Below are 40,480 nucleotides of genomic sequence, written 5' to 3'. Positions count from 1 at the left end.
GCTAACCGCGTCAGAGCAAGATACGCCTCCGTGCTCACCCACATATCCAGACGTCGATCACCGTTGCCATCCTTGCCTGCCGTGTCGCGCCTTGCTCGATAAGCCGCTTGCCGTTGTGCCGTCGTTTGTGTCATCTCCCATCTCCCTCGTTACCCGGTAACTATCGATTCGAAAGATGTTACCCGGTAACGCGAAACCTAACGATGTGGGGCAGATTTAGCGCTTACGATGTACTGTCTGAGCGCGAAAAAGTCGTGATCACGAGAAAGAAACAAAAATTGAGGCACAAATGATTGAAAGATCTCTTTTCTCGGCGGATCACGAAATATTTCGAGAGTCGGTGCGGAGGTTCATAGCGACTGAAATTGCTCCGTTTCATATGGAGTGGGAACGCCAAGGTATTGTCCCGCGTAGCATCTGGGAGGCCGCCGGTCGGGCAGGTCTGCTCGGGTGTTCAATCCCCGAGGAATACGGAGGGGCGGGGGGCGATCACCTCTTTGATTTTGTATTGGTCGAAGAACTTGCACGCGCGGGCGTTACCGGACCCGGTTTTGCAGTGCATAACGAGATGGTGATGCCCTACGTCCTGGCGTTCGGGACTGAAGAGCAAAAGCGCCACTGGCTGCCACAGATGGTTAGGGGCGAGGCGATTGGCGCCCTAGGCCTCACAGAGCCGCACGCCGGCAGTGACCTGAAGAGTATCCGGACCCGCGCAGTACGCGACGGCGACTCATTCGTCATCTCGGGACAGAAGGTGTTTATCTCGAATGGCCAACTGTGCGATGTGATCGTGTTAGCAACGAAAACCGATCCAAAGGCCGATACGGGTGGTATCTCGCTGTTCATCGTTGAGGCCTTTCGCGAAGGGTTTAAGCGTGGCCGCCGGTTGGAAAAAATTGGCCTGAAGGCTCAGGATACCTCTGAGCTTTTTTTTGAGGATGTCCGTGTTCCGGCGACCAATCTGCTTGGACCTGAAAACGGCGGCTTCAAGTTGCTGATGAAAAATCTCGCTCAGGAGCGTCTCACCCAGGCTGTCCGCTCTGCAGCGGTGGTTGAGGCTGTTCTCGATTGGACTGTCGAGTATGTCGCCGATCGTAAGATGTTCAATCAGACTTTGGCAGAGTTTCAAAACACTCAGTTCAAGCTTGCCGACTTGAAGACGGAAGCCACCGTCGGACGGGTCTTCGTCGATCGTTGCATGGAGTTGTTCATGGCCGGCAAGTTGGATGGCACTGATGCTGCGATGGCCAAGCTGTGGCTTTCGAATCTCCACGGACGTGCCGTCGACGAATGTCTTCAGTTCTTCGGTGGCTGGGGTTACATGTGGGAGTATCCGATCGCGCGCGCGTTCGCGGACGCGCGCGTTACTCGGATCGCCGGCGGCTCGATAGAGGTTATGAAGCACATCATTGGCCGTAGTCTCTTCTCCGTCTCCAGTAAGAGCGCAAAGTGAAATCTCATCTAGCGAGCGGGTCAGATCTGCAGCAAGAGCCTGTAGGCGAATGCGCGGGCAAGGTTGCCGCGCTGCGTTCCATGCTGTTCGTGCCCGGCGACAGCGAACGAAAGATTGCCAAGGCGATTTCATCGCATGCCGATGCGCTCATTCTCGATCTGGAAGACTCGGTCGCGTCGTCTAGGACTCACGTCGCTCGCGCTATCGTGCTCGAGTACCTGCAATCTCGGCCGCAATCGCAGCGCAAGGGGCAGCAGATTTGGGTTCGGATTAATGCCCTGTCGAATCCCGCCGCGCTTCACGACCTTGCGGTGGTCGCGGGGGCGCCGGACGGTATCGTTTTGCCTAAAGTCCATTCGTCGCACGACGTGACTCGCCTTGGGCATTATCTCGATGCCCTTGAACTGCGCGAAGGCGTCGCTGCGGGATCGATTCGAATACTACCGGTGGCGACCGAGACGCCTCAGTCGCTGTTCACGCTGGGCGGATACGAAGGGTGTGGCCCGCGGCTTACCGGCTTGACGTGGGGCGCAGAAGACATAGCCGCGGCGCTTGGCGCGAGCAACAATCGGCGGCCAAACGGCGAATACGATACGGTATATGAGTTGGCGCGAGCGCTGTGCCTTATCGGTGCGGCCACCGCGGACGTGCAGCCGGTGGATACCGTATTTGTCGACTTCCGTGATTCCGCGGGCTTGGAGGCAGAGGCGAATTTGGCTAGACAAGCCGGGTTTACCGGAAAATTGGCGGTTCATCCGAATCAGATTGACATCATCAACCAGGCGTTCACCCCAAGCGATGATGAGATATCTTGGTCACGGCGCGTGGTGGAAGCGTTCGCGAGCAATCCGGGTGTAGGCACGATGGGCCTGGATGGAAAGATGCTCGACATGCCGCATCTAAAGCGAGCACATAAAATTCTGGCCGTGGCCGCGAGTTTGCATGGTGGGGGCGACGACCGGAGCTAAGTGCCCAGTTATTTACGAGCGCCGTCACGATGACAAGATTGCTTGAGCATTCAGCGCCGCCTGGTGAGTCGGTGATACCCAAAGCGAAGCATGCAGCGCGGCAAGTCATTCATCGGCGCTGGCGGCCGATCCCGTGCCCTCGCTTTCGCGCTTGAGCACAAGCAAGTTTCGCTTCACTTGCTGCAACAGCTCGGCGAGTTGCTGGCGACGGCTGTGATCGAGATCGGCCAGAATTCGCTCGTTCATCTCATGGCTCATGGCACGCATCTGATTCACGAGACCGTTGCCGGAGGGCGTTAGGTAAACGCGCTTGACGCGTCGATCCGACCCGTCTGCGCGTCTTTCGATAAAGCCCGACGCTTCTAGTCGGTCAACAAGCCCACCCAAGGCTGCTTTGCCCAGTTCGAGAACGTTAGCCAAATCGCTTTGCATCATGCCGTCATGACGAGAGAGATGGGCGATGACCCACCACTGCGAGCGAGTCACCCCAAGGGGTTCTACGAATGAGTCGAAAACGAGCCGCCTCAATCGTGAGACGTCGTGCATGAGGAACCCTAGCCGTTGATCCCAGTTTTCCTCGTCCCTCGACCCTTCCGCATATGGCCGGGTCTTCTCGCGCGTGGTACCGGCAACGGTTGACGTCGTTCTGATCGCGGTCTCGTTATCCATTCCTCTTTCCCTGGCAGGTCAGCCATTTACTAGGTAGTGACACCTACGTGTCAGGCGTAAACAGTATAGTACCATACGATATCCTTTAGATAAAGTATGACCCTAGAGTCGGCCGTTCAGCGGGACGACCGTCAGACTCTCCGATGAAAGATGCCTCGGGTAGAGGCACGGGGTTTCGCAAAACGGTTGCGCAGCACCCTGTATTGGATATGAGGACACGCCAATGCGATCGCGGCGTAGGGACCCCAGGTTGGAGATCTCCTGCACTCGCGCAGCTGCTCTCGTCGGCTCAATCATCTTTTGACATTAGCGTATGGTATGCTAGCATACGTATAGCACTGGAGGAGACGTCAGTGCATGGCGGGAAACGTCGCGTCATAGACGATCGATGTACCGCACAGACGGAAAAATATAACTTGGTACAGGAGGCGGTCCCATGTTGAGGAAAGTCGCTAGACGCTCCAGCGGTTTATTTGGAGCATTGTTCGCAGTCTTAACGATTTCCGCCGCAGTCTGGCCAGGGATCGCCCATGCGTATAAGTTCGACACTGGTATTCCAGACCTTAGCGTCCAATGGGATAACACCTTTAGCTACAACCTTGGAATTCGCGCGCAGGACTGCGACCCCGACATCTGCGGAAACGGGAAGGGGGCGGGCGATGTTTCAGCGCACCAATCGGATCGGAAGTTCGCGAAAGCCGGGGATATCGTTACCAATCGGTTCAGCCTGTTATCCGAATTCAGCGTCATCTACAAGGGTGACACCGGCGTCCGTTTCAGCGGGGACGGCTGGTACGATGCGGCTTACACTGGCGGCCCGAAAGGCGATCCGTTTTTCCTGTCACAGGGCATAAACGCGTTTCGAAACAATCAGTACACAAGCTATATCGATCGCTGGAACCGGGGGCCATCTGGTCAATTGCTCGATGCGTTTGGCTTCACCAGGCTCCATTTGGGCTCGGTGCCGGTCGACGTCAAGGCCGGCCAGTTCAACCAGTTTTGGGGTGAGTCGATATTCTGCTTCGTCTGTGGCGTTGCATACAATCAGGGTCCCGTTGACATACGGAAGGCCCTGACGGATCCAAGTGCGCAAGCCCAAGAACTCTTCCTTCCCCGGCCTCAACTTTCGTTTTCTGCAACCATCAATCCTGAGCTTGCGCTTGCTGCGCAATATTTTCTCGATTGGTCGCCTTCTCGGCTCCCCGATGGTGGAACGTACTTCGGCGCCGCAGACCTTCTGACCCTTGGGGGTGGGACTTTAGTGCCGTTTCTTGGTGCTCCCGCGGTCTTTCAAGGGCAGCAAAAGCCTGCGCACATGGCAGGTGATTTTGGCGTGGCTGTGAAGTGGCGTCCGGCCTGGCTTGATGGGACGGCCGGATTTTACTATCGGCAATACACATCGACGTTTCCCCAGTTGGTCATTGATAGTGCTTCCGGCGGAAACTTGAATGTCGGTGTCGATTATCGTGCGCCGCGCGAGCGAATGTATGCATTCAGTCTTTCGAAGCAGATCGGAGGGATTTCGTTCGCAACGGACCTGACTTATCGCAATAACGCGGAGCTGGCAGCAACACCGTTCTCAAATGTCGTTGCTGCTAATGCTGCCGGTGCTGACTGGATTCCGAGGGGGAATGTGTTTTCAGGCGTGGTGAACATGATTGACTATTTTGGGAAAACTCCGCTATTCGATTCGGCGACGTTTATCGCAGAAGTCAATTATGCCTGGTTGCAAGGTGTTACTCACGATCCATTCAATCTGTACTACGGGCTGAAGCAAAACTGCGGGTCTGACGGCGTCGCAACGCACCATGGCTGCCCTACGCGAAATGCAGTAGGCATCTCGGCCCAGTTCGAGCCCATCTGGTACGAGGTTTTCTCAGGTGTAAACCTGAGCATGCCGATCTTCTTCAGCACAGGCCTTTCCGGAAATTCACCGGTGCTTTTCGGGAGTAATCAAGGCGAGGGATCGTATAGTGTCGGACTCACGTTCGATGTTAAGTCGAAATATAAAATTTCGCTAAAGTATATCGGCTATCTCGCGCTGCATAGTAACGATAACTTGGGCGTCGCCTCAAATAGCAATTCAAGTCTCGGCAAGTATTGGGATAGAAACTGGGTTTCGTTGACATTCCAGTCTACCTTTTGAGCGGAACGATATGGTGCGACCGGGATTCCCTCCGAAGGGGGAGCGGTCGCACTCGAGCTAGGACTTTATAGGATCACAGACAAGTGGTGCGGGCAAACGTCAGTGGTACTTCGGACGGATAAGCTGAGCGCTATTGGTGCGCAGTTGCTCGACAACACGCTGTTGTTTCTTAGCCATCGGTCGAATAGGTTTTCAGGTTGAACACGCCCACTGGCGGTTTAGTGATCCGGTAGCGATTGACAAAAGGACGATCAATGTCAGTTTCTAGCAGCGTGTGGGATGTGGCCATACGAAATTGGAGCAGTAGCTTGATGCGCATTTGCTCGGGCATCGTTGTCTTTCTTATGGTCACATGCGCGAGCGCGCGCGCATTCGAAAATCCGGTGGACGTCCCCGCCATGCCGACGTCAATGGCCGCCCATGCGCCGCTTATTGGCGTGGCTCAGGCGGGGCATCGGATCGTGGCAGTGGGGCTTCGGGGGATTATCGTCTATTCGGATGATGGCGGCCGGACATGGGTCCAAGCAAGGGTGCCCGTGAGCGCTGACCTAGTCGCGGTTTCGTTTCCGGACGCGAAGGACGGATGGGCCGTCGGTCATGGCGGTGTTGTCATTCATACCGATGACGGCGGAACAACCTGGGTCAAGCAGACGGACGGTAAGCACCTTTCGGAACTGGCGGTGAATTACTACAAGCGGATGATTGCCGACAACCAATCCGCGGAAGTAAAGCGGGCTTTCGACGATGCTAAGGCGTCTGCTTCTGACGGTAGCCCCGAGGCTCTGCTCGACGTTTTTTTCGAGAGTAAGAAGAGTGGGTTCGTCGTCGGTACGTTTAATCGCGTGTTTCACACGGAAGACGGCGGAAAGAGTTGGATTCCATGGATGGAGCGCACAAGCAATCCGGACGATTTCCATTTTTATTCCGTCCATGGCGGCGGCGGTCGAATTCTCTTGACCGGAGAGCATGGCATGGTTTGGGAACTGAATCGCGACAAGCAATTGTTCGAACCGAAGCCGACACCCTATAAGGGAACGCTATTCGGTTCCGTCGAATCGGGAAGCGATATTGTCGTCTACGGCATGCGGGGTAGCCTCTTTCGGAGCTCCGACGGATGCACGACATGGGAGAAGGTCGAGGTACCTAGCCGCGCGGGCATCACTGGTGGCGTGGTGCTTTCGGACGGTTCGTTCCTTTTAGTCGATCAGGGCGGAACTGCGCTACTTAGCCGGGACGGTGGGAAATCGTTCCGATCGGTGAAGCTTAAGTGGCCCATGCCCTACTTTGGGGTTGGCGGAGTTGTCGATGACAAGGTTGCGCTCGTGGGTCTGAATGGCGTGGTCGTCGAGGATGTTCCTCCGCCTTCGGGCACTGCGGCACGCAGCGTGAATTGAGCGCAAGCCGGCAAAGTTCTAACGGAAAGGCTCTAGATATGGTCGCAATCTCAAAGACCGATGCGATGGCAGTGGTCGCGGATCCGAGTGACTTCAACAAGAGGTCAGGAAACTTTCTGGAGAGGTTGATATTCAACCACCGAGGGTGGGTGATCTTCGGTAGTGCGTTGTTGACGGCGTTCTTTGCGTTTCAGTTGCGCGGCCTGACTATTAGCGCTAGCTACGACAAGATGCTGCCCTTGTCTCAACCGTACATCAAGAATTTCATCGCCAACCGGGGTGAGTTGCGGGGATTGGGTGATAACGTGCGTGTTGCCGTCGAGAACCCCCGTGGCGACATTTTCGATCCCGCATACCTTCAGACGCTGGGAAAGGTAAACGACGAACTGTTTTTGTTGCCGGGCGTCGACCGTGCGTGGATGAAATCAATTTTTACGCCGGTTGTGCGCTGGACGGAGGTGACGGAGGAGGGATTTGTCGGGGGACCGGTGTTGCCCGATATCTTCAACGGCTCCCAGCAGTCGATCGCACAATTGCGCCTGAACATCGTGCGTGCAGGCGTAGTCGGAAGCCTGGTCTCCAACGACTATCGATCGAGCATGATCGTCGTCCCTCTATTGGCGAAAGATGCGGAAGGCAAGCCACTGGACTATCACGCGCTTTCGTCGCGGCTGGACGAAATTCGCAAGCGGTACAGCCGGGTGGAGGCTGATGGCCAGCCGCAGGTGAGAATCCATATTACCGGCTTCGCGAAACTAGTCGGCGACCTGATCGATGGCCTCGGGAAAGTCATGTACTTTTTCCTGGCGGCTGCATTCGTCGCAAGCGTCGTTATCTATTTGTTCACCCGCTGCATTCGCAGCACGGTGCTGGTGGTAGCGTGCTCGTTGATTGCGGTTGTCTGGCAGCTTGGAATTGTGGCCGTGCTGGGCCACAGCATTGACCCTTTCTCTGTTCTCGTGCCCTTTCTGGTGTTCGCTATCGGAGTCTCTCATGGTGCCCAGAAAATGAACGGCATCATGCTCGACGTCGGGCGGGGAACGCACAAGTGGGTCGCAGCGCGCTACACGTACCGTCGGTTGTTTCTCGCCGGCATGACGGCACTGCTGGCCGATGCGGTTGGCTTTGGCGTGCTGATGATTATTGACATTCCGGTAATCCGTGAGTTGGCCATGACCGCAAGCCTCGGTGTGGCCGTGCTTATTTTCACCAACCTGATACTCCTGCCGGTCTTACTTTCCTATCTGGGTGTCAGCAAGTCCGCGGCCAAGCGGGCAGTGAGGCAGAGTCAGGAGGAGAACCGTGGCCAGGGATTTGGGAAGATCTGGAGCGTCTTGGACCGGTTCACGGAACGTCGATGGGCAACTGCCGCTTTAGTAGGCGCGGTGGGCCTCGGCATTGTGGGCTATTTGGGCAGCCGTGGCCTTCAGGTGGGTGACCTCGACGCCGGCGCACCCGAGCTGCGGCCCGATTCCCGCTACAACAGGGACGACGCGTTCATCACGTCCCACTACAGCATCTCGAGCGACGCTTTCGCTGTGATGGTGAAAACACCACCGGGTCAATGCCGCTCATTCGCAACGCTAGTAGAAGCGGATCGGCTCGGGTGGACTCTCGAACAGCTGCCTGGCGTGCTGCGTACGGCGTCGCTGGCCGATACCGTTCGCCTCTATACCATGGGTGATTTCGAGGGTAACCCTAAATGGATGACGATCAGTGAAAGTCAAGGTTTGATCGATCCCCAGGTCACCAATGCATTGCTTTGGAATTCGGAATACTTGAACAACGACTGTTCTGTATTGCCGGTTGTCGCCTATCTATCGGACCACAAAGCCGCAACACTCGATCGGGTCACGGAAGCCGTGAAGACATTTGCAGCCGCTCACGATACGCCCGATCGAAAGTTTCTGCTCGCGGCTGGAAACTCGGGTGTTGAGGCAGCGACCAACATCGTCGTTAGGGAAGCGAATCGCGCAATGTTGTTCTACGTCTACGGAGCTGTCATTTTGCTGTGCCTGATTACCTTTAGAAATTGGCGGGCCGTCGTCGTAGCGATACTTCCTTTGGCACTCACATCAATTCTGGCTGAGGCCGTCATGGTTGGGCTCGGCATTGGCGTAAAGGTGGCGACCCTGCCGGTCGTAGCCTTGGGTGTCGGCATCGGCGTCGATTACGCGCTCTATCTGCTCAGCGTACAGCTGGCGCAGCAGCGCCAAGGATCAAGTTTGCAAGAGGCATACAAGAATGCCGTTGCCTTCACGGGCAAGGTTGTGGGCCTTGTCGGTGTGACGCTTGCGGCCGGTGTGGTTACGTGGGTTTGGTCGCCGATCAAGTTCCAGGCTGACATGGGCATCATGCTTACCTTCATGTTCCTGTGGAACATGCTCGGTGCACTTGTGCTCATCCCGGCACTGTCCCACTTTCTCCTCAAGGATGTTCGAGTGAAAACCACAACTTGCACCAATTCATCTGAGGCATAAGGAAACCACCATGAACCAAGCTCGACTTCAACCCGACCGGAGTACGCTGGTGGAGATTTATCGGCGAATGGCACTCGTCAAGATGAACGATGAGAGATTCCGCGCGGTCATCAAGTCCGGTAAATTGGCAATGACCTACTACTCCCCACGAGGTCAGGAAGTAATCCCATCCGCATTGTCGGTGCACCTCACGAACGACGATTATCTTTGTACGATTTATCGCGGCATTCACGACATGCTGGCGAAGGGCGTTCCCTCGAAGCTGCTGTGGGCAGAACTCGCCGGCCGTGAAACGGGCACCTGTAAAGGAAAGGGCGGCCCGATGCATGTGACTCATCCGGCGAGCGGGATCATGGTGACGACTGGTATTGTCGGCAGCAGCATGCCGATTGCGAATGGCTTGGCCCTTGCAGCGCAGATTCGTGGCGAAAAGCGCATCGCCGTGGCGACGTTTGGCGACGGGGCGAGCAACATTGGCGCATTTCACGAGGCGCTGAATCTGGCTTCACTATGGAAATTGCCGGTCGTCTTCCTCTGTCAGAACAATCGCTTCGCGGAACATACCCCGTACGCTACCGGAACATCGATTGGTCGCATCTCAGATCGCGGAGCCGCCTACGGCATGCCGTCGATCCACGTTGACGGCAACGATCCGGTCGCCATGTGGCAGGCTGCCGGTGAAGCCGTTGCGCGAGCTCGAGAAGGAGGCGGACCAACCCTCATCGAGGCGATGACGTTTCGCTTTCATGGTCATGTGTTCGGCGACGCCGATGGTTATATGGATCCGGCAGAGAAGGCTTCCGCCATCAAGAACGACCCCGTCCCGCGCTACAGGTCTTGGCTGATTGAACACGCCCACGCTAGTGAGAACGAACTGACGGGCATCGAACGGGCCATCGAAACCGAAATCGACGCAGCGATTGAATACGCGCTTGCCAGTCCGTATCCCGACGTCGCTGAATTGCGCCGCGATGTCTATGCTCAGGAGATCGAAGTATGAATGCTCCAAAAATGAACTTGGTTCAAGCGGTGAACCTCGCCCTTGACGATGCGCTGTCGTCCGACCAGAACGTGATCGTCTTTGGCGAAGACGTCGCGGACCGCCAAGAGGGTGGGGTGATGGGTGTGACGAAGGGTTTGTCGACGAAGCACGGAGATGTTCGTGTGCGGTCGACGCCGATTTCGGAGCAGGCGATCATAGGCGCCGCGATCGGGGCTTCGCTTGTCGGCATGCGACCGGTAGCGGAAATCATGCTCATGAATTTCACTACCGTGGCGATGGACATGATCGTCAATCACGCGGCGAAGCTGCGGTTCATGTCCGGTGGCCAGACACATGTGCCCATCACGATCCGCACGATGACGGGTGCCGGATTCGGTGTTGGAGGTCAGCATTCCGATTTTCTCGAGGCCTGGTTTGCCCACACGGCTGGGCTAAAGGTGGTGGCGCCGTCCACGCCCGCTGATGCCTACGGTCTTTTGTTGTCGTGCATCGAGGACGACGACCCATGCATTTTCATCGAGAACATGGTGACCTATTGGAACGATGGGCCAGCTCCCGAGCGCGGCGTTCGAATTCCGCTTGGTAAGGCCAAGATTGTTCGCGAGGGCGCTGACGCAACGATCATCGCGTACAGCCGCCAGGTGCTGGACGCTTGTGCGGTTGCCGAAAAATTGCAGAACGAGGGGATCTCCGTCGAGGTCGTCGACCTTCGCACAGTGGCACCGTTCGATGCTGAAACGATACTCGATTCGGTTGCGAAGACTCGGCGAGCGATCGTCGTGCACGAGGCCGTAAAGCCGTTCGGCGTGGGTGCGGAAATTTCCTCGCGTATTCACGAAGAGTTGTTCGGCCAATTGAAGGCCCCCGTGCAGCGGGTCGCGTCGGCCTTCTGCCCAGTGCCGTTCACCAAGCCACTCGAAACCGCTTTTGTCCCGAGCGTCGGCCAGATCGAGGCGGCTGTTCGCAAGACGCTTGGCTAATCTGAATTCAACACGCTCTCAGGGGGACTGTCTATGAGTACCGATGTTCTTATGCCCAAGCTGGGCTTTTCGATGAACGAGGGAACGCTCGTCGAATGGCTGGCGGCCGATGGGGCAGCAATCAGCGAGGGGCAGCCGTTGTATGCGTTGGAAAGCGACAAGTCGGTTCAGGAAATCGAGGCACCTGCTTCTGGGACGCTGAAGATAATTGCTAGCGTCGGCGAGGTTTATCCGGTGGGCGAGCTGCTCGCCCAGATCGGCTGAGATGAGAGATAGAACTGATGAGCCCATCATCTGGACTTTACGGCGATCTACCGCCTTGGCCTGAGGTGGATTTCGCGGCTTTCGGAGAAACCGAAACCGTACCGCTGTCGCGAATCCAAAAACTGACCGCTGGGTACCTATCGCGGAATTGGTTGGCGATTCCGCAGGTGACGCACCACGACGAGGCCGACATCACTTCCCTGGACGCTTTTCGAGCGCGGCTAGCGGAGGACGCCGGCGCACGAGTGACTCCTTTGGCATTCATCGTCAAGGCATTGGTGGAAGCGCTGCGACAGTTCCCGCGCTTCAATGCCTCTCTCGATGCAAGCGGCCAGAGTCTGATCGTCAAGAAGTATTTCCACATAGGCGTCGCCGTGGACACGCCATCAGGTCTGCTGGTTGCCGTGATACGCGACTGCGACAAGAAAGGTGTTGTGGAACTCGCTGGTGAGATCGGTGCGGTTTCTTCGCGCGCACGTCAGAAGGGGCTGCCGATGGGCGACATGGTCGGGGGATGCATGACGGTCAGTTCACTAGGCAATATTGGTGGAACCGCATTCTCTCCGATCATCAATGCCCCTGAGGTGGCGATCCTAGGCGTCACCAAGGCGCAATGGAAGCCACTTCGCGACGGTGATGCTATCGACTGGCGGCTGATGTTGCCGCTATCGCTCACTTACGATCACCGTGTTATCAACGGCGCAGACGCAGCACGGTTCGCTGTGTTCGTTGCCGATGTGCTGAGCCGGCCGGAGTCATTGATGAAATAGGCGCAGCGAAGGAACATAGATGGGATGGTTCGGCATTTATCAATTCAAGTGATTTGCAAGGAGTTTTTATGTCTTCCAAATGGGTGCGCGACGCTAACTGTTTTGTTTCGAGATTTACTGTGGATCCGGATCGGAGAGCTGAATTTCTCGCTGCACTGGATGAACTGGCTGGCAATGCCGCGAACTGGTACGACGAAGGCTGCAATTTCGCATTTCATGGATGGGGCCGAAACCCTAACGAATGGGTGGCGATCGCTTCATGGAAGTCGGAGGACTACGTGAACAAGATGCGCCAGACGGCTTGGTACAAGGACACTCAGCAGCGGATGCTCGAGTGCAGCTCGCATCCGATGATCATGGAGCAGTTCAGTGGCATGAACGTCGATCGCTCGGTATTTACGCGATACCCCGCCGGAAGCTCTCAAGTGCACATGAAAACGAAGACCCTCGACGTGATCTTTCTCTAGCCATTAGTCGCCATCGAGCTCGCGCCTCGGATGTCGGACGCGAGCGACGCGTGGCGGTTGCGTCAATGCATACAAATAGTTTTGGAGGAAATGAGCATGCGCAAATTCAAACGCGGTCACGCCGAGGTGCGAGGTGTCGTAGATGCTCCGGCTGAACAAGTTTGGGAATTGCTAACCGACTGGGATGCCCTGCTGACTTGGTGGATCAAGCCCGAAGAGGGAGGCCGCCCGGGTCCCGATCTCGCGAGCGTCGAGTTGGTGGGAGGGCCGCACGACGTGCCTCGGACGCGCGTCGTTCGCCATGTAACGGGGTCGACTGTCGACGAAACCCTGCTCGTTCAGAACGATGAGACGCGGCGCATCTACTACAACATGGTGTACCGGCCGAACCCCGGCGGTGCGGTGCTGCGTAGCGAATTCGAGAACTACTTGGCGACCACGATGGTGGACACCTTGCCCGATGGCAAGACCTTGATGACATTCAAGGCCGAGTTCGACGTTGTAGAGCCTGCCGATCTCGATCTCATGCGTTCGATCATTGAGAGAACGTGGACAGATGCGATCTTGCAAGGTTTTCGACGTTATTTTGCGAGGACAAAGGCGTCGTAGCGTGGCGTCCGTGTGAAGCCTGTTGGGCAAGTTAATCCATATCAAAGGGCGTGCAGTTTTGAAGAAGGCCGCCGCCTTGGAGGAGGCATAGAATGATCCGCAAGACAACCCATATCGTCTCGGCCTTGCTCGCCGTGATCTTCTCCGGCCAGTGCATGGCCGCAGTTAGCGCGGCAGAAGCGCAGAAACTGAAGGGCCCCGAGCTGACACCCATTGGTGCAGAGGCCGCCGGCAATAAAGAAGGTACTATTCCGGCATACACGGGCGAAGGTCTTAAGACGCCCGCGGAATTTGGTAGCGACAAATCGGATCCGTACAAACGTCCCGATCCCTTCGCCAACGAGAAGCCGCTATACACCATCACCGCGCAAAATGCCGCGCAATACGCAGACAAGCTCGACGGCATGATCGATATGTTTAAGAGATATCCCAATTTCCGGATGGATATTTATCCCACCCATCGCACGATCGTATATAACAAGACGGTGATCGCCAATACGATGAAGAACGCGACGGAGTGCAAGGGGGAAGACGGTGATCTTCGACTGGAGGGGTGTTGGGGCGGATTCGCCTTTCCAATTCCTACCAACGGCACACAGGTTATGTGGGACCACCTAACGACTTATATTGGTTATGCATGGGGGGGATATTCGAATTCCTACGTGGTGTCCGCGAATGGTTCTTCTTACCTTGTGCAAGGCAACAAGGTTTCGGAGCAGTCTCCGTATTTTGATCCAAAGGCCACGGCGCCGGCGACGGGAAAGACTATCTATTGGGCGTTTAGAGACGACACCGACGCGCCGTCGAGCCAATCCGGACAGAAGCTCGTGCTGATCGATTCTCTCGATCATGTCCGTCGGGCTTATCAGTACATTCCCGGCCTGCGCCGCGTTAAGCTCGCTCCGACTCTGGCCTATGACACCCCGAGTCCAGCCGCCGGGGGAGCGGCAACGATGGATGATGCCGAGGTCTTCCAAGGTGCCGTCGACCGCTATGACTGGAAGTTGATCGGCAAGAAAGAAAAGTACATCATGTATAACAACTTCAAGCTCGCCGACCATACGAGCTGTGATGACAAGAAGCTCCTAACCAAGAACTTCGCGAATCCAGATTGCGTGCGCTGGGAGTTGCATAGGGTTTGGGTGGTGGAAGGAAAACTTAAGCCGGGGTTCCGCCATATCTATGCGCGCCGGATGATGTACTGGGATGAAGATAGTTTCAGTGCGGGCTTGTCTGAAAATTACGATGCGGCCGGAAAACTCTATCGTATCGTTACGGCCCTCAGTATTCCGTTCTACGTGAGCGAGGGGGGCGGGGCGCTGGGCGACGATACGTTCAATTATGATCTCCAAACCGGTGTTTGGTCAGCGCAGGGCGCCTTAGGTAACGTCGGCGCAGGAGTCGTGCACCAAGAGCCGAAGGATATGAGCTTCTTCTCCCCCGACACCATGGCCGGCGAGGGCATCCGCTAGCTTGGCGCATATTTTGGTGCCCCTCCCGCAGAATCGCGCTGCGGGTGGGGTCTTATGCCACAGCGCTTTTGTGGATATGCTCGCCGTGCGGGCCCTCGGCCTCGGGGCAGACGATGCGAACGATGGACGCAGGTATATCGGAGGCGGAATCGGCATCGCGAATGCGTTGACGTTCGGTCGCCTTTCCGGGTTGAACGCTGCCCGGGACTGCTCGACGTTGTAGGGTTTCATACTTATGGATCGTGTACCTGTAATCGATTCTCCGGACGGCCCGACTGTTCTTTCGTTCGATGGCTCCGGCCGACGTTCCGTAAGGCGATACAAGCCAGACGCCGTTAGCCATTACACGATTGAGCGTCTTCTGCGAGCGGCGATCTCCGCGCCGTCCGCACACAACCGGCAACCGTGGCGATTCGCCGTGATTGATGCGTTCGACCGAAAGGCGGCATTGGCTACATCAATGGGCGAGCGTCTACGGAGCGACCGCCTGCGGGATGGCGACAAGGCAAGCGACGTGGAGCGTGACGTCGAGCGATCCTATGCTCGAATCACTTCTGCTCCGGTAATCATCGTCGTATGCATGACGATGGAAGATATGGATACCTATCCGGATCCGATTCGCAGCCGGTGCGAACAGTTGATGGCGGTACAAAGTACGGCGATGGCGGGCGCTAACCTGCTGTTGGCCGCCCACGCCGTCGGCTTAGGCGCGTGTTGGCTATGTGCTCCATTGTTCTGCCCCGACGTTATAGCCGAGGTTCTAGGTTTGCCGGCGCACTGGCAAGCGCAAGGACTGATCACTCTCGGGTATCCCTCGGCCCCGGCCAAGCCGTTCCTAAGACGCTCAGTCGACGAAGTCGCTATGTTCGTTCGCGGCGACACTGACGAAAGACGTAGTAAGTGAGCGTCAAGCTAAAGGTAACCGGCAATCTCACGCCAGGAACGCGATAAACCCTCGCGGAACGCGGGGGCTGCAACATCGATCAACGCCTTGGCGCGTTCGTGGACACTTGCGCCAACCAGGCGGGCGACCCCGAATTCGGTGACGATGTAGTCGACGTCGACGCGCGAGAGTGTCGCGATCGACCGCTCGCTCAGCTGAGGCACCACGCGTGATCCCGTTCCGGCACTGTGTGTCGCCGAAAGCGCGACGATGCTCCGCCCGCCGTTGGAAAGGCGTGCCCCACGCGCGAAATCGGGTGCGCCGCCGGGCCCGCTAATGGAGCGGCCATCAGCATGCTCGAGATTGCATTGCCCGAACAAATCGACTTCAAGTGCCGAATTGACCGAGATAAAACGGTCTTTACCGGCCAACGTCTGCAGGTCGTGCGTAACCTCGCAACCGACGACTTGAAGAGCTTCAAATTCGGCTGCCCATCCGTAGAGCGATTCGGATCCTACTAGCACACAGCAGGCGTGGATCAAACTTTCATCGATTGCGCCCGCCGCGGCCAGATCGACGAAACCGTCGGAAAGCATGCCTGAATGAAATCGGAGGTTGCGACGGTCTTTGAGCTGAAGGCAGAGGGCCGCCGGCACTCTACCTAGCCCGATCTGAACTGTTGATCCGTCGTCGATCAGGGAGGCAACGTGGCGCGCTACCGATATCGAGCTGTCGTCGAGTGGCGTGACGTACTGCGGGAGCGGCGAATCAACCTCGCATACGTAATCGAACCGCGAATACGGAACGGTCGCTGCTCCGGACACCCGCGGCGTGCGTTGGTTTACCAGGGCGAGGATACTTCGGCTTCTGCCGATCACAGTCGGGACAAATTCCACGGCCGGTCCAAGTGAGCACAGCCCTTCCTCATCGGGCGGCGAGACCTGGAGCACAGTCAAATCCAGCTCGACGTTTTCCCTGATGTGGCGGACGAATCCCGCATACGTGACAGGAAGGAAACGATAGCGCTCGTCGCGTTGTGCATCGTGCAACCCTGGCTGCATGAACAAGCCGCTAACGGCTGCGGTGGGATGGAATCGATCGATGTCCAGCTTGTTGATTCCGGGAACGTAGCTCGTGAGAATGTGCGCGTGCTGTGTACGGTTGGGCTCGCGCAGCAACGCAGACATGAACGCGGAAGGTTCGCCGCTCGACCCCGGAATGAATATGTGGTGCTGCGGCTTGACCAGTTGGGCAAGCTCGGCCTCCGCGATGTACTCAGCCATAATTGTTGTACCTGCCCGCGCACCGGTTCCCGCTTCCCTGCGGCAACCGGCCACGCGGGTCGTTAGAGAAGACCGAGAATCGAGATCGCCGCAACCCCGAGGTAGGGAACGCCGCCTAGGTTATGCGTGAGTCCGACAGTTGGATTGTCCAACTGGCGCTCGCCAGCGCGATGCAGCAATTGGTTGTAGATCTCGTACGCCATGCGCAGTCCCGATGCGGCGATGGGATGGCCGAAGCACTTCAGGCCCCCGTCGATTTGACAGGGGACACTTCCATCAGCATCGTAAAAGCCATCGAGAACGTCGGTTACGGCTCTGCCTTCGCCTGAGACGAACAGATCTTCCATCGTAACCAGTTCGGTAATCGAAAAGCAGTCGTGAACCTCCATCAGGCTCAGCTGCTCGCGCGGGTTCGTAATGCCCGCTTCCTCATAGGCACGTCGAGCTGCGTGGCGCGTCGTTCTGACGTAGCTCCCATCCCACTGCGTTGTGTGCGACTCAATACCGGAGCTGCTGGCGAGTTGAATTGCCTTGATCGCCACCAGATCCTGTTTCCCCAGAGACCTGGCGATCTCGGGTGTAGTGACGATTGCGCAGGCCGCTCCATCGCTCACACCGCAGCAGTCGAATAGGCCAAGCGGCTCCGCGATCATCGGCGCACCGAGGATCTGGTCCATCGTTACCTTCTTGCGGATGTGCGCCTTTGGGCTCTTGACGCCGTTCTCGTGGCTCTTCCACGAGACATGGCCGATCGCTCTCTTTAGGTCTTCGTGCGATACCCCGTGCTTGGCGCGATATCCGGCCGCCAATTGGGCAAAGCCGGCTGGCGCGGAACCCAGAGGCAGCCAAAGGTCGTTCAGCGTTCCTTTGTAGGGCGCAGGAAGGCCGCCATAGCCAGTGTCCTTCAGCTTTTCCGCGCCAATCGCTAGGGCGATATCTACCGCGCCCGATGCCACCGCGTAGACGGCACCGCGCAACGCCTCGGTGCCGGTAGCACACATATTCTCCATGCGGCTCACCGGCACGCCTTCCAGACGCAGTGCAAGAGACGCCGGAATCGAGGAATTGCCTACGTTGATTTCGTCGAGACAGGATCCGTACCACGCGGCGTCGATTTGCTTCCGTTCAATCCCGGCATCGACCAGCGCTTCTTCAAAAGCCTCCGCCATGAGCTGATGCGTGCCTACATCCCAGCGTTCGCCAAATTTCGTACATCCCATGCCAAGAATGGCGACCTTGTCCTTGATGCCAGATGCCATGATTGCGCCCCTTATGCTTGTACCGGTGAGGTTTTCCAGAAATAACGCGGATATCCACGGTCTTTGTCTACGTCTTTGATCCGGAATACCACCTTGAGCGGGGTGCCCACCTCGAGCCCGGCTGCGCCGACGTCGACGGTCTCGGTCAACAGGCGAGCGCCGTTCTCGAATTGAGTGAAACCGACGTAGAGTGGCGGCGCTGGATGATACGAGAGCCAATCGGCGGTATAAGTGAGCACGTGGCACTTCTCATCCACTAGAGAGAGTTGGTGGAAGTTTTCGCTCGGTGCTGCGCACGAAGCATTGACGCAGTAGGCTAATTGAGGGAATTGGATTGCCCCGCATTTGGCACATTTGCCCGCCATGAAGTGGGCCAGTTGAAAACTGGACCGGTATTGTTCGGTTAGGGCTGTCTTAAGCACCTTCTCGCCGCGCATGCCCCACTCGAGTTCGATGGCTTCATCATAGGAGAGCATGCGCAGATAGGCATCGTGGGATTGTGCGTCGGCCAGCGCGCCGTTAATGCCACGGCGGGGTGAGAAGGACTTTAACGCGTCCGTTGTCCGCAGAACGAGCACATCCACGCCTTGGCCGAAACTGGCTATTACGATGACTTCGCCAGGGGCGGCGCGCTCGAGCACGTGCGCAAGCATGAGCAACCCGTGAGCGGTACCGGTGAAACCACAGTTCTCGCTAAGGTTGTCGGCTTCTGCTTCAGGAGGAATGCCGAGACTCTTTGCGATCATCGCGGCGATGCCCTTCATTGGTGTTGCCAAAATGAAATGGCTGACCTCGGCAGCAGGGATACCTGCTTGCGTCAACGCGGCGCTTACGGCTTGCGGAACCAGCTTTGCGTAGCCTTCGTCGCGAATCCAGCGCTCTTCCCAGACATAGTCGTATTTGGCGTTCGCCGCGCGGAAGTGATCGACGAACATTGCGTTGCGGCTAGAAGATCCGATCACATGCGCCAGAACGTTTTCGCTACCGAGAGTGAATGCCGCGGCGCCGGCTCCGTAGCCGATCTCCTGCGTGCTGGCCGGTTTGCCGCGAGGGCGGTCGCTTGCGACAAAGAGCGCGGGCCCCGATGCTGATTGCAGGGCTGCAAGAAGACCGGCAGTACCGGCGCGCTGCGAATAACCTAGGTCCATTGTCCTTGCGTCGGCAGGCAAACCGAGGGCTCCTGCGACGATGGCCGAGTTCTGCAAATCGGCAAACGGCATGGTGGTGGACGCCATAGACACAGCAACAAAATGGGACGTTGGCTTGGTGTCGAGCGCATCTCGTGCCGCCTCGACAGCCATCGTTACGGCGTCTTCGTCCCAACTGCAGAATGCCCGCTGGCCCTTGCTCAGGGAGCGAAGGCTAGGCGCCATCCATTTATGCGCGGCGGCGATGGCGGCTCGCTGCATCCGGAGCCGCGGTATGTAGCCTCCGAAGCCCGTGATTCCATAGGTGTTGTTCATCGACACTTGTCGCCCTTCACGTTGATTGGCCAGTTCCTGCTGCGGTAGGAGCAAAAGAAGTATGCAAGTATACGATACACTACGAGAATAGATGGGTCAACCGACGTGAAGTGATAGGTGCCCCGCTGCTGAATTCGTTCGACGTCTGCAAAGTGCTAACTGCCAGCGTCATATGTAATGTGCCAAGGGTGCACGACTTGGTGCGCCGGTTGGCCGGTCGAGGTGCAGGAGGGCGCTGCAGAATCGGAGGGGTGCATGGTTTCCGGTGCCAGTGCCATGCCGACTGCGGTCCTTGACAGCGCCCTCCCGTGCATTAATCTTTACAGAATATGCAGTGCCAGATAAAGTATGTATCAACACGGTATGATTGCATACCAAATTTGAGTGCTGGCGATCAAAGGTCGGGTGGGGATCGCACCCGTTCAGATGTTGTCTCCTGAGGTGGTTATGAGTTCTCCGTTGGACCGCGAATCGAAGAGCATTATCGAAAATACGTTGCTCCGCTTCATCGCAGAATCTTATGAGCCAAGCGCACGGCATCAGCGCGTGAGACAAGGCCACGTGGATTGCTTGCTGCACTGGGGGCTCTTGGCGCAGCTCGGCGTGCTCGGGCTACCTTTCGAAGAAGTTTTCGGGGGCCTCGGCGGAGCCAGTGCCGATATCGCCGATGCTGTGACAGTATTGGCTAAAGGCTTGATCTTCGAGCCCTTCATCGAATCAGCGGTGATTGCTGGCACTGTACTCGCGCGTGGTCGAGATCCGGAGCAACGGGGGCACGCTGTCACGCAAGCGATCGAGGGCGCGAGCGTGACGGCGATGCTTGGCGGCCGCTCAGACGTGCCGGACCAGCTCTCTTTCAAGAAAACCCAAGAGGGTTACCGCTTATCTGGGAATTTGTCGCTCATTCCCTTCGCGGAACAGGCTGATTTCTGGCTGCTGATGGCGGTTGACAGCGATGGCACACCTGCGATTTTTCGGGTTCCCCGTTCAGAGACACGGGCGCATGTCGCCGGCTATCGCCTTATGGACGGTAAGCCGGCTGCTGACATTCGTTTCGATGACACGGCTATTCCATTATCGACCGCATGGGTTCAAGGGGAGGCTGCTCGAGAGGCCATGGACCTCGCAAGCCGGCGGGCCGTCAGCGCTTACTGCGCGGACGCGGTCGGTGTTATGGCATTGCTTTTGGAAGTGACAGGCGAATATCTACGTACTCGGGTCCAGTTCGGCGTCGCTATCGGGACGTTTCAGGCATTACAGCACCGGTATGCAGATATGCACATGGGTCTCGTTCAGGCCCAAGCCATTACGCGCGAGCTTGCCGGCCGCGTCGATGCGGCGACATCGGGGGACCACGCTTGGCTTTGTTTTGCTGCATCCTCGGTGGTCGAACGGGCAGCGAAATTGGTTGGTCAGGAAGCCATTCAGATGCATGGGGGCATGGGCGTGACCGACGAACTGATCGTCAGTCATTGCAATGCAAGGCTGGTGGTCTTGACGCGGCTGATACGCGCTTGGGTCGACCAAAGCGCGGCTTCGGGTAGCTAGGCGAAGCCGTCTGCTGGGTAGTGGCCTGGACGAGCGTAGAAACATCAGGAGAGTGCGATGGAGAGTGGTGTAGATTCGGAATTCGACGAGGCCGCGTTTCGGCGAGAGGTCAGGGCGTTCGTGCGTTCCGAACTTGCTGCCGAGACCAGGTACCGGGTAGAAAACGGCCTTTACCTGGAGAAAGCCGACTACGTTGGCTGGCAAAAGGCGCTGCACCGTCGCGGTTGGTTCGCGGCGAATTGGCCCGTGGCGTTCGGCGGACAGGGCTGGTCAATGCGAAAGGAGCACGCCTTTTTGCAGGAGTGCGCTCTCAATGCGGCGCCCATGATCATTCCTTATGGCGTCAGCATGGTCGGCCCCGTGCTCTACACCTTCGGCAATGAAGAACAGAAACGTCGATACCTGCCAGGTATCCTCAGCAGCGACACGTGGTGGTGCCAAGGATACTCGGAGCCGAATGCCGGGTCGGACTTGGCCTCGTTGTCGACGGCGGCAGTGCGCGATGGGGAGTGCTACGTCGTCAACGGTACCAAGATGTGGACGACAGAAGCGCATTGGGCGGACATGATGCATTGTCTCGTTCGCACAGATGGTTCCGGCAAAAAGCAGCAAGGCATTAGCTTTCTTTTGATCGACATGCGCACGCCCGGCATCACGGTCGAACCTATCGTGACGCTGGATGGCGAGCACCATACGAATCAGGTGTTTTTCGACAACGTTCGTGTGCCCGCCGAGAACCTGGTCGGTGCCGAAGGCGAAGGCTGGAAGATTGCAAAATTCCTGTTGTCGCGAGAGAGAACTTCAATTGCGGATACTGGAAGCAGGATCCGGCAAATGCGGCAGATCAAGGAGACCTTCTCCAATTATGCCGCTCGAATGCCGGATGTGGAGCGAACGCTTGCGCGGGCGCGGATGATGGAGATCGAAGCCAGTCTCACCGCGTTGGTCGCCTTGGAGCGCCAATACTTCGATGAATGGGAAGCTGGGCGCGATGACGGCGTCGGCGCATCGGTTCTTAAAGTGCTCAGCACGGAATTGCTGCAGCGGATGACCGAGTTCTGGCGAGATGCGCTTGGCGTGTACGGGGCATGCTATGACCCGACCTGTCGCAGAGATGGAGGGCTTGGCGCATCAGAGCCATGGCGACAGGCCGCGGCAATCAACTACGCCTACCTCTACGGCCGATGCTGGAGCATCTTCGGCGGTTCCAACGAAATTCAGCGCAACATCATTGCGGGCGCGTTGTTGCGCCGGTAGTTCATTGCAAGAGGATGTGAATATGAGCGAACCCCTTGTGCTGGCTTCGGAATCCGATGGGATTTTGGAACTGGTATTGAACCGCCCATCCAAACTGAACGCCATCAATGGTGAGATGTACGATGCGTTGATCGTACAGACGGAGCGCTTTGCTACCGAACCTTCGCTGCGTGTGATGCTGATTCGCGCGCGCGGCAAGTACTTCAGCGCGGGTGTCGATCTCAACAGCGAACTCGGCCCCGATCCTAGTCTGGCGAGCCCGACGGCGTTCCGCCAATGGTACCGAGAAGGCCGTGGCAGCTTGCACCCGCTGCTCGATCGCTTCGAGGTCATCGAAAAGCCTATTGTCGTTGCTCACCATGGTCCATGCCTTGGTGGTGCGCTGGAGATGTCGCTATCCTGTGATTTCCGCCTCGCGGCACAAAGCGCCCGTTATGGTTTGCCGGAGACAGCATTCGGCAACATTCCCGGGTCTGGCGGTACGAGCCGGATGGCTCGGCTGGTGGGGCCTCAGTGGGCGCGCTGGTTCATCATGGCGAACCTGCAAATGGATGCTGCCAAAGCCGAGCGTATCGGCCTGATCCACGATGTCTATTCCGACGAGGAATTCGAAGCGAGGGTACGGGAGTTCTGTCTCAATTTGGCAAAGCAACCCGCCGAAGCGATCGGCGCCGCGAAGCTCGCCATCGAATTGTGCGCTGACCTTGACCGGGCTCAGGCGCGCAATGTGGAGCGCATCGTGGCCAGCGGCCTGTTTTTCGGCGATGAATTCCGCAACCTGTTCGCCGCACTGCGCGAAAAACTTGGCAAAAAGTCTTAAGCGGAGTTTCGGTCAGACAACTGGTTGGCGAGCGCGTTCATCAATCGGCTCGCGCCAAGCCGGAACCAAGCAATGAAGCGCTCCTTTGGAGGCGACAGGAGGGACATGAAAGGGAACGAGGGTGGTTCGTCTTTGGCGGAAAACATCGCGAACGTTGAAGTTAAGCTGTCGCGTACCGCCACGTGGAGTGGTCTTGAAACGAACGCGAGTTACGGCCCGGCAGACGCCGCGAACGTTGACTACGAACGTGATCTCGGTGATCCAGGACAATATCCGTATACGCGTGGTGCGTATCCTCAGATGTACCGAAGCCGCATGTGGACCCTGCGTAATATTGTTGGCTTCGGGGCGCCGGAAGACACGCGCGGTGGAATCGAACGTGCGCTGCAAATGGGCACGGCGGGTATCAATATCGTTGTCGATACGCTCGGACAGGAGGCGATCGACGCTGACCACCCCGCGCTAACCAACGACGCCGGCCAGGAGGGCTGTTCGATCTCGTGCGTGCGAGACATGGAGGTGTTGCTGCAAGGTATCGACGTGACCCAGCAGGACGTTGCATGGCATAGCACCATGATGACTTATCCGCTGGTCGCGGCGCTGGCACAGAAGCAGGGGAAGGACATGGCGAAGCTGCAAGGTTCGCACATGCCGGACCATCTGCAACTGAGACTTGCCGGTTGGAGCGAAAAGATCGTTCCCGCGGAGTTGGGCCACCGGACGACAGTGGACTGCATCGAGTACAGCGCCAAGAACAGTCCTCGCTGGGCTCTGGGGTGCCCGCAGGCGTACGACATGCGCGAGCGAGGCCTCGGTGCAGCCGGCGAAATCGCCGTAGGCATGGCGATCGTCAACCAGACGCTTATGGACCTTGGCGCACGCGGCATGACAGCGGATCAGGTGTGCCCGAGTATGGCCTGGGTGTCGCCGTCGGACATCGACTTCTTTGAGGAAATAGCGAAGTTTCGCGCTTTACGACGGATTTGGGCACGCACCATGAGGGAACGTTTCGGAGCGAACGATCCCCGCGCGCAACGGCTACGGATCGCATGTCATACCTCCGGTCGCTCCCTGGTGTACCAGCAACCGCTCAACAATCTGTCCCGTGCCGCCGTGCAGACGCTGGCAGCACTGCTCGGTGGGGTGCAATCAGTCGAAACCTGTACCTATGATGAACCGGTCTGCATTCCCACTGAAGAAGCCCGGGAACTGGCTACGCGCACCCAACAAATTTTGGCGCACGAAATCGGGGCGGCGCGCGTCGCTGATCCGCTCGGCGGAAGCTATTACATCGAGAGCCTCACCAATCAAGTCGAAGCCGACGCGTTGACGATGCTTGGAAAGATCGAGGATATCGGGTTGGTCAAGGCCATCGAGGATGGCTACATCGAAGGTTTGATGGATGAGTTCAACTACAACCAGAAGCAAGAACTCGACAGCAAAAAGCGGATACAGGTTGGGGTGAACGCATTTGTTCCGAAAGACGAGCCGCCTCCAAAGCGCTTTTCGTTCGACCAGCGGATGATGGCGAGCCATCTACAACGGTTCAAGGAAATGAAGGCGGCCCGCGACCAGCCGCAACTCGCGGAACGAATCCAAACACTCTACCGCGTGGCGAAGCGCCGCGAGAATTCACACCAAGCCATGATTGACGCGTTGATCGCGGATGCTTCCATTGGCGAGGTTTGGGGTACGGTTCGTGTGGCGAATGGCCTGCCGTACGATCCCTTCAGGGTGATCGAATCACCTTTTACCTATACCGAGAGCTGAGTGAGATATGACCGGTGAAAGGAAAATTCGCTGCCTACTTGGAATGCTTGGTACGGACGTGCATACCAAGGGAATCCGCACGCTGGCGCAGCTGTTTCGAGACAATGGGATCGAGGTGGTGTACCTAGGTGAGCACAACACTGTCGATGGTATGGTGAACGCAGTGATCCAGGAAGACGTCGATCTCGTCGGCATCAGTTTCTCGATCGCTACCTATCTTCACTACGCAAAAGAGCTCATCGACGCAATGAACGCGCGCGGTGTCGGCAACGTGCCAGTCATGGTAGGCGGCCTCGTGCATCCGGATGACCACGAGCCGCTGCGGAAAATCGGCGTATCAGGAATATTTGGTCCCGGGTCTGCTACGTCGGAAATATTGGCCTTTGTTCGCAGCGCTTGCCTGCCTCCTGTGCAATGAGTGAACTTGAACGGATATCAGTTGCTCAACAGGTCGACGCCGTCCTGTCAGGGAATCTACGTGCCGTTGCACGGCTGATCACGAGAGCTGAAAACGGAGATCCAGCTATCCGTGACGTCGTGAAGCAGCTTTACCGCCATGGAGGGCGAGCGCAACTGATTGGGATCACTGGTCCTCCAGGAGCAGGCAAGAGCACATTGCTAGATCAGCTCATTGCGACGTATCGACGACACGGAAAGCGAATTGCAGTCCTCGCCGTGGACCCGTCGAGTCCTTATTCGGGCGGCGCATTATTGGGCGATCGGGTCCGTATGAATCGCCACGATTCGGATCCGGCCGTCTTCATTCGAAGTATGGCGTCGCGTGGAGCGCTCGGTGGCCTCGCGATGGCGGCAGGCGACGCCCTGACTATCATGGACGCGATGGGCTGGGATGTCATCGTCGTGGAGACGGTGGGCATAGGCCAGAGTGAAATGGATGTCATGCGCTACGCGTCATGCATCGTTCTTTTGCAAACTGCTTTGAGCGGTGACGAGACGCAGTTATCGAAGGCCGGCGTTCTCGAGATCGGGGATATCTTCGTTGTCAACAAGGCCGACGTTGCTGGAAGCCATCGCATGGTCAACGCTCTTAGGGAGATGGTCCACTCGCGCAATGACCAGAACACTTTGAAAGGGTGGTATCCCGATGTCGTCGCAACCGAAGCTACCACAGGACGCGGAGTCGATGAGTTGTACGAAAAGATTCAGCGTCGCTTTGACTTCCTGAGCGCGCATCCCGCGGCCGCGCAGGAATCGTCTTTGACGCAATTACGAGCTCGCGCGTTCGAGATTGCAAAGGACGTCATAGGTCGTCGCATCGAACGTGAATTAGACGAACATGGAGGCGATCCGCAGCTGCTGTTGGACGCATTGAATCGAAAGATCGATCCCTATGATCTCTCGGACCGATTGTTTAACAAAGCGTCGGCTTGATGCAATTCCTGCACGGACTGATGGGTTGCCACTGATGCGGTCTCCCGCAAGGCATTGCCGTTTGCTGGATAGAGCCGGTCCCAACGCCGATAAGTCGTCTTGCAACATACGGGCCCTGCTGGCCGCCGGCTACCGGCTTTGGCCGAAGATTTCGATTACTCAATAGACAGGACGGAAAATGGACGTGGAACAGACCTGGCTTGCGCAAGAGCCACGATTCAAGGAAGGGGTGGCGATCGTTACCGGGGGAAGCGGCGGTATCGGCCGCGAAATCGCTCTGACGCTGGCGCGCGCGGGAAGCGACGTCGTCCTGACGTACGGGCGAAATAGAAAGGCGGCGGAAGAGGTTGCGGGACAGATAACGGCCATGGGGCGAAAGGCGGAGGTCGCAGGGCTGGCGATTCAGGATGCGGCAGGCGTGTCCAGGTTCATCGATGATGTGACGTCGCGCCATGCATCTTTGCACTCCGTCGTCTACGCCTCGGGCCCCGGGTTGCACATGGAGTTGATTGGCGATATCGATCCGGTCAAATGGGCAAATGTCATGGCCGTCGACGTCAACGGCTGCTTCAACCTTGTGCATGCCACGCTGCCGCACGTCCGCAAAGCTCGCGGCGCTTATGTTGCCATAATCACCGCAGCGGTTGAACGTGTGCCGGCCAGAGATATTCAATCCGCAGCACCGAAGGCCGCTATCGAAATGCTCATGCGCGGTGTAGCGAAGGAGGAGGGACGCAATGGCGTACGAGCCAACTGCGTTGGCCCCGGTTGGGTGGCCGCGGGCTTAGGGCAGCAGGTCATCGAACAGGAATTGACGCCCGAAGCGGTGGCGATGATCAAGAAGAGCATTCCGCTACGTGCCCTGGGCGAGGCCCGCGATATCGCGGACGCCGCGCTGTTCTTGCTCTCTTCGCGTGCGCGCTACATCACGGGTCAGTCGCTCGCTGTCGACGGCGGCATGCAAATCTGATCGAGACGGGAGCGGCCGCGACCGGTGAATCGCGGCGGCGCCCCGTTATTGACAACTGATCCCGCCGTCTACGACAAATTCAGCGCCCGTCGAAAAACGCGATTCGTCGCTGGCCAGAAGAAGCACGATATTCGCGACCTCGTCAGGTTCACCCCACCTCGCAGCGGGCGTCGCCGCGATAAAACGAGTGATGCTCGCTTCCGATTCTGGTGTGGGGGTGGTCATCGGCGTAGTGATCATACCGGGATGGACCGAATTGACCCTGATGTTATACGGTGCGAGTTCGATAGCAGCTGATTTGCTCATGCCGCGCACGGCGAATTTCGACGCCGTGTACGGTAGAACGTGACTTGCGCCGAACAGACCCGCGACCGACGAAATGTTGATGATGGATCCTCCGCCGGCGCGCTTCATCGATGGAATGACGGACTTCATGCCAAGGAAGACGGAGACCTGATTGACGTCGATAACGCGTCGATAGTCGCGTTCTTCCATTTGTTCGATAGCGCCATAGGCCACAATGCCGGCATTGTTGACCAGCACAGAGACGGGGCCAAACGTTTCCTCTGTCGCACGGACAACCTGCTTCCATTCGTCTTCCTTCGTTACGTCCTGGTGAAGGTAGCGCGCGTTTTCTCCCAGCGAAGAGGCGGTCGCTTCTCCGATCGCGTCGAGCACGTCGGTCAGGACGACCTTTGCCCCTTCCTGAACCAATCGGCGTGCGTGAGCGGCGCCCATGCCCTGCGCCGCGCCCGTCACGATAGCAACTTTCCCACTCACTCGACCCATTTGAGTCTCCTTCAGATATATGCGTTGGCCAAGGGCGCGGCTTGGCGCTGCGCACGCCCCGGCGGCACTCCCGATATCCTCTTTAGCCCGTTCGGGCGGGAGTCCGTTGGTTCTTCACGCCACCGTGCGTCGCTTTGCCAAATATTTGTTGAGTCCGTCGAAAATCGCATCGTAGACTGCTTCGACGGTGTTGCGCACCGCGTCCACATTGCCTGGGTCAACAACGTCAAAGGTAGATGTAATCGTCATGCGGCACCGATCTTCCGACATAGGATCCACATGCCATGAGGCGAGGTAATTCCGCACCCCCAATAGGAACCCATCGCTAGCGTTGTAGTAGAGCCGGTGTGCCAAATGATCTTCATGAATCAGCGTCTCGCGATTCACGACAGGGAGGCCGGCACCATCGGCGTTCGATCGCTCGATTACCTTCGTACGTGGCACCTTGCCTTTCTCACCCTCGAGGTAGGCTCTGCCGGCCTTCATCCCTTCCTCGGCGACATCGTTGCCCCACCAATCCAGGTTTCCCCAGTCGGTGAGCAATTTCCAGAGTGGCTCCACGTTGCTTTCGATGATTCCCTCTCGCATGCCGGAGCCACGTTGCACCTTAGACATATTGAAATCCTCCTCGGTGAGACCACTTCATACTGAGAGACAGCCGACGCGGGCATCGCACGGCCGCTTGTTGTCCATTTCTCTCGCGATCGCTCTGCTCGGAATCAAGTGCTGACGGCTTCAGGCGGAAGAGTCGGTCGAACCTTCCGCCTCGCAATCTTCCAACAACCACTGATTTTGAGATACTCGTCCTCGTACTTGATTTGATAGCGAGTGCGCTCGCCACTTTTGGACAGTGCATCAACGATGCTGAACACGGTCCCGCGAGCCGCATCGCGCTCGAGCGACCAAATGATGTGATTGCTCATCAGGTGCACCACATGCTGTGTCGTACTGACGATTTCTCGACCGTAGCGACGGATGGCCTCATGGCCTTCCAAGAGACCGGTGCCTAGCTCTGTCTCATCGAGGATCGCAGTTGGAGTGAAAACGTCTACCCAGCTATCGATATCAAAACAATCGATGAAATAGGCGTAACGGTGAGTCAATTCCTGGATAGCCAAGTGATCTTCTACGTTCATTAGAACCTCGGGGAGATGTTAACTAGCTCGAAGAGAAACCGCGCTATCCGGGAAACTGCAATGATTTCAAGTTCGCAGCGTGGCTATGGGCGGCCACCGTCAACGCGGATCAGCGCTCCTGTCGTGAAACTCGCGTGTGCGGATGCAAGATACATGACGGTCGATACAATCTCTTCGGGTTCGCCGTACCGCTTGATTGCCGACTTGATGTTCTTCTCTTTGTCCGGCGACCACGACTTTGCAATGTCGGTTCGAAAGCTGCCCGGAAGTATCGCGTTGACGCGAACCTTCGGAGCATATTCGAACGCATGCGCGACGGTGATCGCATTCAGTGCGGCTTTGGCCCCCGCGTAAGGTGCATATTCGGGCTGTGGGCGGATCGAGCCGATGGAAGAGATGTTGATAATGCTGCCCCCATCGCCTTGCACCATACGGCTCCCAACCAGTGCGGTCATTCGGAATGGGCCTTTTAAATTGACACCGACTACCTTGTCGAACAGCGCCTCGGATGTTTCGAGCGAGCTGTCGGAGAGGGGGGACATCCCAGCGTTGTTGACCAAAATATCGACCTTGCCGAAGCGCTCGTAAGCGGCATTGACGAGCCGCTCGCAATCATCCCAATGACCCAGGTGGGCGCCGATGCCTAAAGCGCGCCGGCCTAATTCCGCTTCTATCTGTGCGGCCAGCCGCTCGCAGTTGTCTGCGTTACGGCTAGCGATAACGACGTCGGCGCCTTGTTCGGCGAAGGACCGGACGATGGCTGCGCCCAGGCCGCGGCTACCACCGGTGACCAGAGCAACCTTGCCGCTGAAATCGAAATATTGCTTCATGCTGGGCACCTATTCGGGAGCGGTAAGCGTTCTTCGCGCGAGAGCGGCGATAGCAGCCACGCGATCCTGGGTATGTACGATGCGTCGGTTCGCGTTCGTTCCCGCCGATGCACGCTTCAAGATGCCCTGGATCATCACGGCATATCTGAATTGAACGAAGCTCAGATAGAACTTCAGATTGGGTATAGCGCTGATACCGGAGCGACGACAGTAGCGCTCCAGATAGCTTTCCATACTGGGAATGCCGAGCTTACTCAGGTCGAGCCCGACTAGCGTCGTTGCGGTGCCTTCCACGTAGCCGGTCGGTTCCCACCAGGCACGTGTGTTATGTGCTAGGTCGACATAGGGATTCCCCAGTGTCGAGAGCTCCCAATCGAGCACCGACCGAACTTTGGCCTCCGTCGGGTGAATCATGGCGTTGTACAAGCCAAAGTCGCCGTGCAGGATGGCCGTCGGTTCATTGTTAGGAAGCCGATCGTGGAGTGCCTTCATCAACCAGTCGATATCGGGCACATCCTCGAGCTTGGATTCCTCGTAAATGGTGCACCAGCGCTTCAGATTGCGGGCGGTAAAGCCGCTCTCTCTGCCGAACGTCTCTAGGCCGAGCGCTCGATAGTCGAGCTGATGTAGGTTGGCGAGAAAGTCGTTCAACGAGTCATAGATGAGCGTTCGATGCGCTTTGTCTACGCCCGGCAGATCGGCGTTCCAGAATACTCGTCCCTCGACGAACTCGGTAACATAAAACGCTGAGCCGATGACACCTTCGTCCTCGCAATAGAGGGCGGGGCGGGGTACCGGAAATCCGATTTCCGACAGCGCTTTCGTGATTCGGTATTCGCGATCGATCGCATGAGCAGACTGCAGTAATGGGCCTGGCGGGCGCCGGCGCAAAACGTAGCTCTTGTCTCGTCCGCTCAGCTTATAAGTGGGGTTCGACTGTCCGCCTTTGAACTTTTCGACGCGGAAGTCTCTTGCCAATCCTTCCAACTGCGGGGCGAGGAACGCCGCGAGCCTATCGACGTCCAGCGCAAGATGTTCGGGGGGTGCTTCCGTGCCGCTCAGCATTTCCTGACGATCAGTCATGCGCGCATACCTCGTTCGCTTTCGGCGAGGCGTACTTCTTCAGCTCGTTGCGTGCAATAACTCGGTTGTGGACTTCGTCGGGCCCATCGCCGATACGCATGACCCTCAGGCGCGCGAAGGTGTACGCCAAGCCGAAATCGTCGCACATGCCCGCTGCGCCGTACGCTTGCTGGACGACGTCACACAAACTTTGAGCCAGTTCGGGAACGATCACCTTGATCTGCGAAATTTCGCTGCGGGCATTCTTGACGCCGACCGTATCCATCAGCCAAGCCGTCTTATATACGAGAAGCCTGCTCATTTCGATGTTAATGCGAGCGCGCGCAATGCGGTTTTGCCAGACGCCTTCGTCCGAAAGGCGCTTGCCGAATGCCACCCGCGAAGAAAGCCGCGTACATAGCTTTTCGAGGAGCCGTTCCGAAACGCCGATGATCCGCATTGCGTGATGTATACGGCCTGGCCCCAGGCGGCCCTGCGCGATTTCGAAGCCTCTTCCTTCACCAAGTATGACGTTCTCGGCGGGTACACGAACATTCTCAAAGACGATCTCGCCGTGCCCGTGCGGGCGGTCGTAGTAGCCGAAGATCGGCAGCGGCCGGACGATCTTCACACCGGGCGCGTTGGGTTCCACCAAGACCTGCGTCTGTTGCTTATGGCGTGGAGCGTTCGGATCGCTTTTTCCCATCACGATCATGATTTTCATGCGCGGGTTGAAAGCGTTGGTGATCCACCACTTCCTGCCATTGATGACGTACGTATCGCCATCGCGCTCGATCCGGGTCTCGACATTGGTGGCGTCGGAAGACGCCACAGCCGGTTCGGTCATTGCAAAGCAGGATTTGATCTCACCGGCCAGCATGGGCTTCAGCCACTTTTCCTGCTGCTCAGGGCTGCCGAATAGCGACAGGAGGTCCATATTGCCGCTGTCCGGAGCGTTGCAGTTGAACACTTCGGATGCCCAGTGGACTCGACCTAACGCCTCCGCAATCGGCGCATAGTCTACGTTGCTCAGGCTTGGCCCGTGGCGAGGGTCATGGATATGCATGTTCCATAGCCCGGCTTCTCGCGCCTTGTTCTGGAGCTCCAGCATGATGGGGGGAACTCGCCATGGATCGTCGCACTCATGCCCGAGCTGTTCCTCGTAGAGTTCCTCGTTCGGATAAACGTGCTCATCGAGAAACGTCTGTACTCGTGCGAGCCAATCTCGCCCGCGCGAACTAAGACCGAAATCCATGTAGGGCCCCCCTTCGTCGACCTGTGCGGAATAGCGCGTTAAACGAATTCCACTCCAAGGGACTGAGTCGGAAGGTGAACCTGCGACTTCCCAGCCGGATAGAGATCAAAGACGCTCCGATCCACCTTCATGCCGCTGAATTGCTCGATGATCATCGGCCCGGTGCAGCATTCGAGCATGCGCACGCTGTGCTTTTGGAACTCGGGTTCCTTCCGCAGCCGCTCAAGGATTTCCTCGCTCTTCCACGCAGCGATTACCACCCATGTATTCGGATCGCGGGCCCATCCGTGGAATGCGAAATGAGCATGCTCTTCATACCAGGGTTCTGCGAACGCGAACATGTCATTGAGTGCCGACAAAAACTCTTCACGGCGAGCCGGATCCACCGGGTAACGCGCCAAAAAGCAATTCGAATTATGAAACCAACCTTTCGCCATTTTTTGTCTCCTGAGTATGAGGCATGCCAACTGCAGTGCCCCTAATTAAGAAACCAAGGATTTGTGCTCGGCCAAGGATCATTTGCGGCCAATGAGCCGATCGATCTCGGCATGGTAGTGCCGGATACGGCACTCCGATTCCGATAGCACGTAGCCGTCAAACGCCATGGACTCGATACCTTTTTGAACTTCCGGCACTCGCACGGCGTCTTGCGCCAGCACAGAGCCGAAATCGGCAAGGGTTTGCGGAATGATCTTTGCCGGTCGCTCCGATCCATCCCAGCCCGGCGGCGACATGGCCTCGGGCCCGAATTGACCAGGGTCCATGACCATGTCCTGCGTTCCACCGACGGGCAGACATAGCGAGATCGCCCGGTAGTAACTTTTGCTCGGATCGCTCTCGTGCGGCGAAAAAATCTGGATCAGAAGCGCATCGCTGAATGCGTTGATGGTGATGTTAGGGAATACAAAATAATTCCAATCATCGTTGATTTGCGCGTCGCTGAGATCGTCGAAATGCGAGTACCCGTGGCGCTTGGCCCACTTCCTCCGGACATCCACTAGCGCCTTATAGTACTCGTGGCCTTTCAGGTGGACGTAGTCGTCCGGGTTGCCGCCATAGAACTGCAGGAAGCCTTTGAGCGCATCCGTCACGGTTTCGCGGTCCTCGTTCCTGCTTGTCACGTATCCGACAGGAATGATCATCCGACTGTTCCCGTTGGCGTAAAGGTCGTACTGGCACTCGAGGGTCTCGGTGAAAGTCAGCAGCTGCGGATGGACGTCGTCGGCGTGATAGAACTCGATAAAAGCGTCGAGCGCTGTTTTCCAGTTCGCGTTCCAGCAGGTTTCGATGTCGCGGATTACACGGTACTTTTCGAAGGGGTAGGGCGCCAAGTGCTTCGGAATGTTATCCAAATGCTCCGCGAGCGACTTGCCGGAGGGAGCTACACTGATGAAAACGAGGCTGTTCCAGACGCCACAGCGGATAGGCTTCAGTCCCGGGCGATGCGCGACGGCTTCCTTGCGGAAGAGAAACTCGTCACGGATTTCGACATTCTTGCCATCGAGACCAAACTTCCACCCGTGAAAGTCGCATTGAAAGCAGCTTCCGCTACCGGCATTGCCGAAATCGGTATGAACGATACGGTTGCCGCGATGCGGGCACAGATTGAAATACGCGGCAATACCGTCATCGCCCTCCGCGTTGCGGACGACAATGAACGATTCCTTGCCGAGTTCGACCTTGAACCAGTCGCCGATGTTCGGGATGTCGTGCGCGAGCCCGGCGAACACCCAGCTCTTCGTCCACATATGCTCCCACTCGAGCGCCGCTTCCTCATGCGTGTAGTAACGGCGCGGGTCGATGCGAGCCTTACCGTTATCGACATAGGGCGCCTTTGCGGCGGGGCTGCCGGGTTCCGCGTCAGGATAAGCCACAAAGCCCGTTTTGTAGTCGTAATTCATTGTCCCCTTCTCCTCGCAAAAAGCAGTTACTGGCTGCCAAGTGATCTCACCTGCGCCATGAAGTTCATGTCCGAGTTCCTTCCTCAGCTACGAGTCCCGGAAAAGTGCGCAGGTAAGCGATAAAGTCTTGACCCACGCCCTGATCCTGCAGGTGCTGTACAGCGATTGGCTGAGACGGAGAGTCGTACTCTGGATTACGCCGCACTTGTTCAGGGAAGTCGTGACGCAAGATGCCCGCGCGGCCGATCGTGACAAAATCGCAGCCGGCTTCGATCACGCTTGCCGCCAGAGCCGCGCTCATCACCTTGCCGGCGGCGCCGAGCCGCACGTTCCCACGCGGTAGTTCCGTGAAGTAACTCAACAACGTGCGCCCCTGGAATTCCTCCTCATGGGGTTGCTTCGTCACGTCCCACAATGACAGGTCCAGATAATCGATCTGCTCCGTCCGCATGATTTCCGTTGCGAGGTCCCGCACCTCGGCAAGGCGCATTCCGAAGCGCTCCGGCGATAGCCGAAGGCCAATCTGAAAATCGTCGCCGCACTGACTGCGGATCCCGTCGATGACTTCCAACATGAGCCGCGAGCGATTTTCGAAGCTTCCGCCGTAGCGGTCATCGCGCTGGTTGATAGTCGGAGACAGAAATTGCGCCAAGATGTAGCCGTGAGCGCCATGTATCTCGACCCCATCGAATCCTGCCGTTTCCGCACGGAGGGCGGCCGCGATGAAGTCATCCCGCAGCTGTTCGACTTCCTTCAAGTTCAGCGACCTGGCGCCGTTACGCGAGTTTTCCGAAGGGGAGACAGGGGTGCCAATCAGTTCGGGTGAAGCGCGATCGCCACCATGATAGAGCTGCACTGCTGAAAGGCTGCCGTGCGCGCGAACGGCGCTCGCGAGGCGGGAGAGTCCCTCAATGTGCAGATCCTCGAAAACACCGAGCTGCCCCGGATACCCTTGCCCGACCTGTTGGACAGGCGCAGCCGCGGTCATCACCAGTCCAAAACCCCCTTCGGCGCGCATCTCCAGCCAGCGGATCTCGTCGTCGGACAGGCGACCGTCAGGGTAGCTTTGCTGGTTCGTTAGCGGTGCAAGCATGAAGCGATTCTTCATGGCCGGGCCCCGCGTCAGTGCCAGGGGCTCAAAGAGTCCGGCATGCGACATCTTCATCTCCAGTTCGCGTCAGTCCGCTGCCTTGAGCGGTTTGCCCAGCGGTGATAGGCGGCGTCCGCATCGAGAACAATTGCACGCTGCCCAGATTGCGATCCCCGGCAGTCAGATCAAAACCCCGCACCGTCGAGTCTCCGTTGGGCGGATGACCGTGCCCTCTTGCAGAAGACGGCTCGATTGTGCTTGAGCGATACGGTAGCATACGATAAACAGACATACAATGTAACTTCGGCCCGCGAGTTGCGCTGCATCAGTGCTGCTCACGCTCGGCTGTTCAGTCCTACCTTCTCATCGGGCGCAGCAGCCAGAGCGATAGGGCGCCGCTGCTCTCCGGAGCGTCGATGGAGCAGCAATGCACAACTAGAACGGTCGCGCATCATGCTTGGGCCATTACCAGGTCGCGCAAGACGAACTTTTGCACCTTGCCTGTGGCGGTGACCGGCATCGCGTCGAGGAAGCGCCACACCCGCGGTACCTTATGGCGTGCGATGCGGCCATCCAGAAATGCGCTGAGCGCGTCCGCATCGCAGTTGTGCCCTTGCTTGAGAACAACCGCGGCGGCTACCTGTTCGCCCCATCTTTCGTCGGGCACGCCAAAGACGGCCGACTGCAGCACTGCCGGATGTTGTGCCAGCAAGTCCTCGATCTCGCGAGGGTAAATGTTTTCGCCGCCACGGATGATCATGTCCTTTAGACGGCCTGTTATTTGAACGTAGCCATTCGGGAGCAGGATGCCGACGTCGCCTGTATGCACCCAGCCATCCGCATCGATTGCCTCCCGCGTTTTTTCCGGCATACGAAAGTATTCCAGCATGCGACAGGGCGTCTTCACGCAGATCTCGCCCGGCTGCCCGACCGGCACTGCAGCACCGTCGAGCCCGATGATTTTCACTTCAGACATCGACAGGGGGGCGCCGACGCTCTGCGTCAACAGTTCAATGCCGTCGCCCCGGCGCGAGAGGCACATCGCGCCGCCGGCTTCGGTCTGGCCGAACACGACCATCGGTTCGCAGCCAAAGCGTTCATGTATCAAGCGGATCAATTCGGGGACGACGACGGTGCCGCCGGTGATCAACAGCTCCAGCTGCGAGAGGTCGGTCCGATCGAATTGCTCGCTTTCTATCGCGGCGAGAATCATCGTCGGCACAGCCATTGTCATTCGGACGCGGTAACGCTCGAGCGCATCGAGCATCGCTTCGGGATTAAACTCGGGCAAGAGTACCTGTGTTCCGAGGCTTGCCATGCAACCGAGCGTCATGGTCACACTTCCGCCGACATGGAACATTGGCATCACCGTGAGCCAGGCGGAGCCCTCAGCCATGCCCATGCGCGCTTGCGTAAACCGGGCGTTGTTCACGACACCCGCATGGCTGAGGACGGCGCCTTTTGGTTTTCCCGTTGTGCCAGAAGTAAAAATAATCAATGCAGGCGCTTCGGGCTGCACCGTCGGAAGCGATGGTGACGCGTCGGCTGCGCTCGCCACGAAACTCGACCAGGCGTCAAGATAGAACACCGATTCGAGCTTGGGGAGTTCTGGCCGTACTGCTTCCAGCACAGCGACGTTGTCCATCTTTCGGAATGCGCGCTCAAGAAAGATGCCGCGCACCTCGGCCTGCTCGAGGAGATACTTCAATTCTTGGCCGCGGCATGCCGGATTGAGTGTGACAAGAACGATGCCGGCCAGAGCAGCACCTAGGTGCAACATCAGCAAGTTGGAACTTGCGCCCGCCCAAGTGGCGACACGGTCGCCAGGGGCGAAGTGGACGAGGAGCGCGGCGGCTGCTCGTTCGGCCTCGGCCTGTAGTTCGCTATACGTCCAGCGCTGTTCCTCTCGCCCTTGCGTGGATGCCGGGACGATTAGAGCCGTTAGGTCAGGCCGCTGCCGGCTCGCAGTGCGCAGCAGGTCGCCGATCGACCAGGGCAGTAAATCCAGCTCGGGCTCGCCGATCATATGAGGGTGTCTCCGTATCTTGTTCGATGCGCCAGATTGCACTTGGTAATGTACAACAAGGTATGGTTGGATACAATAATTAAGTGTTGATTCGGCGGAACGATGCTGAGGGCATGACGTTTCATGTCGGATCCGTTCCGGGATTTGGGCTCGCCCTGCATGCGCTGCTCGGCGCAGCCATGTGGTCAGCTGTACTACCACCACCTATACATGGGTGCGTGCGGTTGGCGGGCGAAACGACCATCGCCTCGCGTGGTGCGCTCGCGCGAGTCGGGTTGAGATCGATTGACATGATCGTACTGACTATATATGGTATTGTTGCATACCATGGTGACGGTGCTGCTCGAAGCACGGCAGTGCATATTTCGCCGCCCGCCACACGACCGAAAGATCCAGGCTACTAGGAGATCGAACTCATGAAAATCGGCATTATCGGCACGGGCCACATCGGGAAGACGCTAGTCCAAAGGTTGAGCGCAGCGGGGCATGGCGTGAAGGTTGCAAACTCGCGTGGCCCGGACAGTATCGGGGCCGACGTGCTGGCCTTCGGGGGGCGCCCGGTCCAGTCTGCCGAAGCTGTGACCGATGTCGACGTCTTGATCCTCTCGATTCCCCTAATCCGCATTCCCGACATCGCGCCGGTTATCGCCACCGTTTCGGCGGAAACAGTAGTCATTGACACGTCGAACTACTATCCGGCGCGAGATGGCAACATTGGCCCCATCGAATCCGGCCAGGTGGAGAGCCTTTGGGTTGCGGAGCGGTTGGGCCGTCCGGTCGTCAAGGCGTGGAATGCCATCGGTTCTGACTCTTTCGCGAAGAAGGACAAACCTGCAGGGAGTCCCGGACGTATCGCTATCCCGGTTGCCGCCGACAGCGACGCGGACCGCAAGGTCGGAATCGCGCTCGTGGAGGACACGGGGTTCGACGGATTCGATGCCGGCACCCTTGCGCAATCGTGGCGACAGCAGCCTGGTGCGCCGTGCTATTGCACGGACCTCTCGCGCGAGGAGATGCCTGCCGCGCTGGCCACCGCGGAAGTAGCGAGATTGCCCAAACGCCGCGACCTGTCGTTCGCCGCAGTCATGGAGCGGATTGAGGGAGTCGCAACGAACCCGGATGCCGAATACCTCGTCCGCCTCAATCGCGCGTTGTTTATGTGATCACTCGTCGCAAGCCCTCATGAGGCACAGCGCTACGTGTTCGGTCCGACGGTTGGACACTCCCGACAGCGAATTCCGACTTGGCGCTGACCTGATCAGAGGCAAATGGAAGCAGCTCGTTTTCTCGAGCGTGCATTGCGCACCTAGGCAAAATTCTAAACGGAGTTCCCATGCCATTGATCGGCCTTACTCTTGATCGCACGACTCACCAATTACCGGCTGAAAAGCTTTCCGATTTGGTGAAGAAGATAGAGCGACTGGGTTTCGAAAGCGTTTGGTTGCTCGACTCGTTCGGGCGTGAGCCGTTCCTTGCATGCGGATTCATGCTTTCGCAAACGCACACATTGAAGGTCGCGACAGGGGTTGCAACCGTCTATGGCCGCGATCCGACCGGAGCCGTGCAAGCACTTCAAACCTTGTCCCAGTTTTACCCTGGCCGATTCATCATGGGCCTCGGCGCCTCGAACCCGATTGTGATAGCCAAGCGCAAGGGCGAGTGGGTGGCACCACTGCCGAAGATGACCGCATATCTTGAAGAGATGGCGGAGGTCAAACTCATTTCCGCCAAGCCGGAGCTGATGGCACCCTTGTATATCGCAGCCCACGCGCCGGGTTTGCAAAAACTTGCAACCAAGCATGCTCAGGGCATGGTCACATGGATGATGCCCACCGCCGTGATAAAGGAAGCGCGCGAACGTGTCGGGTCTGGCCTGAACATCACCTCCCAGATTATGTGCGTGATGAGTTCGGATGCGAACGAGGCCCGAACAATTGCCCGCACATATCTATCGATGTACCTCGCGCTTCCGTATTATCAGGCCGCGTTTGAGAAGGCCGGCTTTGAAGCGAGTGATTGGAGCGAGGGCGGAAGTGATCGACTCATCGATTCCCTCACTGCTTGGGGAAGCCCTTCCGACATCCTTGCCCGAGTCGAGGAGTTCGGAACGGCCGGCGTGGATCGGGTTGTCCTCAACGTAGTTCGCGAAGACGAAACTCAACGCATAACAGGGAAGCCGCCCGTCATCATCGGGGATTGGGAGGGTATTGACGCGCTTTCCGCAATACTTCGGAAACAGTAAGGGGCAGCCGTCTTACCGTTTACAACATCGACATTCACCAAAGGCGATTCCATCGGTCTCGGCTGCTTGGATTTCTGTCTGGAGGCATGACGCCTGCAACGTTATGCCTCGACCGGGAGGTAATAAGAATGGGACGTTTGTCTGGAAAGGTTGCGGTTATTACGGGAGGCGCGTCGGGGATAGCTTACGGCGTTGTAGAGATGTATGTGTCCGAGGGCGCCAAGATCATCGTTGCAGATATCCAGGCGGAGAAGGGTGCGCAGTTAGAGCGGCGATTTCCTGGGACGGTCTATTTCAACGCCTGCGACATCCGCAACGAAGAGGACATTGGCCGGACGATGGCGATGGCAGAGGAGAAGTTCGGCGGCCTTGATGTCGTCGTTCATGCAGCGGCCTCGGTGGATCACAAGCAAAAGATCGCAGACCTTACGGTTGAGGACTGGGACGACGGACAGGCGAATCTTTTGCGCAGCCACGTGATGTGCATAAAGCACGCAGTCGGCCCGATGCAACGGCGTGGCGGGGGCTCCGTGATACTGGTTTCGTCTGCTGCCGCGGAGAACTTCTCGCCAGCTGCAAGCGTGCTGTACGTTGTTTGCAAAGGCGCTGTGCTTTACTTGGCGCGCTGGGCCGCTTTTGAACTCGCCAGCTGCAAAATCCGAGTGAATGCGATCGTTCCTGGCCCCTTTGCGACGTCGATGTGGGGGCAGCTTGTCGGGGCGAGCCGGGAGGTGTGTCTGGCGACAATTACTTTTGCCGGTGGCGACAACTAGATTTGCCGGTGTTCGGCGGCTGACCTGCTGAGGTCGCGGCCGTCGCTATCATGCGG

General features: G+C 57.7%; 37 protein-coding genes. 23 read left to right on the top strand and 14 right to left on the bottom strand.

What is annotated here, in order from left to right; genetic code table 11:
* Window positions 1-289 precede the first annotated feature (289 nt).
* Complete coding sequence (locus B0G57_RS29550) at window positions 290-1,453, top strand: acyl-CoA dehydrogenase family protein (RefSeq protein WP_018442724.1); 1,164 nt, start codon at window positions 290-292, stop codon at window positions 1,451-1,453.
* Window positions 1,454-1,533: 80 nt separating this feature from the next.
* A complete protein-coding gene (locus B0G57_RS29545) occupies window positions 1,534-2,421 on the top strand; it encodes an HpcH/HpaI aldolase/citrate lyase family protein (protein WP_018442723.1) in 888 nt (295 codons plus the stop codon).
* Window positions 2,422-2,526: 105 nt separating this feature from the next.
* Here B0G57_RS29545 and B0G57_RS29540 read toward each other — a convergent pair whose 3' ends face one another.
* Window positions 2,527-3,090 carry a MarR family winged helix-turn-helix transcriptional regulator gene (locus B0G57_RS29540; RefSeq protein WP_083925753.1) on the bottom strand — a complete coding sequence of 188 codons (564 nt, stop codon included), beginning with the start codon at window positions 3,088-3,090 and terminating at the stop codon, window positions 2,527-2,529.
* 436 nt (window positions 3,091-3,526) lie between these two features.
* On the opposite strand from B0G57_RS29540, the gene B0G57_RS29535 reads away from it, so the two are divergent.
* The 11 genes from B0G57_RS29535 to B0G57_RS29485 all read left to right on the top strand — a co-directional run bounded on the left by B0G57_RS29535 (window position 3,527) and on the right by B0G57_RS29485 (window position 15,579).
* Window positions 3,527-5,236 (top strand): DUF1302 domain-containing protein, encoded by a 1,710-nt coding sequence (locus B0G57_RS29535; RefSeq protein ID WP_083925751.1) that lies wholly within the window; start codon window positions 3,527-3,529, stop codon window positions 5,234-5,236.
* A 311-nt stretch (window positions 5,237-5,547) separates the two neighbouring features.
* Window positions 5,548-6,630: a WD40/YVTN/BNR-like repeat-containing protein gene (locus B0G57_RS29530; RefSeq protein WP_233216029.1), complete on the top strand. Its 1,083-nt coding sequence runs from the start codon at window positions 5,548-5,550 to the stop codon at window positions 6,628-6,630.
* Between the two features lie 38 nt (window positions 6,631-6,668).
* Complete coding sequence (locus B0G57_RS29525; RefSeq protein WP_018442718.1) at window positions 6,669-9,110, top strand: efflux RND transporter permease subunit; 2,442 nt, start codon at window positions 6,669-6,671, stop codon at window positions 9,108-9,110.
* Between the two features lie 10 nt (window positions 9,111-9,120).
* The gene (locus B0G57_RS29520) at window positions 9,121-10,110 is read left to right on the top strand and encodes a thiamine pyrophosphate-dependent dehydrogenase E1 component subunit alpha (RefSeq protein WP_026230046.1); all 990 of its coding nucleotides are present in this window, start codon (window positions 9,121-9,123) and stop codon (window positions 10,108-10,110) included.
* A complete protein-coding gene (locus B0G57_RS29515; protein ID WP_035469241.1) occupies window positions 10,107-11,093 on the top strand; it encodes an alpha-ketoacid dehydrogenase subunit beta in 987 nt (328 codons plus the stop codon). Before B0G57_RS29520 ends, B0G57_RS29515 begins: the two co-directional genes overlap by 4 nt.
* A 33-nt stretch (window positions 11,094-11,126) precedes the next feature.
* Window positions 11,127-11,357 carry a biotin/lipoyl-containing protein gene (locus tag B0G57_RS29510; RefSeq protein ID WP_018442715.1) on the top strand — a complete coding sequence of 77 codons (231 nt, stop codon included), beginning with the start codon at window positions 11,127-11,129 and terminating at the stop codon, window positions 11,355-11,357.
* 17 nt (window positions 11,358-11,374) lie between these two features.
* Window positions 11,375-12,127 (top strand): 2-oxo acid dehydrogenase subunit E2, encoded by a 753-nt coding sequence (locus tag B0G57_RS29505; protein ID WP_083925749.1) that lies wholly within the window; start codon window positions 11,375-11,377, stop codon window positions 12,125-12,127.
* A 68-nt stretch (window positions 12,128-12,195) separates the two neighbouring features.
* Window positions 12,196-12,594 (top strand): putative quinol monooxygenase, encoded by a 399-nt coding sequence (locus B0G57_RS29500; RefSeq protein ID WP_083925747.1) that lies wholly within the window; start codon window positions 12,196-12,198, stop codon window positions 12,592-12,594.
* Between the two features lie 96 nt (window positions 12,595-12,690).
* Window positions 12,691-13,203: an SRPBCC family protein gene (locus B0G57_RS29495; RefSeq protein ID WP_158256639.1), complete on the top strand. Its 513-nt coding sequence runs from the start codon at window positions 12,691-12,693 to the stop codon at window positions 13,201-13,203.
* Window positions 13,204-13,295: 92 nt separating this feature from the next.
* Complete coding sequence (locus B0G57_RS29490; RefSeq protein ID WP_018442711.1) at window positions 13,296-14,675, top strand: DUF1329 domain-containing protein; 1,380 nt, start codon at window positions 13,296-13,298, stop codon at window positions 14,673-14,675.
* 235 nt (window positions 14,676-14,910) lie between these two features.
* Window positions 14,911-15,579, top strand: a complete 669-nt coding sequence (locus B0G57_RS29485; protein WP_035469240.1) for a nitroreductase family protein — start codon at window positions 14,911-14,913, stop codon at window positions 15,577-15,579.
* An 8-nt stretch (window positions 15,580-15,587) separates the two neighbouring features.
* Here B0G57_RS29485 and B0G57_RS29480 read toward each other — a convergent pair whose 3' ends face one another.
* From B0G57_RS29480 to B0G57_RS29470, 3 genes are all read right to left on the bottom strand, one after another.
* Window positions 15,588-16,841 (bottom strand): acetyl-CoA hydrolase/transferase family protein, encoded by a 1,254-nt coding sequence (locus tag B0G57_RS29480; RefSeq protein WP_018442708.1) that lies wholly within the window; start codon window positions 16,839-16,841, stop codon window positions 15,588-15,590.
* A gap of 62 nt (window positions 16,842-16,903) precedes the next feature.
* Window positions 16,904-18,100 carry an acetyl-CoA acetyltransferase gene (locus tag B0G57_RS29475; protein ID WP_018442707.1) on the bottom strand — a complete coding sequence of 399 codons (1,197 nt, stop codon included), beginning with the start codon at window positions 18,098-18,100 and terminating at the stop codon, window positions 16,904-16,906.
* Window positions 18,101-18,111: 11 nt separating this feature from the next.
* Window positions 18,112-19,563 (bottom strand): 3-oxoacyl-[acyl-carrier-protein] synthase III C-terminal domain-containing protein, encoded by a 1,452-nt coding sequence (locus B0G57_RS29470; RefSeq protein WP_018442706.1) that lies wholly within the window; start codon window positions 19,561-19,563, stop codon window positions 18,112-18,114.
* A 384-nt stretch (window positions 19,564-19,947) separates the two neighbouring features.
* Here B0G57_RS29470 and B0G57_RS29465 point away from each other — a divergent pair, with 384 nt between their 5' ends.
* The 7 genes from B0G57_RS29465 (at window position 19,948) to B0G57_RS29435 (ending at window position 27,320) form a co-directional block, all read left to right on the top strand.
* On the top strand, window positions 19,948-21,111 hold the full coding sequence (locus B0G57_RS29465; RefSeq protein ID WP_018442705.1) for an acyl-CoA dehydrogenase family protein: 1,164 nt from the start codon (window positions 19,948-19,950) through the stop codon (window positions 21,109-21,111).
* Window positions 21,112-21,168: 57 nt separating this feature from the next.
* The gene (locus B0G57_RS29460) at window positions 21,169-22,368 is read left to right on the top strand and encodes an acyl-CoA dehydrogenase family protein (RefSeq protein ID WP_102607414.1); all 1,200 of its coding nucleotides are present in this window, start codon (window positions 21,169-21,171) and stop codon (window positions 22,366-22,368) included.
* Between the two features lie 22 nt (window positions 22,369-22,390).
* Window positions 22,391-23,188 carry an enoyl-CoA hydratase/isomerase family protein gene (locus B0G57_RS29455; RefSeq protein WP_018442703.1) on the top strand — a complete coding sequence of 266 codons (798 nt, stop codon included), beginning with the start codon at window positions 22,391-22,393 and terminating at the stop codon, window positions 23,186-23,188.
* 105 nt (window positions 23,189-23,293) lie between these two features.
* Window positions 23,294-24,958: a methylmalonyl-CoA mutase family protein gene (locus B0G57_RS29450; RefSeq protein WP_035469243.1), complete on the top strand. Its 1,665-nt coding sequence runs from the start codon at window positions 23,294-23,296 to the stop codon at window positions 24,956-24,958.
* 7 nt (window positions 24,959-24,965) lie between these two features.
* Window positions 24,966-25,376 (top strand): cobalamin B12-binding domain-containing protein, encoded by a 411-nt coding sequence (locus tag B0G57_RS29445; RefSeq protein WP_020566433.1) that lies wholly within the window; start codon window positions 24,966-24,968, stop codon window positions 25,374-25,376.
* On the top strand, window positions 25,373-26,350 hold the full coding sequence (meaB, locus tag B0G57_RS29440; RefSeq protein ID WP_035469239.1) for a methylmalonyl Co-A mutase-associated GTPase MeaB: 978 nt from the start codon (window positions 25,373-25,375) through the stop codon (window positions 26,348-26,350). The genes B0G57_RS29445 and meaB overlap by 4 nt, the downstream gene beginning before the upstream one ends.
* Before the next feature lie 178 nt (window positions 26,351-26,528).
* Window positions 26,529-27,320, top strand: coding sequence for an SDR family NAD(P)-dependent oxidoreductase (locus B0G57_RS29435; protein ID WP_018442699.1), 792 nt, complete (start codon window positions 26,529-26,531; stop codon window positions 27,318-27,320).
* 45 nt (window positions 27,321-27,365) lie between these two features.
* On the opposite strand, the gene B0G57_RS29430 is transcribed toward B0G57_RS29435, so the two are convergent.
* The 10 genes from B0G57_RS29430 to B0G57_RS29385 form a co-directional block, all read right to left on the bottom strand.
* Window positions 27,366-28,109 carry a glucose 1-dehydrogenase gene (locus B0G57_RS29430; RefSeq protein WP_026230044.1) on the bottom strand — a complete coding sequence of 248 codons (744 nt, stop codon included), beginning with the start codon at window positions 28,107-28,109 and terminating at the stop codon, window positions 27,366-27,368.
* Between the two features lie 114 nt (window positions 28,110-28,223).
* Complete coding sequence (locus B0G57_RS29425; RefSeq protein ID WP_102607413.1) at window positions 28,224-28,724, bottom strand: SRPBCC family protein; 501 nt, start codon at window positions 28,722-28,724, stop codon at window positions 28,224-28,226.
* Between the two features lie 104 nt (window positions 28,725-28,828).
* Window positions 28,829-29,245, bottom strand: coding sequence for a nuclear transport factor 2 family protein (locus B0G57_RS29420; protein ID WP_018442696.1), 417 nt, complete (start codon window positions 29,243-29,245; stop codon window positions 28,829-28,831).
* Window positions 29,246-29,328: 83 nt separating this feature from the next.
* Entirely contained in the window at window positions 29,329-30,075 is a 747-nt protein-coding gene (locus tag B0G57_RS29415; protein WP_018442695.1) for an SDR family NAD(P)-dependent oxidoreductase, read from the bottom strand.
* A 9-nt stretch (window positions 30,076-30,084) separates the two neighbouring features.
* A complete protein-coding gene (locus B0G57_RS29410) occupies window positions 30,085-31,158 on the bottom strand; it encodes a phosphotransferase family protein (protein ID WP_018442694.1) in 1,074 nt (357 codons plus the stop codon).
* Complete coding sequence (locus B0G57_RS29405) at window positions 31,151-32,392, bottom strand: acyl-CoA dehydrogenase family protein (protein ID WP_018442693.1); 1,242 nt, start codon at window positions 32,390-32,392, stop codon at window positions 31,151-31,153. The genes B0G57_RS29410 and B0G57_RS29405 overlap by 8 nt, the downstream gene beginning before the upstream one ends.
* A 38-nt stretch (window positions 32,393-32,430) precedes the next feature.
* Entirely contained in the window at window positions 32,431-32,829 is a 399-nt protein-coding gene (locus tag B0G57_RS29400; RefSeq protein WP_020566430.1) for a putative quinol monooxygenase, read from the bottom strand.
* A gap of 78 nt (window positions 32,830-32,907) precedes the next feature.
* Complete coding sequence (locus B0G57_RS29395; RefSeq protein WP_018442691.1) at window positions 32,908-34,293, bottom strand: aromatic ring-hydroxylating oxygenase subunit alpha; 1,386 nt, start codon at window positions 34,291-34,293, stop codon at window positions 32,908-32,910.
* A gap of 64 nt (window positions 34,294-34,357) precedes the next feature.
* The gene (locus B0G57_RS29390) at window positions 34,358-35,452 is read right to left on the bottom strand and encodes an NADH:flavin oxidoreductase (protein WP_102607416.1); all 1,095 of its coding nucleotides are present in this window, start codon (window positions 35,450-35,452) and stop codon (window positions 34,358-34,360) included.
* Window positions 35,453-35,834: 382 nt separating this feature from the next.
* Complete coding sequence (locus B0G57_RS29385) at window positions 35,835-37,409, bottom strand: class I adenylate-forming enzyme family protein (protein WP_018442689.1); 1,575 nt, start codon at window positions 37,407-37,409, stop codon at window positions 35,835-35,837.
* Window positions 37,410-37,825: 416 nt separating this feature from the next.
* Here B0G57_RS29385 and B0G57_RS29380 point away from each other — a divergent pair, with 416 nt between their 5' ends.
* From B0G57_RS29380 to B0G57_RS29370, 3 genes are all read left to right on the top strand, one after another.
* The gene (locus B0G57_RS29380) at window positions 37,826-38,572 is read left to right on the top strand and encodes an NADPH-dependent F420 reductase (RefSeq protein WP_018442688.1); all 747 of its coding nucleotides are present in this window, start codon (window positions 37,826-37,828) and stop codon (window positions 38,570-38,572) included.
* A gap of 170 nt (window positions 38,573-38,742) precedes the next feature.
* Window positions 38,743-39,651, top strand: a complete 909-nt coding sequence (locus B0G57_RS29375) for an LLM class flavin-dependent oxidoreductase (protein WP_018442687.1) — start codon at window positions 38,743-38,745, stop codon at window positions 39,649-39,651.
* Between the two features lie 128 nt (window positions 39,652-39,779).
* Window positions 39,780-40,424, top strand: a complete 645-nt coding sequence (locus B0G57_RS29370) for an SDR family NAD(P)-dependent oxidoreductase (RefSeq protein WP_018442686.1) — start codon at window positions 39,780-39,782, stop codon at window positions 40,422-40,424.
* Window positions 40,425-40,480: the final 56 nt, after the last annotated feature.

The sequence above is a fragment of the Trinickia symbiotica genome, from assembly GCF_002934455.1.
GTDB classification, from domain to species: domain Bacteria; phylum Pseudomonadota; class Gammaproteobacteria; order Burkholderiales; family Burkholderiaceae; genus Trinickia; species Trinickia symbiotica.
This window is presented reverse-complemented; position numbering and strand designations above follow the sequence as displayed.

Bases quoted from the DNA above. Each gene is read 5' to 3' on its own strand.
- B0G57_RS29550 (WP_018442724.1), top strand. From the start codon at position 290: ATGATTGAAAGATCTCTTTTCTCGGCGGATCACGAAATATTTCGAGAG.
- B0G57_RS29545 (WP_018442723.1), top strand. From the start codon at position 1,534: ATGCTGTTCGTGCCCGGCGACAGCGAACGAAAGATTGCCAAGGCGATT.
- B0G57_RS29540 (WP_083925753.1), bottom strand. From the start codon at position 3,090: ATGGATAACGAGACCGCGATCAGAACGACGTCAACCGTTGCCGGTACC.
- B0G57_RS29535 (WP_083925751.1), top strand. From the start codon at position 3,527: ATGTTGAGGAAAGTCGCTAGACGCTCCAGCGGTTTATTTGGAGCATTG.
- B0G57_RS29530 (WP_233216029.1), top strand. From the start codon at position 5,548: ATGCGCATTTGCTCGGGCATCGTTGTCTTTCTTATGGTCACATGCGCG.
- B0G57_RS29525 (WP_018442718.1), top strand. From the start codon at position 6,669: ATGGTCGCAATCTCAAAGACCGATGCGATGGCAGTGGTCGCGGATCCG.
- B0G57_RS29520 (WP_026230046.1), top strand. From the start codon at position 9,121: ATGAACCAAGCTCGACTTCAACCCGACCGGAGTACGCTGGTGGAGATT.
- B0G57_RS29515 (WP_035469241.1), top strand. From the start codon at position 10,107: ATGAATGCTCCAAAAATGAACTTGGTTCAAGCGGTGAACCTCGCCCTT.
- B0G57_RS29510 (WP_018442715.1), top strand. From the start codon at position 11,127: ATGAGTACCGATGTTCTTATGCCCAAGCTGGGCTTTTCGATGAACGAG.
- B0G57_RS29505 (WP_083925749.1), top strand. From the start codon at position 11,375: ATGAGCCCATCATCTGGACTTTACGGCGATCTACCGCCTTGGCCTGAG.
- B0G57_RS29500 (WP_083925747.1), top strand. From the start codon at position 12,196: ATGTCTTCCAAATGGGTGCGCGACGCTAACTGTTTTGTTTCGAGATTT.
- B0G57_RS29495 (WP_158256639.1), top strand. From the start codon at position 12,691: ATGCGCAAATTCAAACGCGGTCACGCCGAGGTGCGAGGTGTCGTAGAT.
- B0G57_RS29490 (WP_018442711.1), top strand. From the start codon at position 13,296: ATGATCCGCAAGACAACCCATATCGTCTCGGCCTTGCTCGCCGTGATC.
- B0G57_RS29485 (WP_035469240.1), top strand. From the start codon at position 14,911: ATGGATCGTGTACCTGTAATCGATTCTCCGGACGGCCCGACTGTTCTT.
- B0G57_RS29480 (WP_018442708.1), bottom strand. From the start codon at position 16,841: ATGGCTGAGTACATCGCGGAGGCCGAGCTTGCCCAACTGGTCAAGCCG.
- B0G57_RS29475 (WP_018442707.1), bottom strand. From the start codon at position 18,100: ATGGCATCTGGCATCAAGGACAAGGTCGCCATTCTTGGCATGGGATGT.
- B0G57_RS29470 (WP_018442706.1), bottom strand. From the start codon at position 19,563: ATGAACAACACCTATGGAATCACGGGCTTCGGAGGCTACATACCGCGG.
- B0G57_RS29460 (WP_102607414.1), top strand. From the start codon at position 21,169: ATGGAGAGTGGTGTAGATTCGGAATTCGACGAGGCCGCGTTTCGGCGA.
- B0G57_RS29455 (WP_018442703.1), top strand. From the start codon at position 22,391: ATGAGCGAACCCCTTGTGCTGGCTTCGGAATCCGATGGGATTTTGGAA.
- B0G57_RS29450 (WP_035469243.1), top strand. From the start codon at position 23,294: ATGAAAGGGAACGAGGGTGGTTCGTCTTTGGCGGAAAACATCGCGAAC.
- B0G57_RS29445 (WP_020566433.1), top strand. From the start codon at position 24,966: ATGACCGGTGAAAGGAAAATTCGCTGCCTACTTGGAATGCTTGGTACG.
- meaB (WP_035469239.1), top strand. From the start codon at position 25,373: ATGAGTGAACTTGAACGGATATCAGTTGCTCAACAGGTCGACGCCGTC.
- B0G57_RS29435 (WP_018442699.1), top strand. From the start codon at position 26,529: ATGGACGTGGAACAGACCTGGCTTGCGCAAGAGCCACGATTCAAGGAA.
- B0G57_RS29430 (WP_026230044.1), bottom strand. From the start codon at position 28,109: ATGGGTCGAGTGAGTGGGAAAGTTGCTATCGTGACGGGCGCGGCGCAG.
- B0G57_RS29425 (WP_102607413.1), bottom strand. From the start codon at position 28,724: ATGTCTAAGGTGCAACGTGGCTCCGGCATGCGAGAGGGAATCATCGAA.
- B0G57_RS29420 (WP_018442696.1), bottom strand. From the start codon at position 29,245: ATGAACGTAGAAGATCACTTGGCTATCCAGGAATTGACTCACCGTTAC.
- B0G57_RS29415 (WP_018442695.1), bottom strand. From the start codon at position 30,075: ATGAAGCAATATTTCGATTTCAGCGGCAAGGTTGCTCTGGTCACCGGT.
- B0G57_RS29410 (WP_018442694.1), bottom strand. From the start codon at position 31,158: ATGACTGATCGTCAGGAAATGCTGAGCGGCACGGAAGCACCCCCCGAA.
- B0G57_RS29405 (WP_018442693.1), bottom strand. From the start codon at position 32,392: ATGGATTTCGGTCTTAGTTCGCGCGGGCGAGATTGGCTCGCACGAGTA.
- B0G57_RS29400 (WP_020566430.1), bottom strand. From the start codon at position 32,829: ATGGCGAAAGGTTGGTTTCATAATTCGAATTGCTTTTTGGCGCGTTAC.
- B0G57_RS29395 (WP_018442691.1), bottom strand. From the start codon at position 34,293: ATGAATTACGACTACAAAACGGGCTTTGTGGCTTATCCTGACGCGGAA.
- B0G57_RS29390 (WP_102607416.1), bottom strand. From the start codon at position 35,452: ATGTCGCATGCCGGACTCTTTGAGCCCCTGGCACTGACGCGGGGCCCG.
- B0G57_RS29385 (WP_018442689.1), bottom strand. From the start codon at position 37,409: ATGATCGGCGAGCCCGAGCTGGATTTACTGCCCTGGTCGATCGGCGAC.
- B0G57_RS29380 (WP_018442688.1), top strand. From the start codon at position 37,826: ATGAAAATCGGCATTATCGGCACGGGCCACATCGGGAAGACGCTAGTC.
- B0G57_RS29375 (WP_018442687.1), top strand. From the start codon at position 38,743: ATGCCATTGATCGGCCTTACTCTTGATCGCACGACTCACCAATTACCG.
- B0G57_RS29370 (WP_018442686.1), top strand. From the start codon at position 39,780: ATGGGACGTTTGTCTGGAAAGGTTGCGGTTATTACGGGAGGCGCGTCG.